The 53,594-nt window shown below is 58.1% G+C and carries 67 protein-coding genes (1 of these 67 running past the window's edge); 39 read left to right on the top strand and 28 right to left on the bottom strand.

From position 1 onward, the window contains the following. The 3 genes from ACR0DU_RS13800 to ACR0DU_RS13790 all read left to right on the top strand — a co-directional run. Positions 1 to 1,664: the 3' end of a chromosome segregation SMC family protein gene (locus ACR0DU_RS13800; protein WP_480875351.1), read on the top strand. It extends 1,792 nt beyond the left edge of the window; the window shows 1,664 of its 3,456 coding nt (coding positions 1,793-3,456); its start codon lies off the left edge, out of view; the stop codon is at positions 1,662 to 1,664. Between the two features lie 54 nt (positions 1,665 to 1,718). Continuing rightward, complete coding sequence (locus tag ACR0DU_RS13795) at positions 1,719 to 2,069, top strand: hypothetical protein (RefSeq protein ID WP_480457311.1); 351 nt, start codon at positions 1,719 to 1,721, stop codon at positions 2,067 to 2,069. Between the two features lie 131 nt (positions 2,070 to 2,200). After that, a complete protein-coding gene (locus ACR0DU_RS13790; protein WP_480457312.1) occupies positions 2,201 to 2,998 on the top strand; it encodes a class II glutamine amidotransferase in 798 nt (265 codons plus the stop codon). A 10-nt stretch (positions 2,999 to 3,008) separates the two neighbouring features. On the opposite strand, the gene ACR0DU_RS13785 is transcribed toward ACR0DU_RS13790, so the two are convergent. The 3 genes from ACR0DU_RS13785 to ACR0DU_RS13775 are packed head-to-tail and all read right to left on the bottom strand — an operon-like array spanning position 3,009 to position 6,067. Then, positions 3,009 to 4,172 (bottom strand): lytic murein transglycosylase, encoded by a 1,164-nt coding sequence (locus tag ACR0DU_RS13785; RefSeq protein WP_480875349.1) that lies wholly within the window; start codon positions 4,170 to 4,172, stop codon positions 3,009 to 3,011. A gap of 12 nt (positions 4,173 to 4,184) precedes the next feature. Continuing rightward, entirely contained in the window at positions 4,185 to 5,105 is a 921-nt protein-coding gene (gene cbiB / locus ACR0DU_RS13780) for an adenosylcobinamide-phosphate synthase CbiB (RefSeq protein WP_480875346.1), read from the bottom strand. After that, a complete protein-coding gene (locus ACR0DU_RS13775) occupies positions 5,102 to 6,067 on the bottom strand; it encodes a threonine-phosphate decarboxylase (protein WP_480875344.1) in 966 nt (321 codons plus the stop codon). Before ACR0DU_RS13775 ends, cbiB begins: the two co-directional genes overlap by 4 nt. A gap of 181 nt (positions 6,068 to 6,248) precedes the next feature. Between ACR0DU_RS13775 and ACR0DU_RS13770 the strand changes: the two genes are divergently transcribed. After that, positions 6,249 to 6,611, top strand: coding sequence for a response regulator transcription factor (locus tag ACR0DU_RS13770; RefSeq protein WP_008756687.1), 363 nt, complete (start codon positions 6,249 to 6,251; stop codon positions 6,609 to 6,611). Here ACR0DU_RS13770 and ACR0DU_RS13765 read toward each other — a convergent pair. Then, the gene (locus tag ACR0DU_RS13765; RefSeq protein ID WP_170781070.1) at positions 6,593 to 7,582 is read right to left on the bottom strand and encodes a glutathione S-transferase family protein; all 990 of its coding nucleotides are present in this window, start codon (positions 7,580 to 7,582) and stop codon (positions 6,593 to 6,595) included. The two genes, ACR0DU_RS13770 and ACR0DU_RS13765, sit on opposite strands and share 19 nt — an antisense overlap. Positions 7,583 to 7,791: 209 nt before the next feature. Between ACR0DU_RS13765 and ACR0DU_RS13760 the strand changes: the two genes are divergently transcribed. Next, a complete protein-coding gene (locus ACR0DU_RS13760; protein WP_010437652.1) occupies positions 7,792 to 8,145 on the top strand; it encodes a hypothetical protein in 354 nt (117 codons plus the stop codon). Between the two features lie 90 nt (positions 8,146 to 8,235). Here the strand turns inward: ACR0DU_RS13760 and ACR0DU_RS13755 are convergent, their stop codons facing one another. Together ACR0DU_RS13755 and ACR0DU_RS13750 are read right to left on the bottom strand one after the other, a co-directional pair. Continuing rightward, a complete protein-coding gene (locus tag ACR0DU_RS13755) occupies positions 8,236 to 8,934 on the bottom strand; it encodes a fumarylacetoacetate hydrolase family protein (RefSeq protein ID WP_170781072.1) in 699 nt (232 codons plus the stop codon). Between the two features lie 29 nt (positions 8,935 to 8,963). Next, positions 8,964 to 10,136 (bottom strand): MalY/PatB family protein, encoded by a 1,173-nt coding sequence (locus tag ACR0DU_RS13750; protein WP_480875340.1) that lies wholly within the window; start codon positions 10,134 to 10,136, stop codon positions 8,964 to 8,966. A gap of 94 nt (positions 10,137 to 10,230) precedes the next feature. On the opposite strand from ACR0DU_RS13750, the gene def (ACR0DU_RS13745) reads away from it, so the two are divergent. The 6 genes from def (ACR0DU_RS13745) (at position 10,231) to speB (ending at position 13,562) form a co-directional block, all read left to right on the top strand. Further along, entirely contained in the window at positions 10,231 to 10,749 is a 519-nt protein-coding gene (gene def / locus ACR0DU_RS13745; RefSeq protein WP_480875338.1) for a peptide deformylase, read from the top strand. Continuing rightward, positions 10,746 to 11,240 (top strand): peptide deformylase, encoded by a 495-nt coding sequence (def, locus tag ACR0DU_RS13740; protein ID WP_480875335.1) that lies wholly within the window; start codon positions 10,746 to 10,748, stop codon positions 11,238 to 11,240. Before def (ACR0DU_RS13745) ends, def (ACR0DU_RS13740) begins: the two co-directional genes overlap by 4 nt. 42 nt (positions 11,241 to 11,282) lie before the next feature. Next, entirely contained in the window at positions 11,283 to 12,197 is a 915-nt protein-coding gene (fmt, locus tag ACR0DU_RS13735; protein ID WP_480875333.1) for a methionyl-tRNA formyltransferase, read from the top strand. Between the two features lie 6 nt (positions 12,198 to 12,203). Further along, positions 12,204 to 12,440: a hypothetical protein gene (locus ACR0DU_RS13730; protein ID WP_480875331.1), complete on the top strand. Its 237-nt coding sequence runs from the start codon at positions 12,204 to 12,206 to the stop codon at positions 12,438 to 12,440. A gap of 1 nt (position 12,441) precedes the next feature. Then, positions 12,442 to 12,678 (top strand): GlsB/YeaQ/YmgE family stress response membrane protein, encoded by a 237-nt coding sequence (locus ACR0DU_RS13725; RefSeq protein ID WP_170609167.1) that lies wholly within the window; start codon positions 12,442 to 12,444, stop codon positions 12,676 to 12,678. A 62-nt stretch (positions 12,679 to 12,740) separates the two neighbouring features. Next, positions 12,741 to 13,562, top strand: a complete 822-nt coding sequence (gene speB, locus ACR0DU_RS13720) for an agmatinase (RefSeq protein WP_480875328.1) — start codon at positions 12,741 to 12,743, stop codon at positions 13,560 to 13,562. Here speB and ACR0DU_RS13715 read toward each other — a convergent pair. The 6 genes from ACR0DU_RS13715 to ACR0DU_RS13690 form a co-directional block, all read right to left on the bottom strand. Then, on the bottom strand, positions 13,559 to 14,158 hold the full coding sequence (locus ACR0DU_RS13715) for a COG3904 family protein (protein WP_480875325.1): 600 nt from the start codon (positions 14,156 to 14,158) through the stop codon (positions 13,559 to 13,561). The two genes, speB and ACR0DU_RS13715, sit on opposite strands and share 4 nt — an antisense overlap. 24 nt (positions 14,159 to 14,182) lie before the next feature. Further along, positions 14,183 to 14,806 (bottom strand): trimeric intracellular cation channel family protein, encoded by a 624-nt coding sequence (locus ACR0DU_RS13710; protein ID WP_319546470.1) that lies wholly within the window; start codon positions 14,804 to 14,806, stop codon positions 14,183 to 14,185. Further along, a complete protein-coding gene (gene rnhA, locus ACR0DU_RS13705) occupies positions 14,803 to 15,270 on the bottom strand; it encodes a ribonuclease HI (RefSeq protein WP_170475822.1) in 468 nt (155 codons plus the stop codon). The genes ACR0DU_RS13710 and rnhA overlap by 4 nt, the downstream gene beginning before the upstream one ends. Beyond that, complete coding sequence (locus tag ACR0DU_RS13700) at positions 15,263 to 15,853, bottom strand: class I SAM-dependent methyltransferase (RefSeq protein WP_319546471.1); 591 nt, start codon at positions 15,851 to 15,853, stop codon at positions 15,263 to 15,265. Before ACR0DU_RS13700 ends, rnhA begins: the two co-directional genes overlap by 8 nt. Next, positions 15,850 to 16,800, bottom strand: coding sequence for a 4-hydroxy-3-methylbut-2-enyl diphosphate reductase (gene ispH / locus ACR0DU_RS13695; RefSeq protein ID WP_480875322.1), 951 nt, complete (start codon positions 16,798 to 16,800; stop codon positions 15,850 to 15,852). The genes ACR0DU_RS13700 and ispH overlap by 4 nt, the downstream gene beginning before the upstream one ends. Positions 16,801 to 17,000: 200 nt before the next feature. Then, complete coding sequence (locus ACR0DU_RS13690; protein ID WP_010437678.1) at positions 17,001 to 17,576, bottom strand: LabA-like NYN domain-containing protein; 576 nt, start codon at positions 17,574 to 17,576, stop codon at positions 17,001 to 17,003. A 125-nt stretch (positions 17,577 to 17,701) separates the two neighbouring features. On the opposite strand from ACR0DU_RS13690, the gene folK reads away from it, so the two are divergent. From folK to ACR0DU_RS13630, 12 genes are all read left to right on the top strand, one after another. Continuing rightward, positions 17,702 to 18,283 (top strand): 2-amino-4-hydroxy-6-hydroxymethyldihydropteridine diphosphokinase, encoded by a 582-nt coding sequence (gene folK / locus ACR0DU_RS13685; RefSeq protein WP_480875564.1) that lies wholly within the window; start codon positions 17,702 to 17,704, stop codon positions 18,281 to 18,283. A gap of 94 nt (positions 18,284 to 18,377) precedes the next feature. Next, on the top strand, positions 18,378 to 18,731 hold the full coding sequence (gene rpoZ / locus ACR0DU_RS13680) for a DNA-directed RNA polymerase subunit omega (protein ID WP_010437681.1): 354 nt from the start codon (positions 18,378 to 18,380) through the stop codon (positions 18,729 to 18,731). 26 nt (positions 18,732 to 18,757) lie between these two features. Next, positions 18,758 to 20,890 (top strand): RelA/SpoT family protein, encoded by a 2,133-nt coding sequence (locus ACR0DU_RS13675; RefSeq protein ID WP_010437682.1) that lies wholly within the window; start codon positions 18,758 to 18,760, stop codon positions 20,888 to 20,890. Between the two features lie 16 nt (positions 20,891 to 20,906). Continuing rightward, on the top strand, positions 20,907 to 21,605 hold the full coding sequence (locus ACR0DU_RS13670) for a DUF2062 domain-containing protein (protein WP_480875318.1): 699 nt from the start codon (positions 20,907 to 20,909) through the stop codon (positions 21,603 to 21,605). Next, positions 21,598 to 22,344 carry a pyridoxine 5'-phosphate synthase gene (locus ACR0DU_RS13665; protein ID WP_170543051.1) on the top strand — a complete coding sequence of 249 codons (747 nt, stop codon included), beginning with the start codon at positions 21,598 to 21,600 and terminating at the stop codon, positions 22,342 to 22,344. Before ACR0DU_RS13670 ends, ACR0DU_RS13665 begins: the two co-directional genes overlap by 8 nt. Next, positions 22,341 to 22,964: a LysE family translocator gene (locus tag ACR0DU_RS13660; protein ID WP_480875315.1), complete on the top strand. Its 624-nt coding sequence runs from the start codon at positions 22,341 to 22,343 to the stop codon at positions 22,962 to 22,964. The genes ACR0DU_RS13665 and ACR0DU_RS13660 overlap by 4 nt, the downstream gene beginning before the upstream one ends. Before the next feature lie 16 nt (positions 22,965 to 22,980). Further along, on the top strand, positions 22,981 to 23,307 hold the full coding sequence (locus tag ACR0DU_RS13655) for a Dabb family protein (protein WP_480457327.1): 327 nt from the start codon (positions 22,981 to 22,983) through the stop codon (positions 23,305 to 23,307). Between the two features lie 16 nt (positions 23,308 to 23,323). Further along, on the top strand, positions 23,324 to 24,301 hold the full coding sequence (locus tag ACR0DU_RS13650) for an NADPH:quinone reductase (RefSeq protein ID WP_480875312.1): 978 nt from the start codon (positions 23,324 to 23,326) through the stop codon (positions 24,299 to 24,301). 1 nt (position 24,302) lies between these two features. Beyond that, positions 24,303 to 24,722, top strand: a complete 420-nt coding sequence (gene acpS, locus ACR0DU_RS13645; protein WP_480875310.1) for a holo-ACP synthase — start codon at positions 24,303 to 24,305, stop codon at positions 24,720 to 24,722. Between the two features lie 59 nt (positions 24,723 to 24,781). Beyond that, the gene (gene lepB, locus ACR0DU_RS13640) at positions 24,782 to 25,618 is read left to right on the top strand and encodes a signal peptidase I (protein WP_480875309.1); all 837 of its coding nucleotides are present in this window, start codon (positions 24,782 to 24,784) and stop codon (positions 25,616 to 25,618) included. Continuing rightward, positions 25,615 to 26,292 carry a ribonuclease III gene (rnc, locus tag ACR0DU_RS13635; protein WP_480875307.1) on the top strand — a complete coding sequence of 226 codons (678 nt, stop codon included), beginning with the start codon at positions 25,615 to 25,617 and terminating at the stop codon, positions 26,290 to 26,292. Before lepB ends, rnc begins: the two co-directional genes overlap by 4 nt. A 22-nt stretch (positions 26,293 to 26,314) precedes the next feature. Then, complete coding sequence (locus ACR0DU_RS13630) at positions 26,315 to 26,827, top strand: N-acetyltransferase family protein (RefSeq protein WP_480875304.1); 513 nt, start codon at positions 26,315 to 26,317, stop codon at positions 26,825 to 26,827. Between the two features lie 2 nt (positions 26,828 to 26,829). On the opposite strand, the gene ACR0DU_RS13625 is transcribed toward ACR0DU_RS13630, so the two are convergent. Further along, positions 26,830 to 28,206 (bottom strand): multicopper oxidase family protein, encoded by a 1,377-nt coding sequence (locus ACR0DU_RS13625; RefSeq protein ID WP_480875563.1) that lies wholly within the window; start codon positions 28,204 to 28,206, stop codon positions 26,830 to 26,832. A 158-nt stretch (positions 28,207 to 28,364) separates the two neighbouring features. Here ACR0DU_RS13625 and era point away from each other — a divergent pair, with 158 nt between their 5' ends. From era to ACR0DU_RS13610, 3 genes are all read left to right on the top strand, one after another. After that, on the top strand, positions 28,365 to 29,273 hold the full coding sequence (era, locus tag ACR0DU_RS13620; RefSeq protein WP_480875303.1) for a GTPase Era: 909 nt from the start codon (positions 28,365 to 28,367) through the stop codon (positions 29,271 to 29,273). Beyond that, on the top strand, positions 29,270 to 29,599 hold the full coding sequence (locus tag ACR0DU_RS13615) for a DUF1491 family protein (protein WP_010437702.1): 330 nt from the start codon (positions 29,270 to 29,272) through the stop codon (positions 29,597 to 29,599). The genes era and ACR0DU_RS13615 overlap by 4 nt, the downstream gene beginning before the upstream one ends. A 111-nt stretch (positions 29,600 to 29,710) precedes the next feature. Further along, entirely contained in the window at positions 29,711 to 30,034 is a 324-nt protein-coding gene (locus ACR0DU_RS13610; protein ID WP_480875300.1) for a SemiSWEET transporter, read from the top strand. Between the two features lie 31 nt (positions 30,035 to 30,065). Here ACR0DU_RS13610 and ACR0DU_RS13605 read toward each other — a convergent pair whose 3' ends face one another. Then, a complete protein-coding gene (locus tag ACR0DU_RS13605; protein WP_010437704.1) occupies positions 30,066 to 30,455 on the bottom strand; it encodes a VOC family protein in 390 nt (129 codons plus the stop codon). 163 nt (positions 30,456 to 30,618) lie between these two features. On the opposite strand from ACR0DU_RS13605, the gene recO reads away from it, so the two are divergent. Beyond that, the gene (gene recO / locus ACR0DU_RS13600; RefSeq protein ID WP_480875298.1) at positions 30,619 to 31,344 is read left to right on the top strand and encodes a DNA repair protein RecO; all 726 of its coding nucleotides are present in this window, start codon (positions 30,619 to 30,621) and stop codon (positions 31,342 to 31,344) included. Here the strand turns inward: recO and ACR0DU_RS13595 are convergent. From ACR0DU_RS13595 to ACR0DU_RS13585, 3 genes are all read right to left on the bottom strand, one after another. Further along, positions 31,328 to 31,717 carry an META domain-containing protein gene (locus tag ACR0DU_RS13595; RefSeq protein WP_480875296.1) on the bottom strand — a complete coding sequence of 130 codons (390 nt, stop codon included), beginning with the start codon at positions 31,715 to 31,717 and terminating at the stop codon, positions 31,328 to 31,330. The two genes, recO and ACR0DU_RS13595, sit on opposite strands and share 17 nt — an antisense overlap. 12 nt (positions 31,718 to 31,729) lie before the next feature. After that, on the bottom strand, positions 31,730 to 32,275 hold the full coding sequence (locus ACR0DU_RS13590; protein ID WP_480875293.1) for a hypothetical protein: 546 nt from the start codon (positions 32,273 to 32,275) through the stop codon (positions 31,730 to 31,732). Between the two features lie 216 nt (positions 32,276 to 32,491). Beyond that, positions 32,492 to 34,183, bottom strand: a complete 1,692-nt coding sequence (locus tag ACR0DU_RS13585; RefSeq protein WP_480875290.1) for an acyl-CoA dehydrogenase family protein — start codon at positions 34,181 to 34,183, stop codon at positions 32,492 to 32,494. 144 nt (positions 34,184 to 34,327) lie between these two features. Here ACR0DU_RS13585 and ACR0DU_RS13580 point away from each other — a divergent pair, with 144 nt between their 5' ends. Next, on the top strand, positions 34,328 to 35,092 hold the full coding sequence (locus ACR0DU_RS13580; protein WP_010437709.1) for a sulfite exporter TauE/SafE family protein: 765 nt from the start codon (positions 34,328 to 34,330) through the stop codon (positions 35,090 to 35,092). Here ACR0DU_RS13580 and ACR0DU_RS13575 read toward each other — a convergent pair. The 4 genes from ACR0DU_RS13575 to ACR0DU_RS13560 form a co-directional block, all read right to left on the bottom strand. Beyond that, on the bottom strand, positions 35,089 to 35,631 hold the full coding sequence (locus ACR0DU_RS13575; RefSeq protein WP_010437710.1) for a hypothetical protein: 543 nt from the start codon (positions 35,629 to 35,631) through the stop codon (positions 35,089 to 35,091). The genes ACR0DU_RS13580 and ACR0DU_RS13575 overlap by 4 nt on opposite strands. Before the next feature lie 32 nt (positions 35,632 to 35,663). Then, positions 35,664 to 35,954, bottom strand: coding sequence for a hypothetical protein (locus ACR0DU_RS13570; protein WP_010437712.1), 291 nt, complete (start codon positions 35,952 to 35,954; stop codon positions 35,664 to 35,666). Positions 35,955 to 35,979: 25 nt separating this feature from the next. Then, positions 35,980 to 36,156, bottom strand: coding sequence for a hypothetical protein (locus tag ACR0DU_RS13565; protein WP_480875287.1), 177 nt, complete (start codon positions 36,154 to 36,156; stop codon positions 35,980 to 35,982). A 122-nt stretch (positions 36,157 to 36,278) separates the two neighbouring features. Next, entirely contained in the window at positions 36,279 to 37,877 is a 1,599-nt protein-coding gene (locus ACR0DU_RS13560) for a phosphoenolpyruvate carboxykinase (protein ID WP_480875284.1), read from the bottom strand. A gap of 344 nt (positions 37,878 to 38,221) precedes the next feature. On the opposite strand from ACR0DU_RS13560, the gene ACR0DU_RS13555 reads away from it, so the two are divergent. The 7 genes from ACR0DU_RS13555 to ACR0DU_RS13525 are packed head-to-tail and all read left to right on the top strand — an operon-like array spanning position 38,222 to position 43,630. Continuing rightward, positions 38,222 to 38,926 carry a response regulator gene (locus tag ACR0DU_RS13555; RefSeq protein ID WP_170475869.1) on the top strand — a complete coding sequence of 235 codons (705 nt, stop codon included), beginning with the start codon at positions 38,222 to 38,224 and terminating at the stop codon, positions 38,924 to 38,926. A 34-nt stretch (positions 38,927 to 38,960) separates the two neighbouring features. Further along, positions 38,961 to 40,670, top strand: a complete 1,710-nt coding sequence (locus ACR0DU_RS13550) for an ATP-binding protein (RefSeq protein ID WP_480875282.1) — start codon at positions 38,961 to 38,963, stop codon at positions 40,668 to 40,670. Between the two features lie 3 nt (positions 40,671 to 40,673). After that, a complete protein-coding gene (locus ACR0DU_RS13545) occupies positions 40,674 to 41,144 on the top strand; it encodes an HPr kinase/phosphorylase (RefSeq protein WP_010437718.1) in 471 nt (156 codons plus the stop codon). Further along, a complete protein-coding gene (gene rapZ, locus ACR0DU_RS13540) occupies positions 41,141 to 42,022 on the top strand; it encodes an RNase adapter RapZ (protein WP_029621613.1) in 882 nt (293 codons plus the stop codon). The genes ACR0DU_RS13545 and rapZ overlap by 4 nt, the downstream gene beginning before the upstream one ends. After that, positions 42,019 to 42,411, top strand: a complete 393-nt coding sequence (locus tag ACR0DU_RS13535; protein ID WP_010437720.1) for a PTS sugar transporter subunit IIA — start codon at positions 42,019 to 42,021, stop codon at positions 42,409 to 42,411. The genes rapZ and ACR0DU_RS13535 overlap by 4 nt, the downstream gene beginning before the upstream one ends. Positions 42,412 to 42,427: 16 nt before the next feature. Further along, positions 42,428 to 42,697 (top strand): HPr family phosphocarrier protein, encoded by a 270-nt coding sequence (locus ACR0DU_RS13530; RefSeq protein WP_010437721.1) that lies wholly within the window; start codon positions 42,428 to 42,430, stop codon positions 42,695 to 42,697. A 42-nt stretch (positions 42,698 to 42,739) separates the two neighbouring features. Continuing rightward, the gene (locus ACR0DU_RS13525) at positions 42,740 to 43,630 is read left to right on the top strand and encodes a lysophospholipid acyltransferase family protein (protein WP_480875278.1); all 891 of its coding nucleotides are present in this window, start codon (positions 42,740 to 42,742) and stop codon (positions 43,628 to 43,630) included. 79 nt (positions 43,631 to 43,709) lie between these two features. Here ACR0DU_RS13525 and ACR0DU_RS13520 read toward each other — a convergent pair whose 3' ends face one another. Beyond that, positions 43,710 to 44,585: a 3-hydroxybutyryl-CoA dehydrogenase gene (locus ACR0DU_RS13520; protein WP_010437724.1), complete on the bottom strand. Its 876-nt coding sequence runs from the start codon at positions 44,583 to 44,585 to the stop codon at positions 43,710 to 43,712. A gap of 91 nt (positions 44,586 to 44,676) precedes the next feature. Here ACR0DU_RS13520 and ACR0DU_RS13515 point away from each other — a divergent pair, with 91 nt between their 5' ends. Then, positions 44,677 to 45,567 (top strand): DUF6473 family protein, encoded by an 891-nt coding sequence (locus ACR0DU_RS13515; protein ID WP_480875275.1) that lies wholly within the window; start codon positions 44,677 to 44,679, stop codon positions 45,565 to 45,567. 59 nt (positions 45,568 to 45,626) lie between these two features. On the opposite strand, the gene ACR0DU_RS13510 is transcribed toward ACR0DU_RS13515, so the two are convergent. The 6 genes from ACR0DU_RS13510 to ACR0DU_RS13485 all read right to left on the bottom strand — a co-directional run bounded on the left by ACR0DU_RS13510 (position 45,627) and on the right by ACR0DU_RS13485 (position 49,871). Beyond that, complete coding sequence (locus ACR0DU_RS13510) at positions 45,627 to 46,556, bottom strand: electron transfer flavoprotein subunit alpha/FixB family protein (protein WP_480875273.1); 930 nt, start codon at positions 46,554 to 46,556, stop codon at positions 45,627 to 45,629. Then, the gene (locus ACR0DU_RS13505; protein WP_010437730.1) at positions 46,556 to 47,314 is read right to left on the bottom strand and encodes an electron transfer flavoprotein subunit beta/FixA family protein; all 759 of its coding nucleotides are present in this window, start codon (positions 47,312 to 47,314) and stop codon (positions 46,556 to 46,558) included. The genes ACR0DU_RS13510 and ACR0DU_RS13505 overlap by 1 nt, the downstream gene beginning before the upstream one ends. A gap of 184 nt (positions 47,315 to 47,498) precedes the next feature. Next, a complete protein-coding gene (locus ACR0DU_RS13500; RefSeq protein WP_480875270.1) occupies positions 47,499 to 48,071 on the bottom strand; it encodes a cob(I)yrinic acid a,c-diamide adenosyltransferase in 573 nt (190 codons plus the stop codon). Between the two features lie 3 nt (positions 48,072 to 48,074). Then, on the bottom strand, positions 48,075 to 48,275 hold the full coding sequence (locus ACR0DU_RS13495; protein ID WP_010437734.1) for a twin transmembrane helix small protein: 201 nt from the start codon (positions 48,273 to 48,275) through the stop codon (positions 48,075 to 48,077). Between the two features lie 80 nt (positions 48,276 to 48,355). Beyond that, the gene (locus ACR0DU_RS13490) at positions 48,356 to 49,183 is read right to left on the bottom strand and encodes an SDR family NAD(P)-dependent oxidoreductase (protein WP_480457356.1); all 828 of its coding nucleotides are present in this window, start codon (positions 49,181 to 49,183) and stop codon (positions 48,356 to 48,358) included. Between the two features lie 70 nt (positions 49,184 to 49,253). Next, positions 49,254 to 49,871 carry an SH3 domain-containing protein gene (locus ACR0DU_RS13485; protein ID WP_480875267.1) on the bottom strand — a complete coding sequence of 206 codons (618 nt, stop codon included), beginning with the start codon at positions 49,869 to 49,871 and terminating at the stop codon, positions 49,254 to 49,256. A gap of 201 nt (positions 49,872 to 50,072) precedes the next feature. Between ACR0DU_RS13485 and parC the strand changes: the two genes are divergently transcribed. From parC to ACR0DU_RS13470, 3 genes are all read left to right on the top strand, one after another. Beyond that, complete coding sequence (gene parC, locus ACR0DU_RS13480; RefSeq protein ID WP_480875265.1) at positions 50,073 to 52,421, top strand: DNA topoisomerase IV subunit A; 2,349 nt, start codon at positions 50,073 to 50,075, stop codon at positions 52,419 to 52,421. 98 nt (positions 52,422 to 52,519) lie between these two features. Beyond that, positions 52,520 to 53,113: a hypothetical protein gene (locus ACR0DU_RS13475; RefSeq protein ID WP_010437743.1), complete on the top strand. Its 594-nt coding sequence runs from the start codon at positions 52,520 to 52,522 to the stop codon at positions 53,111 to 53,113. Between the two features lie 114 nt (positions 53,114 to 53,227). After that, positions 53,228 to 53,594: GTP-binding protein (locus tag ACR0DU_RS13470; RefSeq protein ID WP_480875261.1), on the top strand; the 367-nt coding region annotated here is incomplete at its 3' end.

Here is a 53,594-nt window from a genome sequence, read left to right as displayed (position 1 = left end):
CGCTGAAACCTGGGCAACGGCTGGTCTCGCGCTCGGGCGATTTGTGGCGCTGGGACGGGTTCCGCGCTTGGGCCGAAGACGCGCCAAGCGCCGCCGCTCTGCGGCTGGAACAGCTGAACAAGCTGGAAGCGCTGAAACAGGAACTGACCCGCACCGAGGCGCAAGCCGATGGTGCCCGTGCCGCGCATGAGGCCCTGTCCCAGCAACTGGCGGACGTCACCGAAGCTGATCGTCGTGCCCGCGAAGCCCGCCGTGCCGCGGATCAGCGCATGGCGGAAACGGCGCGCATGCTCAGCCGGGCCGAGGCGGATCGCAATCTGGCACAGGGTAAGCTGGAAACTCTCACCCTTGCGGTTGACCGCCACAAGGAAGACGCCATGTCCGCCCGCGCCCAGCTGCGCGAAGCCGAAGCAGCGCTGACTGGTTTGGGCGACCTCGATAGCGCCCGCGCGCAGGTCGAGGACATCAAACAGACAGTCGAGGCGGCGCGGATCACCATGCTAACCCACCGCTCGTCCCATGACGAGTTGCGTCGTGAAGGTGAGGCTCGGACCCGGCGTTCGCAGGAGGTCACCAAGGACCTCAGCGGTTGGCGGCACCGGTTGGAAACGGCCGAGAAGCGGATTTCCGAACTGGCCGAGCGCAAGGAAAGCTCGGAAGAGGAGCTGTCCGAAGCAATGGCCGCCCCCGGCGAAATCGCTGAGGCGCGGGAAGAACTGAACGAGTTGATCGAAACTGCCGAGGCCCGCCGGGCCGAAGCCGCTGACAAGCTGGCGGAAGCCGAGACAGCGCAGCGCGAGGTGGTTCTTGCTGAGCGCGAAGCCGAACGTCTGGCCTCCGAAGCGCGCGAGACCCGTGCGGCGGCAGAGGCGCGTTGTGATGCGGCCAAGGAGAGCGTGGTCGCAGCGGCGGAGCGGATTGCCGAGGATCAGCAACTGACGCCCAACCAGTTGCTCAACCAACTGGACGTGAACCCCGACCAGATGCCCGCCGCCGACACGCTAGAGGCCGAGGTCAATCGCCACAAACGCCAGCGCGACGCCATGGGCGCGGTGAACCTGCGTGCCGAAGAGGATAGCAAGGAAGTTCAGGAAGAGTTCGACACGCTGAACGGTGAAAAGGCTGATCTGGAAGAGGCCATCAAAGCCCTGCGCAGCGGTATCGCCAGCCTCAACCGCGAAGGACGCGAACGCCTGCTGACCGCGTTTGAACAGGTGAACTCGAACTTCGCGATGCTGTTCAAGCACCTCTTCGGCGGCGGTGAGGCAAATCTGGTCATGGTTGAAAGCGACGACCCGCTGGATGCGGGCCTTGAGATCATGTGCCAACCGCCGGGCAAGAAGCTGTCGACCCTCAGCCTGCTGTCAGGTGGGGAACAGACCCTGACCGCAACCGCGCTGATCTTTGGCGTCTTCCTCGCCAATCCCGCGCCGATCTGTGTGCTCGACGAGGTCGACGCGCCGCTCGATGACGCCAACGTCACCCGCTTTTGCGACCTGCTGGACGAGATGTGCCGCCAGACCGATACGCGCTTCCTGATCATCACCCACCACGCGGTGACCATGGCGCGGATGGACCGGCTGTTCGGCGTGACGATGCAGGAACAGGGCGTCAGTCAGCTGGTCTCGGTCGATCTGAAAAAGGCCGAGCAGATGGTCGCCTGAACGATCACCGCAACGTTATGAGCCATCGCCCGCATATCAGGTTAGGCTGGCATCATGATCCGATACTTCATTCTCGCATTGCTGGCGGCTAATCCCCTCTGGGCTGCCGACTGGCCCACCAAGCCCGGCGACATCCCATTGTCGCCTCAGGAACTTGAGGCGCTGGCAGGTCGTACACTAACTTTCTACGACGACGGCCAGTCCAAATTTTCGGCCGGAGGGGCCTATTCCTACACCTACGCCAGCGGGGATACTGCCTTTGGTACGTATTCCATCGCCCAGGATGGCAGCGTCTGCATCGCCTATCGCAACGGATTCAGCCGGTGCGATCTGTATGTTCGCAGTGGGGAACGGTTGATCCTGATCGACGAGAAAGGTGACCGCTATCCGATCAAGAGAGAGTAATTGATCTGTTTTTGACAGCCAAAGCGACATATTGATAGAAATTATGATCGCATAGGGTGAAGAACGGGATAATTTTTAGCTGTTGGAGTTGTAGAATGCTCCAGATCAATAGATTTTATGGGGTTCACAATATGTGCCGTTTTTTAGCTTGGGTTGGGGAACAGCGATATCTGGATGAGTTGGTTCAAGAGCAGGAGCAATCGCTGGTCATTCAAAGCCGCAACGCATTGATAGGGAAGACACCGATCAATGCCGATGGGTTTGGACTGGCTTGGTATTCTGACCGCGAAACGCCTTGTTTCTACAAGGACACTCATCCCGCGTGGTCTGATGCAAATCTCAAGCAACTGGCACATCACACACGATCACGACTGTTTCTGGCCCATGTGCGAGCGTCGACTGGCACTGCGACTTCGCGTAACAATTGCCACCCGTTCGGTGTTGGCAAATGGAGCTTCATGCATAATGGCCAGGCTGGTGGGCATGACCAAATCCGGCAAGAGCTCGACTCAATGATCCCGGCACATTTGTACGGGCACCGAATGGGTGCCACGGAAAGCGAGGCGATCTTTCTGATTGCTCATGGTGAAGGTCTGGATTCAAACCCGATCGGCTCAATGGCACGGGCCGTGGGGCGGGTGGAAGCGCTGTCCAGACAATGCGGGTCGTTACCCTATATGCGGTTTGCGGCGTGCTGGTCAGATGGCAAGCGTGTATTTGCGGCGCGCTATGCGTCTGATCGTTATGCACCCAGTTTGCATTACCGGGCCTCTGAAGACGGGATAGTGATATCTTCCGAGCCGCTTGATGCAGACAGTGACGGCTGGGTTGAAGTACAACCCAATACCGCCATCGTTACAGAAGGCTCGGTGGTATCGATCCATGCGTTTGATCCGTCAGTGAAACGTGAACCGGCAAAGGTCGCCTAGGCGCTGAGCCTCATAGCTGGTTCAACAGCTGTGTCGTTGGCCAGGCATCGGCCGGTAGACCTAGTCGTACCTGTTCGGCCTGCACCGCTGCGCGTGTTCCGGCCCCAAGGATGCCGTCGATCTTGCCCACGTCGTGCCCCCGTGCCTGCAGTTTTGTCTGCAACTGCTTCATCTGCGCGCCCGTCAGCGCCGGTGCGGGGTTGCCTGCGTCGTAGATCTGCGCGCCTTCCAGTCTTGTGCCGAAGTAGGCGGCCGTCAGGACGTAAACGAAGCTCTGGTTCCATTCGAAATAAACATCGAAATTCGGGTAAGCCAGAAAGGCGGGGCCCTTGTGCCCTTGTGGCAGGATAAGCGAGGCGGGCAGGTCGCTCAAAGACCCACTGCGCGCCTGTACGCCCATCGCCTGCCACTCGGACACCGGGCGGGGCTTGCCGGGGCCTGATAGAGACCAGTCCATCTGCGCGGGCACTGTGACCTCCTGCAGCCATGGCTGACCCGGTTGCCAACCCAGATGCGACAGCATTTTGGCCCCGGACATCAGTGCATCCGGCACCGAGGTTTTTAGCGAAACCTTGCCGTCTCCGTCCCCATCCACGCCGTTTTCCAAAATGTCGCGCGGCAGCATCTGCACCATACCAATCTCGCCCGCCCATGCGCCGGTGGTGCGGGTCGGGTCGAAATTGCCTTGTTGATACAGCTCGATGGCAGCGAAGATTTGCGGCCGGAACAGCTCGGGGCGGCGGCAATCATGGGCAAGCGTCACCAGCGCGTTTCGGGTGTTGAAATCACCCTGAAACGCGCCGTAGTCGGTCTCGAAAGCCCAGAACGCCAGCAGCACACCTCGCGAAATGCCGTATTCACGCTCAATCCGGTCAAATACGGCATCGTACTTCCCTGACATGGCCTTACCCCGGTCGATCCGGTTTTGCGAGATCAGGCGGCGCGAGAAGTCGATGAAGGGTTTTTGGAATACGCCCTGCGCGCGGTCAGCTTTCAGAACGGCTCCGTCCTGCTGCGCGCCGTTGAAGAAGCTGTCAACGGTGGACTTGTCGAAACCCTGCTGAATGGCTTCGGCTTTCAGCCCTTTGACGAAAGTATTGAACCCACCGCCGCACTGGGCAAGGGCGGGTGAGGCGAAGAAGGCGGCGGCAATAAGGCCGGAAAGGAAACGCATGGGTCTGATCCGTCAGAATATGAAGTTGAACCCAACCCACACCGACACGAGCCCAAGCGCAAGCCCCCAAACCTGCCAGAGCATGTTGGATGCGCGAAAAACCTCTGCCGCGTCGATATCTTGCCGGGCATTCCCGTTCACCCAGGCGAGATCCCGCATCTGCCCGTCATAGCTGCGCGGCCCGGCCAGCGCGATATCCAGCGCGCGCGCCATCGCGGCCTCGGGCCAGCCTGCGTTGGGTGAGATATGGCGGCTTGCATCCTCTACCATTTCTCCCCAGCGCGACCATTGGCCGGACAGCGCCACGATCAATACAAACGTCAGGCGTGCCGGGACAAGGTTCAGCAGATCGTCCAGCCGCGCCGCTGCCCAACCGAAGGCGCGGTACTTGTCGTTGCGATAGCCGATCATACTGTCGGCGGTGTTGACGACCTTGTAGACCAGCAGCCCCGGCAGACCCCCGACTAGAAACCAGAAGGCTGGGGCAATCACCCCGTCGCTCAGGTTTTCGGCTGCGCTTTCGATGGCCGAGCGCGCCACCTGCGCCTCGGTCATGTCCCGCGTATCGCGCGAGACGATCATGGCGACCTGAGCGCGCCCTTCGGCAAGCGAGGTCAACAGGCCTTCGCCAACTGCGCGAACATGGGTGATCAGGGATTTCTGTGCCAGAAGGATGGCGCAGACCACGATCTCGACGATCGGACCAAGCAGTGCCAGCAACCGGCCAAGGATGAGTGCCGCCACAACCAGGATGAGTACCGTCGCAACCCCTTTGAGGCGGCGATACGCCTCATGGTTCAGCCAGTTGTCTAGCCAGCCAATCGCGTTGCCCATCAACACGGCAGGGTGGCGAATCCGCGACCACAGCCAATCCGGCTCACCCAGTGCTGCGTCCAGACACATGGCGCAGACCAATAGAAACGCGGTGCTCACAGCGCTGCTTCCAAACGGGCCCAGCCGTCTGCTGGCGGTAATCCAAGGCGCAGGTAGGTTCTGGAATAGGGGAATATACGGCTCCAGATATGCGCCCGTGCCAGCCGGTCCTGCCACGCGCCGGCATCGTCTACGTCATAGAGGCGGAACAGGCTGGTTCCACCGATCAACCGAGCGCCTTTGGCCGTTACAAGCTGATCCAACCGGGTTGCGTCATTTGCCAGACGCATGCGGGTATCTTCCGCCCAAACCGTATCGTGCAGCGCTTGCGTACCGATCCGCAGCGCCGGGCCGGAAACCGCCCAGGGTCCGGTCAGGTCGTTCAACCGTGCGATCAGATCGGGATGGCCGATCGCAAAACCCAGCCGCAACCCGGCCAGCCCCCAAAACTTGCCAAAACTCTTCAACACCACGACGCCGGGCCGCCCCGCCAGATGGATCAGCGAGGCGTCGGGGGTGACGTCGCAAAAGCTTTCATCGATCACCGTCAGCGGTGCATTGGCATCCGCGTCCTGCCAGGTGCGCCCATCGGGATTGTTGGGGTGCACGATGACCCGTGCCTGAGCGGGGCCAGTCTCGTGCACCGTCCAGCCCTGCGCGGTGAACGCGGCGGCATGTTCGTTATAGGTGGGCATTGTGATCTGCACGCGGCCCGCTTTGGCCAGCGCGGGCAAGCGGGCAATCACTGCTGAAGCGCCAGGCGAGGGCAGAATCTCGGCCCCATCCGGCACATTCCAAAACACCCGCGCCGCGTCCGACAGGCGTTCGAACGCGCCATGATCGGGCAGTTCCATCCAGTCCGACTGCTGCAGGCCCGGGACCAGATAAGCGTGCGGGTTGATCCCCGTTGACAGGTCGATCCAGTCCGTGCGAAGGCCTCCGAACCGGGCCATCGCGCCATCCAAACCCCCGCCATGATCGCGCGCTGCCCGAGGGTTCAATCTGTCATCCTGTCCAACCATCAGCCTCAGCCGGAATCGCCTATTTCGTATGCTTCAAGCGGATTTTTGCCGCTCATACAAGCGAATCTGCCAGTTCATGGCCCTGTGCGGGCGCTGTTAACACTTTGTTAAGGAAATCGCGTGATCACGGACAACAGGGGTCGGCACCACTCACCCATATCACGTGCCGAGGTTGTTGCAAATGAAAGTACTGATTGTTGAGAGTAACCCCGATCTAGGTCGGGTCTGGCAACGGCATCTGCAAAGGCAGGAGGCCGAGGTCACTTTGGTTGAGACGCAAGAGGCTGCAATATTGGCGCTCTATGGCACAGCCTTCGATATCATCGTGTTGGATCTGGTTTTGGAAACCGGCAGCGCCTTGGCGGTTGCCGATTTTGCAAGCTATCGCAGGCCCGAGGCGCGGGTGATCTTTGTCACCAACACCACATTCTTCTCGGACGGGTCCATCTTTGCCCATAGTGCGAATGCCTGCGCCTATGTGCAAAGCTCGACCCCGCCCGAGGATCTGGCAGCAATGGTCGAGCACTACGCCGCCGGGCGCTGATCCCGTCCATGGGGTTCTGAATAATCCAGCTCTGGGTTCACCGGAATGATCCGATGCGGATTGATGCTATCGTGGCTGTAGTGATAGTGGCGCACAATGTGGTTCATGTTCACCGTCTCGGCCACGCCGGGCCACTGATACAGCTCGCGGGTAAAGGCCCAGAGGTTCGGGTAATCCACCAGGCGCCGCTTGTTGCATTTAAAATGCAGGTGATAGACCGGATCGAACCGGATCAGCGTGGTGAACACGCGCCAGTCGGCCTCGGTCACGCGGTTGCCCATCAGATAGCGGTTGCGTGCCAGACGATCCTCAAGCCAATCCAGCGTGTCGAACAGAGGGCCTATGGCCGCGTCATACGCCTCTTGCGAGGTGGCGAAGCCGCATTTGTACACCCCGTTATTAACATCGGAATAGATGCGCGCGTTGACCTCTTCGATCTCGTCCCGCATTGCCTCGGGCCAGTAATCATCAGCGTTGCCGGTGATCCCGTTGAAAGCCGAATTGAACATGCGGATTATTTCCGAGCTTTCGTTCGAGACGATGGTCTTTTCCACTTTGTCCCACAGGATCGGCACCGTCACGCGGCCTGAATAGTTGGGGTCGGCACGGGTATAGATCTGATGGGCAAAATCATGTCCGAACAGTTTGTCTCCTGTCGCTCCATGGTCGTCTGTCTCAAAGGTCCAACCTTTATCCAGCATATCCGGATGTACCACCGAGACCGAGATGTGTTCTCGCAACCCCTTCAACTCGCGAAAGATCAGCGTGCGATGCGCCCAGGGGCAGGCGTGAGAGACATACAGATGATATCGCCCGCTCTCCGCCTCGAATCCGCCACGCCCCGAGGGGCCAGGTGCCCCATCGGCCGTGATCCAGTTGCGAAACTGTGCGGCCGAACGTTTGAACGCCCCGCCAGTGGATTTGGTGTCATACCAAGTGTCATGCCAAACGCCGTCGACAAGCAGGCCCATTGTAATTCCTCCGCATTGCGATTGAGACAAAGATAGGCTGTTGCGGCTCAGGTTCCTATTTCACCGCGCGCGCAACTGACCTGCATCCGCGCACAGTGTCATCGGGACACCTGCGCAACAGATCGTAAATCTCGGGCCCAAGTGAGACAGTTCACTGGATTTTTACACAAGCTGGTCCACAATAAAGAAAGTTCTGGGGGAAGTTTATTATGAGTACCTATGTTTCTAAGGAAATTCGCGCTGAATTGGATGCCGCCCGAATCGCTACATTGAAGAAATCCAGCCGTTTGCGGGTGGAGTTTGGCGACAATAGCTTCAAGATTCTCACATTGTGGAAGGATGGTTTCACCGTCGAGGCCGAAACCACGCCACGCCTGCGTGGGCTCGTCGATATCTATGACGGTGCCAATCACATGTATCAGTGCCTGATCATCGCAGATGAAGAAGCGGTGGGTGAGATGCGCTATGAGTTCAAGCGCAGCACTGTGGCAGCCGACAAGGCCCCGCTGGATTTCTACCGCGCGCCGGATGCTCCGATCGCGTTGCTTGAAAACCGCGACTGACACGCTCACCGATTGACCTGTGGCACCGAAGTGCAGTCGACGCTCGGGCGGCAATGGTGCCACAAGATTTTCAGGTACCGGGCCGGACGATTAGTCGTGGGCCGTCAGGGTCAGGTGCACAGGGGACAGGCCATCGATACCGCCTTCGATTCGGTCTCCGGCGACCACGGGCCCGACCCCAGCGGGTGTGCCGGTCAGGATCAGATCGCCGGGGCGTAAATGATAGAAACCGGATAGATGGCAGATCAGTTCATCAATCTTCCAAACCAGCTCGGACAAGGTGGCGTCTTGTTTCACCTGCCCATTGACGCTGAGATAGATGCGCTTGTCATCCGATGGGCTCCAGTCATCGGCGCGGGTCAGCGGGGCGAAGACCGCGCCGCTTTCCACATCCTTGCCCAGATCCCAGGGGCGCTGTTTGTTGCGCTCGCGGATCTGCAGGTCGCGGCGCGTCATGTCCAAAGCGCACCCGTAGCCAAAGATCGCCGCGTGGGCCTGTGCAGCCGTGGCCTGGAAGACCGGTTTGCCGATTGCAACGGCCAGTTCCATTTCGTGATGATAATTCTCGGTTCCCGCAGGATAAGGCTCATGTGCACCTGTCAAAACCGCGTTGGGCGCGGATTTGGTGAAATAGAATGGCGCCTGACGATCCACCTCATGCCCCATTTCAGCGGCGTGGGCGGCATAATTGCGGCCCACGCAGAAAATCCGCCCGATCGGATAGGTCGTCTGCTCCCCTTCTACCGGGATGCTCGGGATGTCCGGAAGCGCAAAGAGTTGGTTGGGCATGATTTGCATCCGATTGTTTTCAGACAGGGTTATTGCAAATCGCCAAAGGCGCGTTTGAGGCGGGCGCAAGCCTCTTCCACCCGCGCGCGTTGGGTGGCCAGATTGAACCGTTCAAAGGTTTCCCCGCCCGACCCGAAACCGGGACCTGAAGATGTGGCGATCCGAGCGTCCTCGCGCAGACGGCGGACAAATTCATCATGGCTCATCCCGGTGCCCGAGAAATCGACCCAGGCCAGGTATGTCGCCTGCAGCGGCATCGACCACAGGCCCGGAATCTCGGCGATGGTGGCATCGAACAGTTTTCTGTTGGCGTCCAGGTGGGCGACTTGCTCATCAACCCATTTCGCGCCTTCCGGAGAGTAGGCGGCGGTGATCATCGCCAAACCCAGCGCGCTGGGGTCGTAATCCAATGTGACAATCCGGTGTTTCATTTCGGCACGCAGCTTGGCATCGGGGATGATCATGTTTCCCGTGCGCTGGCCTGCGATGTTGAAGGTCTTTGATGCAGCGGTCAGGGTAACGGTCCACGGGCGCGCCTCTGGCGCCGCCACATCCATCGGCACGAAGGTATTGCCCGGATAAACCAGATCGTGGTGAATCTCATCCGAGACCAGTATCAGCCCGTTGCGTTCCGCAAATGCCGCCACCGCGCGCAGCTCATCCGGTGTCCAGACCCGGCCCGAGGGGTTCTGAGGTGAACACCACAGCAGCAGCTTTTCCGACCCGTCCAGCCGCGACTGTGCATCGTCGAGATCCAGCGCATAACTGTCGCCATTCCGCACCAGCGGGCATTCCACGACGCGGCGGCCGGATTTGTTCACCTTATGGGCAAACTCATGGTAGACGGGCGAGAAGATGACTACCCCATCTCCGGGCTCGCTCCAGACATCCAGACACAGGGCAATCGCATTGCCCAGACCCTGCGAGGTCAGCACCCAATCGGTGTCGATCTCCCAATTGTGGCGGATCTTCATCCACCACTGAATCGCGTTCAGATACTCCGGGTGCATCCACGAATAACCAAAAGCGCCATGATCGGCGGCTTTGCGCACTGCTTCGATCACGCAAGGGGCGGTGGCATAGTCGGAATCAGCCGTCCACATGGCCAGCCCATCCTCGGGCGAGACACCATAGAGCCGCTCCATCTTGTCCCATTTTGAAGAGTTGGTGCCCCGGCGGTCGATCAGGTCGTTGAAAGTCATGTCATCTCCATCTGTCGAGGCGAAAGCTAACCTCAAATCCGCCATGTGCAAGGGGGCCGTTGCGGTGGCGGGCGCGATGCCCTAAATCAGCCCCATGAAACGCAATATCCTGATCCATCCCGATCCCCGCCTGAAAAAGGTCTGCGCGCCGGTGGCCGACATCACCGACGATCTGCGCAAACTGGCCGATGACATGCTGGAGACGATGTATGATGCGCCTGGCATCGGCCTTGCTGCGCCCCAGATCGGTGTGCTGGACCGGCTGATCGTGGTGGATTGCGTCAAGGAAGAAGGCGAAGCGCCGCGCCCGCTGGTGATGTTCAACCCTGAGGTCATAGCCTCGTCGGACGAAACAAACGTCTATGAAGAAGGCTGCCTGTCGATCCCCGAGCAATATGCCGAGGTCACCCGCCCCAAGGTGGTGGACGTGACATGGCTGGACCGCGACGGTAACCTGCAACAGGAAACCTTCGACGATCTCTGGGCCACCTGCGTTCAGCACGAGATCGACCATCTGAACGGCAAGCTGTTCATCGACTATCTCAAACCGCTCAAGCGTCAGATGATCACCCGCAAGATGCAGAAGCTGAAACGCGAAAAGGCCCGCACATGAGCGTGCGCACCTACCTGCCATGGCCCGACAAACGCCTGCGCACCAAGGCCGAGGATGTCACCGAGATCACCGATGACATCCGCGCCATCTGGGACGACATGATCGACACGATGGAGGCTATGCCGGGCGTTGGCCTTGCCGCGCCCCAGATCGGGGTGATGCTGCGTCTGGCCGTCGTGGATGGCTCGACGCAGCGGGGCAAAGCCGTGCGGCTGGCCAATCCCGAGATCCTGCACAGCTCGGTGGAGCTGCGCGAGCATGACGAGGCCAGCCCGAACCTGCCCGGTGTGTCTGCCAAGGTGAAGCGGCCGCGCGCGGTAACGGTGAAATTCCTCAACGAACAGGGCCAAATCGACCGCCGCGATTTTGTTGGCATCGAGGCCACCAGCGTGCAGCACCAGATCGACCACCTGAACGGGCGGATGTATTTTGACCGCCTCAGCAAGGTCAAACGCGACATGCTGCTGCGCAAGGCGCGCAAATCCACGTAGGCCGGGCTTCAGCCCGGCACCCCAACACCTTCGGAGCCGACGATGCGCATAATCTTCATGGGAACCCCCGATTTCTCGGTCCCGGTACTGGATGCGCTGGTGAACGCGGGGCACGATATTGCCGCCGTCTACTGCCAACCCCCGCGTCCTGCGGGCCGGGGCAAAAAGGACCGTCCTACGCCGGTCCACGCCCGCGCCGAGGCGCTGGGCCTCGAGGTGCGCCACCCGATCTCGCTGAAATCGCTTGAAGAACAGGCCAGCTTTGCCGCGCTGAACGCCGATATCGCGGTCGTCGTCGCCTATGGCCTGATCCTGCCGCAGGTCATTCTGGACGCGCCGACCCATGGCTGCCTGAACATCCACGCCAGCCTGCTGCCGCGCTGGCGCGGGGCCGCCCCGATCCATCGCGCAATCATGGCGGGCGATGCGCAGACCGGCATCTGCATCATGCAGATGGAGGCCGGGCTGGACACCGGCCCCGTTCTGCTGCGCGAGGCCACCGAGATCGGCATCGAGGAAACCACCGCGCAACTCCATGACCGCCTGTCGGACATGGGAGCGGCTCTGATCGTTGAGGCTCTGGCCGAACTGCACAGCCTTACACCGGACCCGCAGCCCGAGGACGGCGTGACCTACGCCGCCAAGATCGACAAAGCCGAGGCGCGGATCGACTGGTCGGCCCCCGCACCCGAAGTAGATCGAAAAATCCGTGGTCTCTCCCCATTTCCCGGCGCATGGACCGAGGTCGGGGGCGACCGGATCAAGCTGCTGGCCTCGCGGCTGGCCGAAGGGCAGGGCACGCCCGGCGAGGTGCTCGATGACCACCTGTGCGTGGCCTGTGGCGAAGGCGCGGTTGAGCTGCTGCGCTTGCAAAGGGCAGGCAAGGGCGCGCAGGATAGGGAAACTTTTCTGCGGGGCTGGCCCATCCCGGTCGGCACCCGCCTGTCATCGGAGTAAGCTTGCATGGTCATGATCCTGATGGGCACAGTCGTGATTGCCGGGATCGTAGGCTATCTGTCTGAACAGACCGGCTTCACCCATAACGGCTATCTGCAATCGATCATCATCTGCGTGGGTGGTGCGTTCCTGTTCTATTTCGTTCGCATCATGTTCGGCATCAGCTTTGGCCCGCCGGGGCTGGACGCGGTGTTGTCATCGATCGGTGCGTTGATCATAGTGCCCACCCATTGGAGGAAATGACATGCCGATCATCGCTCTGATCATCATCGGTGCCGCCGCAGGTTTCCTCGCCACGCGTCTTATGCGGATCGAGGCCGACATTCCAACCACCATGCTGATCGGCATCGTCGGAGCGTTGGTAGGTGGATTGGTACTGCGCACGCTCATCACTGTGATGGGTTGGCTCTCAGGTTTTATCGGGGCCGTGCTGGGTGCGCTTTTGGTGATCTGGATCTGGCAGACATATATACGGCGCTGAGCGCTTGACCCGACCGTGATCTGCGACCAATGTCCGGGCAATTTTTTGTCGAAAGGCCTCTCATGTCGCATGATCTGACCAATGGTGACGTCGCCCTGATGGGGGTGCCGCTGGACCTGCATTCCTCGTTCCTGCAAGGCCCCGCTTTTGCCCCAGGCCGTATTCGCGAGGCGCTGCATTCCGGCGCGGCCAATCTGACCGCCGAAGATGGCACCGATCTGGGCGCAACCGAGCGCTTCAAAGATACCGGCGATCTGGATGTGTTCGAGATGATGGGGCAAGAGCCCATTGATCGTATCGAAGCAGGCGCGGCCGCCCGGATCGAAACCGGCGCGCGGTTGTTGTCACTGGGCGGCGATCATTCGGTTGCGTACCCGCTGATCAAGGCGCATGCGGATCGGTATGAGGAGTTGAATATCCTGCATATCGACAGCCACCCTGACCTCTATGACAGTCAGCAGATTGGTCCGCTGGGCCATGCCTGCCCGTTTGCCCGGGTGATGGAGACCGGCAAGATCAAGCGCCTCGTACAGATCGGCATCCGCACCATGAACGCGCATCAGCAGGAACAGGCCGACAAATTCGGGGTCGAGGTGATCGACATGCGCAACTGGCGCGCAGATCTGGAGATCAGTTTTGACGGGCCGGTTTACTTGTCACTGGACCTCGACGCGCTGGACCCGGCCTTTGCTCCGGGCGTTTCGCATCACGAACCCGGCGGTTTTAGCACGCGTGAGGTGATCGACCTGATCCATCGGTTCAAGGGTCAACTGGTCGGCGCGGATATTGTCGAATTAAACCCACACCGCGACCCCTATGGAATGACCGCCATGGTGGCGGCGAAATTCGTCAAAGAGATCGGCGCACGGCTGCTGACGCGCTAGCGCTCATCGCAGATTGCGGCGGTCCCAAGTCTTGGGGCCGCGCTCGTTGTCATGTCGTATCGGTTCGCCTCGGATGCGGTCATCCAGTGCATTTCATCCTCGGATGCGACATCCAGCGTGAACCAGTAGAAGTCCGGGTCGACGCCGATATCTGCGAAATAATCAAGATACCGGTCATGTTCAGGATGTCCTTCGGGCAGTTCTGCGGCCACGTAACCTCCACCACCCCAACTGTGAACCCCCACGCAGGCGCCGGGTTCCAGCACCCGCCGGTTACCGGCCAGAAACAGGTCAGTTCCGCCAGAGGCGACCAAACCGTTTGATGGTACGACCGTATTGAACCCTTCCTCGCGCACTACGCGGCTGAAGACCACATTTGAGTCATCATCGACCGAGCCTTCGATATTTTGCAGCACCAGTGTCTTGATCCCGGGGTTTTCGTCCATCACCTCTTCAAATGCGCTGAGCGTTGTGTGGTCGATCGTGCCAGACGCCACGATCTGATCCCCTTCGGTCCTGAATGTGACCGGGGTGTAGTGATCCGCACAAGCCGCCAGCAGCAGTGTTGCCGCAAGAAATGAAAGTCGGGGGGTCATAGCGTTCTCGTGTCTGTTTGTATCCTATTGCCGAGGCGGTCGGGCCTTGTAAACCGGCAACTGCCAGCCGAACAGCAGCGATCCGGCCCGCAGCGACCAGCAGACCAAGGCGCATAGCCCCAATGCAGGCAGGCCGGTTAACCCAAGCTGAGCCGCCAATACCGCTGTCAGGGCACCGGCAAAGGCGCAGGAAACATAAAGCTGACCCTGTTTCAGCACCAGCGGCACCTCATTGCAGACCACATCGCGCATCAGCCCGCCGAGGCAACCGGTGGTCACACCCATCAGCACCACAATGACGCCGGTCTGTCCCAGCGACAGGGCCGCACCCGTTCCTGCAGCCACGGCGATGGACAGGGCAAAGCTGTCCAGCCAAATCAGCCAATTATACCTGCTTTCCACCAGATGCGCGGTGAAGAACACCAGCACTGCCGCGCCACAGGCAATCAGGATATAGTCGGGTTGCCCGACCCAAAACACGGGATGTCGATCCAGCAGCAGGTCGCGCACCGTGCCGCCGCCCACCGCTGTCAGGCAGGCGATGAAGGCAAACCCCACCAGATCCAGCTGCGCCCGGCTGGCGACCAAGGCCCCGGTCAGCGCAAAGACCAGAACCGAGGCATAATCCAACAGGGCAAGCCCGCTCACGCCTGCGCCTTTTTGGGCTTAAACGGTGCCATGCCCGCGCGCGCCAGTTCATCCGCGCGCTCATTCTCGGGGTGGCCTGCGTGGCCCTTGACCCATTCCCAAGTCACCTGATGCCGCTCTTGCGCCTCATCCAGCCGCTGCCACAGATCAACATTCTTGACCGGCTTCTTGTTAGAGGTCTTCCAGCCGTTTCGCTTCCAACCGAAAATCCAGCCGGTGACGCCGTTTTTTACATAGGCGCTGTCGGTGACGATTGTGATCACAGATGCTCGCTCTAGCGTTTCCAGCGCGCTGATCGCAGCCAACAGTTCCATTCGGTTGTTGGTGGTCTCGGCCTCTCCGCCATTCAATTCGCGCTCTTTCAGAACGGTATCACCATCCATCGCGCGTAGCAGCACGCCCCAGCCACCGGGACCGGGATTGCCGGAACAGGCGCCATCGGTATAGGCAAACAAATCAGGCATGGGCAAACACCAGAATGAACCCGTCATAAGACCCGGCGAGACCTTTGCCGATCCCCTGTACGGTGCGGTCGATGGTGAACCCGGCCGTGGTCAGAGTCTCTTCTATCTCGGGCTGAGTATAATAGGTATAATAGCGGTTAATATCGTCGCGATGCTCACCCGTTCCAAGCTTCATGCCCAAAAACAACTGACCGCCAGATTTCAGTGCCGTGTGGATTGCGCTTAGATGACGCGGGAAATCGGATCGGGGCGCATGCAGTAGCGAAAAGCTGGCATAAACGCCGTCGTATTCCTCGGCCTCGGTGACGTCATCGAAAGTGCCTAGATAGGCATCGACGCCATTGTCGCGTGCGTGTTCGACAAAGGCCGGCGTGGCATCCAGCGCCCGCACCTTTAGCCCTTGGCGCATCAAAAACGCGCTGTCCGATCCGGGCCCCGAGCCCAGATCCAATACATATCCGCCCGCCTCGACCGCATCCGCAAAGGCCTGCCGGGCCTGAAGCTGTTCGGGGGGCAGGGGGATTTTCAGATAATCGGCGACTCGCGCAGTGTAGGCGTCAATCGTGCGTTTGTCCTGAGTCATGCAGGTTCCCTCAAAACACGCGGCACTTTGAACTCTACGTTTTCTGTCGCGGTTTCGACTAGCTCGACCGTCACGTCATAATGGTCACGGAAGGCTTCGATAACCTCGTTCACCAATACTTCGGGGGCCGAGGCCCCTGCAGTAACCGCAACGCTCGCGATACCCTCCAGCGCCCGCCAATCGATCTCGGTCGCGCGTTGGACAAGCTGTGCATAGTTGCAGCCCGCACGTGAGGCGACCTCGACCAGACGGCGCGAGTTTGACGAATTCGGCGCTCCGACCACCAGCAACGCATCAGATTTCGGCGCAACCGCTTTTACCGCTTCCTGCCGGTTGGTGGTTGCATAGCAGATATCTTCTTTATGCGGCCCAACGATGGCGGGGAACCGGGTCTCTAGCGCTGCAATGATATCCTTTGTGTCATCCACCGACAGAGTGGTTTGGGTGACAAAAGCCAGTTTATCGGGATCCCGCACAGCAACCTGCGACACATCCTCAACCGTTTCGACTAGCAGCACCTCACCTTCAGGCAGTTGTCCCATGGTGCCGATGGTTTCGGGATGGCCTTTGTGACCGATCATGATCATCTGCAGCCCGGCATCGGCGTGGCGCTGCGCCTCGACATGCACCTTAGACACTAGCGGACAGGTGGCGTCGACATAGATCATCTCGCGCTGGGCGGCAGTGGCAGGTACGGATTTTGGTACACCGTGGGCGGAAAATATCACTGGGCGGTCGTTTGGGCATTCGTCCAGTTCTTCGACGAATACCGCACCCTTGGCGCGCAGCCCATCTACAACGAATTTGTTATGCACGATCTCGTGACGCACATAGACCGGCGCCCCCCATTTCTGCAGAGCCATTTCAACGATCTTGATGGCCCGATCCACTCCGGCGCAAAACCCGCGTGGGGCGGCAAGATACAATATCAGTGGTGGCTTGGTCATGGGCGGTCTCCTTGCCTGAGACACCTAGGTCTTTTCATTGCCATGGTCCAGACAGCAGCACGTCATTTACCTGACATGAATCGCTGTTAGCAAAGGGATGTTTTTAGCACCTATCCCTTTGAAAGTAGCGCGGCCAGGGCTTTTAGCCCTGGCCGTACATTTCATCGCCCCACATCGTGAGTGGGTAATCGGGCTTGGTGTTACTGACCGCCCGCAGCGGCGACGCTGCGCGGTTCAAGCGGCATCTCGCGCGGAGGTCTTCCGATCACATCGCGCAGGTCCTCCAGCTCGATGAAGTTGTCGGCCTGACGGCGCAGCTCGTCCGAAATCATCGGTGGCTGGCTGCGAATGGTCGAGACAACCGAAACGCGCACGCCCTGACGCTGCAGGCTGGCAATCAGCGGGCGGAAATCCCCATCGCCCGAGAACAGCACGATATGATCTACACGTGGTGCCAATTCCATGGCATCAACGGTCAACTCGATGTCCATGTTTCCTTTGACTTTCCGACGCCCCATGCTGTCGGTGTATTCTTTGGCCGGCTTGGTGACCATGGTGAAGCCGTTGTAATGCAGCCAGTCCACCAAAGGTCTAATCGGCGAATACTCGTCATTTTCCAGTAGCGCTGTGTAGTAGAAAGCTCTAAGCAGTTTGCCTCTGCGCATGAATTCTTGGCGCAGCAACTTGTAGTCGATGTCAAACCCCAGTGCTTTGGCGGCTGCATAAAGATTCGAGCCGTCGATGAACAGCGCTAGCCGTTCGTCCTTGTAAAACATAAAATGGTCCTTCCGGTATAAGCCACCGCACCGTGAGCTCCGTGAGTGAAAATGAATTGGTCAGTGCAATGGTGCCTCTAAAATAGGCCTTTTTGCCTACATCGCAAGCATTCTCTGTTCCGAATATGGGGTTCGAAGTGGACAAATCTTTGTCAAAAGCGGTCATTGCCCTTGGTGCAAATCTCAGTCTGAGAGGTAATGGGCCCAAGGTGACACTTGAGCAATCATTGGTCGCAATGGCCGAGGCTGGCTTGGTGATTCGCGCAAAAAGTCGGTTTTTTGCCACGCCCTGCTTTCCTGCGGGGGCCGGGCCAGACTACGTTAATGCGGCGGTTTCGATTGAAACGGATCAGAGCCCCCACGAGGTTCTGGCGCTGCTGCACCGTATCGAACATGATTTCGAGCGTGCCCGCGAACAGCGTTGGGGGATGCGCACGCTGGACCTTGATCTGGTCTGTTGGGGTGATTTGGTGCTACCGGATGATGTGGAATATCACCGCTGGCTAACCCTTCCGAATGAAGAACAGGCCATATCCGCTCCGGAACACTTGATCCTGCCGCATCCACGTCTGCAGGACCGCGCATTTGTGTTGGTGCCGATGGCAGATGTTGCCCCCGATTGGCGCCATCCAGTACTGGACAGGACAGTCACACAGATGGTTGCCGCACTGCCACGCGAGAACTTGGCAGAGGTTAAGCCTCTGTGATCCTCGCATTTGCGGCATTTCCTGCTTGTCAAGGCGGGGATTCGCGCTTAGATAAACCCCTTCCTGCCACGGATTCATTTACGGAGAGCGCCCCATGGCCCGCGTTACGGTCGAAGATTGTGTAGACAAGGTCCCGAACCGGTTCGAACTGGTGATGCTTGCAGCCCACCGGGCGCGCGAGATTTCCGCCGGTGGCCCGATCACTGTTGATCGCGACAACGACAAGAACCCTGTTGTCTCGCTGCGCGAAATCGCCGATGAAACCCAAAGCGCCGATGAGCTGCGCGAGCGCCTGATCGAGGCCAACCAGACCCAGATCGAGGTTGATGAGCCCGAAGAAGATCAGATGGCCCTGTTGATGGGCGCAGAGTCCGACAAACCTGCGGATGACGACATGTCCGAGGAAAAACTCCTGCGCGCTCTGATGGAGGCCCAGGGCCAGGGGTAAACCCCAGCGACAAAGGTGCGGACCGCATGATTTCAGCAGAAGACCTGATTGCGCTGGTCCGCAATTACAATCCCAAGACAAATGCCGAGCGCATCGAACGGGCCTATGAATTTGGCCTTCAGATGCATGAAGGGCAGTTCCGCCACTCTGGCGAGCCCTATTTCTCGCACCCTGTTGCCGTTGCCGCCATCCTGACCGAACAGCGTCTGGATGATGCGACCATCATAACGGCCCTGCTGCACGACACGATCGAAGACACCAAGGCCAGCTATGGCAAGGTTTCCGAACTGTTCGGCGATGAGGTCGCCAAGCTGGTCGATGGCGTCACCAAGCTGACCAACCTGCAGCTTTCCAGCCGCGAGACCAAGCAGGCCGAAAACTTCCGCAAACTGTTCATGGCCATGTCCAAGGACCTGAGGGTCATTCTGGTCAAGCTCGCCGACCGTCTGCACAATATGCGCACCATCAAGGCGATGCGCCCCGAAAAGCAGGTACAAAAAGCGCGCGAGACGATGGACATCTACGCACCGCTTGCGGGTCGCATGGGGATGCAATGGATGCGCGAGGAACTGGAAGATCTCGCCTTTCGTGTCCTGAATCCCGAAGGCCGCCAGTCGATCATCCGCCGCTTCATCACCTTGCAGCGTGAAACCGGCGACGTGATCCACCGCATCACCGGCGACATGCGGCACGAGCTGGAAAAAGCCGGGATCGAGGCCGAAGTCTTTGGCCGTGCCAAGAAACCCTATTCGATCTGGCGCAAGATGCAGGAGAAAGACCAAGGCTTCTCGCGCCTGTCCGACATCTATGGGTTCCGTATCATTACCGGGTCCGAGGAAGACTGCTATCGCACCCTCGGCGCGATCCACCAGCGCTGGCGCGCGGTGCCGGGTCGATTCAAGGACTATATCAGCCAGCCGAAATCGAACGGTTACCGCTCGATCCACACGACTGTGTCCGGGCGCGACGGTAAACGGGTCGAGGTTCAGATCCGCACCCGTCAGATGCACGACGTGGCCGAAACCGGCGTGGCGGCACACTGGTCCTATCGCGATGGTGTCCGGTCCGAGAACCCTTTTGCCGTGGACCCGGCCAAATGGATCGCAAACCTGACGGAACAGTTCGACAGCGAGGATGATCACGAAGACTTCCTCGAAGCGGTCAAGCTCGAAATGTATTCGGATCAGGTGTTCTGTTTCACCCCTAAGGGCGACGTGGTGAAACTGCCGCGCGGGGCAACACCGATCGATTTTGCTTATGCGATCCACACCCGTATCGGCCATGCATGTGTTGGGGCCAAGGTGGATGGAATTCGTGTGCCGCTTTGGACCCGGCTCAAGAACGGACAGTCGGTGGATATCATCACCGCCGATGGCCAGAGCCCACAGGTCACGTGGCTTGAGATCGCAGTCACCGGCAAAGCCCGCACCTCGATCCGCCGCGCCTTGCGTGAGGTTGACCGGGAACGTTTCATCAAGCTGGGCAAGGAACTGGCACGTGCGGGGTTCGAAAATGTCGGGCGTAAGGCCACCGACAAGGCATTGGATACCGCTGCAAAACACCTGAGGTTGAAAGACCGACACGAATTGTTGGCCCGTCTGGGCAGCGCCGAACTGACCGCCCATGAGGTGGTCGAGGCTGTATATCCCGAGCTCACCAAGGACGATGGCGACGCGATTTCGCCCCGCCGCGCTGTGATCGGGCTTGAGCCCGGCCAGAAATTCGACCGTGCGCCTTGTTGTCAGCCATTGCCGGGCGAACGCATCGTTGGCATCACATATCGCGGCAGGGGCGTTGAGGTGCACGCCATCGACTGCGACCGTCTGACCGAGTTCGAAGATGAACCCGAGCGCTGGGTCGATCTGCACTGGCATGCGGGCACGCACCCAGCTGTCTATGGAGCGACGCTTGATCTGACTATCGGTAACGATGCCGGGGTCCTGGGGCGTATTTGCACATTGATCGGCGAGAAAAAGGCCAATATCTCGAACCTCGAATTCGTCGACCGCAAACCTGATTTTTACCGCCTGATGATCAACGTCGAACTGCGCGATCTTGAACAACTGCATTCGCTGATGCTTATGCTTGAGGCAGAAAGCGATGTTGCCGCAGTCGAACGGTATCGGGAAAGCAAGAAAACTGCCGTCGCGGCTGGCTGAGAAGGGGTGATCACGAGTGGTTTTCAAGCGCCGAGATCGCCGCTCGCCTGTCCAAGTTGCGTCAGAGTTTGTCTATCCGCGCGGCGGTTGGACCCGTGCCTTTCACTATGTCAAACATCGGGTGCGCCGCCTGCCTGACACCCCTGAACGCATCGCGCGTGGCATCGGGGCAGGGGTGTTTGCCTCGTTTACACCATTTTATGGTTTGCATTTTCTCGTCGCCGCCGTGCTGGCTCGATTGCTCAATGGCAACATATTGGCTGCCCTCAGCGGAACATTCTTCGGCAATCCTCTGACCTATGTGCCGATCGGGGTGGTGAGCTTGCAAACCGGACATTTCCTGTTGGGTACCCGATATCGTGAGCACGACACGCACGGGTTGATGGGGAAATTCGCCGATGCGATGGGTGATCTCAAAGACAATTGCATTGCGATGTTCACCGGTCGCGAAGCTGACTGGCATGGGCTCAGCCGCTTCTATGACGATGTGTTCTTTCCTTACATGGTTGGCGGTGTCATTCCGGGCTTTGTGGCCGGTGTTGTCTGCGGCTATCTCAGCCTGCCGCTGATCCGCACATACCAGCAGCGCCGCCGCTCCCGGATCAAAGCAAAGTTTGAACAAATCAAGCGTTTGGCACAGGCAGAGGCTGACGTTTCAGTGACAAACCCACTAGGCTCGTCTTCAGGGACAATGAAGGATTCGAAAGATGTCTGACAACCGTTTGCGTCTGGGCGTGAATATTGACCACGTAGCCACCGTGCGGAATGCGCGCGGCGGGGCCTATCCCGACCCACTACGCGCCGCCCGGATCGCGGAAGAGGCCGGGGCCGATGGCATCACAGCACATCTGCGAGAAGATCGCCGCCACATCTCGGATGCCGATATCGACGGGTTGATGGACATCTTGTCGGTACCGCTGAACTTCGAGATGGCCGCGACGGACGAGATGCAGAAAATCGCCCTGCGCCATAAGCCACACGCTGTCTGCATCGTTCCCGAAAAGCGCGAGGAACGTACAACCGAAGGCGGGCTCGAAGTCGCGCGCGAAGAAAACAAGCTGGCCCATTTCATTGCGCCCTTGCGCGATGCCGGTTGCCGCGTGTCGATTTTCATCGCCGCAGATCAGCGCCAGATCGACGCCGCCCATCGCATCGGGGCCGAGGTGATCGAGCTGCACACCGGCGCCTATTGCGATTTCCATGCCGAGGGCAAACCGGACGAATCCGCGCGCGAGCTCGAAGCCCTGCGCGAAATGTCCGCCTATGCTCATTCACTAGGCCTTGAGGTCCACGCAGGCCACGGCCTGACCTATGAAACCGTGCAACCTGTCGCCGCCTTCCCCGAAGTGCGCGAGCTGAATATTGGCCACTTCCTGATCGGCGAGTCCATCTTCCGCGGCCTTACACCAGCGGTCCACGAAATGCGCCGCCTGATGGACGAGGCGCGGGCATGATCACCCCTGGTTTTGTGGCGATCTGGTTTGCCTGGCTGATGGCCGGGGGCTCTCCGGGCCCTGCCACGATGGGCATCGCGGGTACTGCGATGAACGAAGGCCGCACCGCCGGGCTCGCGTTCGCGCTGGGCATCTGCGCGGGCTCCGCGGCATGGGGCATAGCTGCCGCTTTGGGTCTGTCGGCGATCATGCTGGCCAATGTTTGGGTGTTTGAGGTGATCCGCTACATCGGCGTCGCTTATCTGGGCTGGCTGGCGTTCAAGGCCCTGCGCCGCGCGCTGTCCTCGGATGAGGTGGCGCTGGGCAACCCGGTCACCGGCACTCTGTCCACGATCTTCGCCAAAGGGGCGGCGATCCACCTGACCAATCCAAAGGCGATCTTGAGCTGGGGATCGATCTACGCCATCGTTGCACCCAATGATGCTGGCCTTGCTATGCTGCTGGGCTATTTCGCTATGCTCTACGCGGGTTCATTGCTGATCTTCATCGGCTACGCTTTCCTGTTCTCCTCTGCACGCATGGTCAACGCCTATCGCCGCGCCCGCCGTTGGTTTGATTTCGCCTTCGCGGGCTTCTTTGGCGTCGCCAGCTACAAGATCCTCACGGTGCGCTTGTCATGACCTCTGGGGTGCAAGGATGATCCGACATTGCGTGATGCTGCGCCTCAGGCCCGATCATGACGCGGTAGAGCTTGCCGCCGTGATGGACGGGCTGAGCGCGGTCGCAGACCGCTTGCCAAACTGCGGTGGCTTCATCCACGGCCCAAATCGCGACTTTGAGGCGAAATCCCCAGGCTATCCCTACGGCTTCACGCTGGATTTCGCGACTGAGGCCGACCTGCAGCGCTATGCCAGCGACGAAACTCATAAGCAGCTGGGCACACAGCTTGTTGCTCTGTGTAAGGACGGGGCCGAGGGCGTCTTGGTGTTCGATCTGGAAATGCCTGACTCGGTTGACCAATAGGAGACGAGGGACTGTCATGAAAGCAATCACCTATCGCGGATTTGGTGCGGCGGCGGATGTCCTTGAGTTGGTCGAGCTGCCCACGCCTGAGCCCGGCGCAGGCGACGTTTTAGTCCGTGTCCACGCCAGCGGCATCAACCCCTCAGATGTCAAGCTGCGCAGCGGCGCGCGTCCGGGTGCGGTGATGCAATACCCAATGATTGTCCCCCATTCGGACGGGGCCGGCGTGATTGAGGCCGTAGGCGAAGGGGTCGACCCCGCACGCGTCGGCGAACGTGTCTGGATCTGGAACGGCCAATGGCAACGCGCCTTTGGCACCGGGGCCGAATACATCGCGCTGCCTTCCGATCAGGCTGTGTTTCTGCCCGACACCACCAGCTTTGCCGAAGGCGCCTGTTTCGGCATCCCTGCCATGACTGCGTGGTACGCGCTCTATTGCGACGGCTCCATCACAGACAAAACCGTGCTTGTCACCGGCGGAGCTGGCACAGTCGGGCGCTACGCCTGCCAGATGGCAGCGCTGGGCGGCGCGCGCGTTATCACCACCGTCAGTTCAGATGAAAAAGCGGCCCACTCCGGCGCGGCAGAGTGGGTCAACTACCGCACGCAGGATGTGGTTGAGGCGGTGATGGACATGACCAGCGGCGCAGGCGTCGACCGCATTGTCGAGGTTGATTTCGCCGCCAACCAGCCCGCTTCCCATTCGATGATCCGCCCCGGCGGCACCATCGCCAGCTATGCTTCTGCCTCGCAAATGAAGCCGGAACTGGATTTCTACGGCTTCATGTTTAAGAACATCCGCCTGCATATGCTGATCGTCTACCAGCTCGACGCCGCGGCCCGCCGTCGCGGCGAGGCGCAGTTGGGTGAGTGGCTGGAACAGGGCGCATTGTCTCACGCCGTTGTTCCCGGTGGAAACCTCAACGATGCGGCCACCGCCCACCAGATGGTCGAGGCCGGACAAAAGCTGGGCACCGTGGTGTTGGAGGTCTGACATGATCCTTGGAATCGGAACCGACCTCGCCAACATCGACCGTATCCAAGGCACACTCGACCGGTTCGGCGACCGGTTCCGCAACCGCGTTTTCACCGAAACCGAGCAGCGCAAGGCCGAACGCCGCGCTGACACCGCTGGAACCTATGCCAAGCGCTGGGCCGCGAAAGAGGCGTGCTCGAAAGCCTTGGGCACCGGTCTACGCATGGGCATCGCGTGGAAGGACATGGCGGTGACCAACCTGCGCACGGGCCAACCCGTTATGCATGTCACCGGCTGGGCCGCCGAGCGTCTGAAAGAAATGACTCCCGAAGGCCACGAGGCGATCATCCACGTCACCCTGACCGATGATCACCCCTGGGCGCAGGCCTTTGTGGTGATCGAGGCCCGCCCGCTTCAAGAAGCGACTACGCAGCCTTGACTTGCCCCCACCTGACACGCATGTAGCACCCCAACCACGCATAGACTGGAGAGAGCAGTATGGCCGAGGAAGCCAAATCCGGAAACGCCGTTTGGGAGACGATCAAAACCATCGTCTACGCCCTGCTGATCGCGGGCGTTTTCCGCACGCTGTTCTTTCAGCCGTTCTGGATTCCCTCCGGTTCGATGAAGCAGACGCTGCTGATCGGAGATTTCCTTTTCGTCAACAAGATGGCCTATGGCTATTCCTACGCGTCCTGTCCCAGCCTGATCATCCCCAGCGTCGGTCTGAACATCGATGCCGAGGATGTGTGCGGCTGGATGAAAGGCGACAATACGCGCCTTATGGGCGGCGAGCCTGAACGCGGCGATGTCATCGTCTTCCGCCACCCGGTCACGGGTCGCGACTATATCAAGCGCCTGATCGGCATGCCCGGGGATCGCATTCAGCTTCGCGAAGGCCAGATCATCCTGAACGGCACGCCCGTACCGCAGCAGCCCGATGGCGTCTTTACCGAAATTGCCGAACCACAAGGCCCGCAAGGCCTGCGCCCACGCTGTTCAAACGGCCCGGTCGGGATTGGCGGTGTTTGCGAAAAGACCCGCCTGATCGAGACCCTGCCAAATGGTGTGTCCTACGACGTGCTGAATATCGGCAATCAGGGCTCGGACAATACCGGTATCTACACTGTGCCCGAAGGTCACTATTTCTTTATGGGTGATAACCGCGACAACTCGGCTGACAGCCGTTTGCCCCAGTCTGCCGGTGGGGTAGGTTTTGTACCTTACGAAAACCTGATTGGTCGCGCCGACCGGATCATGTTCTCTTCGGCTGGTCGCTCGATGCTGTTCTTCTGGACATGGCGCGGTGATCGCTTCTTCAAGGCGGTCAATTGAAGCTATCAGCCGAGATAAAGGCGTTCCAGCAGCGCTTGGGGTATGCGTTTTCCGACCCCGAACTGCTGGTGCGCGCGCTGACCCACGGATCAGTGTCCTCTGCCACGCGCCCCGACAACCAAAGGCTGGAATTTCTGGGCGACCGTGTGTTGGGCCTCGTGATGGCCACCGCTCTGCTTGAGGCCGACAAAAAAGCCTCTGAAGGTCAGTTGGCCCCGCGTTTCAATGCACTGGTGCGCAAAGAGGCTTGCGCCGACGTCGCCCGCCAGATCGATCTGGGCGCGGTGCTGAAACTGGGCCGGTCCGAGATGCTGTCCGGGGGCCGCCGCAAGCAGGCCCTTCTGGGTGACGCGATGGAGGCGGTGATAGCCGCCATCTACCGCGACGCCGGGTTCGAGGCCGCCCGCGACGTGATCCTCGCCCTCTGGGGCGACCGTATCCACAAGGTCGAGGCCGACGCGCGCGACGCCAAAACCTCGTTGCAGGAATGGGCGCAGGCCCGCGGTCAGAAGCCGCCAGCTTACGTCGAAGTCAAACGCACTGGCCCCGACCACGCCCCGATCTTCACCATCGCCGCGCGACTGCAGGACGGCACCGAAGCGCAAGCCACCGCAGGCTCCAAGCGGCAGGCCGAACAGGCGGCGGCGAAGGCTCTGCTCGAGCGATTGGGATGAGGCGGTTAACCGCCCTCAAAGCATGAAGATCAGACCTGCACAGAAATCGGACGCCGCCAGCCTCGCTGCGCTCTCGATCGAAGTCTGGGTCGGCACCTATCTGCGGCGTGGCGTGAATTCCTTCTTTGCCGAATTCGCACTGTCCGAGTTCACGACCGCGCGGTTCGAAGCCTTGTTGCAGGACGGCCAAGACCTTTTGATGGTCTCTGAAAACGAAGAGGGGATCGACGGATACATTCAGTTGGCGGAAAATCGCATTGCACCTGTGGACGGGCTTTCCGATCTTGAGATCGTGACGTTTTATGTGCAGCCCCGCCATCATGGTAAAGGCATCGGCTCATCGCTGCTGGACATCGCGATCGACTACAGCCATGAAAAAGGGCGTCAGTCAATTTGGCTGACGACCAATTTTGAGAACACGACCGCAATCGATTTCTATCTAGCCAAAGGGTTTGAACAAGTCGGTGTCACAGATTTCCGGATCGGGGACCAAGCTTACCCGAACCATGTACTGGTATTGAACACTTCGCCTTAAGATCAAACTACCCGAATAAATCCTGTCAGCCCGGTTTTCTGATGTTCGATCACATGGCAATGAAACGCCCAATCGCCCGGATTATCCGCGACCAACGCAATCTCGACCACCTCATCTTTCAGCAGCAACATCGTGTCGGTCATCAGTGGAGGCAGTTGGCGCAGGTTCGACTTGATTGGCACAAAGACCAGCCCATGCAGATGGATCGGATGCAGGTTGGGGGATTCATTACGCAGCCGCAGAACATAGCTTTTGCCCATCTCCAAAATTGCCAAAGGCGCCACATCCTGCGCCGCATCTCCCGGCCATGGCTTGCGGTTGATTGACCAGAAATTATAGCCCAGCGAGCCACAAAAGCCGTTATTGGGCTCTCCGCCTTCCGGCGTCCATCCGAAAACAAACTCGTGCAGCTCGGCCTTGTTCAGATCGGGCCGTGCAACGGGGTTTTTGGCCAGCGGTTTCAGCTCACGCATATCCCGGGCCACAGACGCGCCAACTGCCTGCAACCCGACCATGGACCGCAGCGGCTGACCGGGCAGCTTCGCCATCAGGTTCACGGTCTGCCCTTCATCTTCGGGCATCTTCACCGCGAAATCGACACGCTGGCCTGGGCCAAGCAGTAACGGCTCCGCAACGCTGGGCAGAGGCACGTCAATGTCCACCGGATGCCCGTCCCATGCGATAATCCGGGCCTCGGCATGGTCGAGGTTCAGTTTGTAAATCCGGGTCGTATCGGTGTTGACCACGCGCAACCGAACCAGACCTCCGGCGGGGTGATCATAAACCGGCGCCTGCAACCAATTTGCAGTATGCACATTGCCAAATGTCCCCGCCCGAGCCGCTCCGCGCGGCGTATAAGCGGGCAGAAACGCGCCCGCCTCATCCAGCCGGAAATCGCGCAGGTTGATCACCTGCTCGCCGTCAAACCCCGGGTCCTCGGCCTCGGCGATCACCATGACCCCGGTCAACCCGTGCGCCATCTGCTCCATCGTCATACAATGAGGGTGGTACCAATAGGTGCCCGCGTCCGGGGGTGCGAATTTATAGCCGAAATGATCACCTTCGCCCATTGGCATCTGCGTCAGATAAGGCACCCCGTCCATCCCGTTGGGAATACGCAAGCCATGCCAATGCATCGCCGTATAGTCGGACAGCGTGTTGCGCACCGGCAGCCGCATTACCTCGCCCTGACGGCCATACAGAACGGGCGGAGGCGCGTCGGGCGACAGGCTGACCATTCCGTGCGTCGCCTGATCACATAGCGCAAAACTTGCGGGTTGGATCACCAACTCTTGCGGGTTTGACGCCAACGCGAACTGACTCAGTCCCAATGCACCTGCAGCAGCCCCGCTGCCCAATAGAAACTCCCGACGTTTCACATCTCGCCTCTCTGAAAGGATGATCGCCTGGCTGGGATTGGCGTGGCGCATTGCTTTGGTGCCACCCCTGACGCATGACCGCAATGCGACAAATCCCTCTGGCCCAGAGATGCGTTCTGCTATAGGGGTGCGCACTTGCAAACAGGATCGCAACACACATGACCACACGCGCCGGATTTATCGCCCTGATCGGAGAGCCCAACGCAGGCAAATCCACCCTTCTGAACCGCATGGTCGGGGCCAAGGTCTCGATAGTGACGCATAAGGTGCAGACCACCCGCGCACGCATTCGCGGCGTGGCGATGGAGGGTGATGCGCAACTGGTCTTTGTGGACACACCGGGCCTTTTCAAACCCCGCCGCCGGCTCGACCGCGCCATGGTCGCCGCAGCCTGGGGCGGGGCGGCAGATGCCGACGTGGTCGTCCTGATGGTCGAGGCGCATCGCGGCATCACCGAAGGGGTCGAACGCATCCTCGAAGGTCTGGAAGAGATCGGGCAGGGCCGCACCATCGCTCTCGCGATCAACAAGATCGACAAAGTACCCTCCGAGAAATTGCTGGCGCTCACCAGTGATTTGAACGCCCGCTATCCCTTTGCCGAGACTTTCATGATCTCGGCTGAGAAAGGCCACGGTGTTGACGATCTGCGCAAGTGGCTGGCTTCGAAACTGCCCGAAGGCCAGTGGCTCTACCCCGAAGACCAGATCGCTGATTTGCCCCTGCGCATGATCGCCGCTGAGATGACGCGCGAGAAGCTGACCCTGCGCCTGCATCAGGAACTGCCCTATCAGCTGACTGTCGAGACCGAGAACTGGGAAGAGCGTAAGGACGGCTCGGCCAAGATTGATCAGGTCATCTATGTCATGCGCGACGGTCACAAAGGCATTGTGCTGGGCAAACGCGGTGAGACGATCAAGGCTGTCAGTCAGGCCGCACGGGCGGAACTAGAAGAATTCCTCGACCGAAAGATCCACCTGTTCCTACAGGTGAAGGTCCGGCCCAACTGGCTGGAAGAATCCGAGCGTTATTCGGAAATGGGTCTGGATTTCAAAGACGGTAACGGATGACCCGACTGACGGCGGAATTCTGGGTGCATGCCTATCTGGCGCGGCTGCGGTTTCAGGAAATACCAGCTTTTGTCGTGGCCCATGGTGACGACACCGCCGGCGCGGTGCTGATCAAGCTGAATACGCTTGACGGGCAGGCCACCGCGTTTCAGCGCAGTTTTGATCTGATGAGCGGTGAGCGTAAATGGGTGGAACTCTCTTCCGGCCCCGAGGGCGAGGTGGACAACGCCATCACCCGCCAACGCAGTTTTGACCCTGATCTCTGGGTAATCGAGGTTGAAGACCGGCAAGGCCGGCACTTACTGGGTGAAGAAGGTTTGGACTAGCGCGCCCAGCAATTGATCTTGGATGCCCGGCACAAAGCGACTATTTTGCTCTGAAACAGGCTGAACGAACGACCGGCCTATCGGGTGCCGCAGGAACAGGAGGGGAATTGAGTGCCTGAAACACTTGCCCAGAAACTGGAAAAGTCAAATCTCGGCCATTGGATGCAGCGGTTCGAGGGCTTTATGGTCTTCATCGGAGTGGTCGGCCCCTTCGCCACGTTGCCGCAACTGATCAAGCTTTATTTTACCCATTCCGAACACGCCACCGGCCAGTCGCTGCTCTCGTGGTCGCTTTATGCGGGGCTGTCGTTTTTGTGGTTCGCTTACGGGCTGGTGGTCGGCAAGCTGCCCATCTATGTGGGCAACGGCCTTTCCATGATCTTGAACCTGATGATGGTCATCGGCATCCTAATCCATGCCGGGGTCACATTCTAGCAACCCCGCCATGCAGTTGGCGACAACTCGATTAGTCTGCCTCACTAAAATAGACGAAGCTCATTTTGTTCCCATCCGGGTCGCGGGCATAGGCGCCGTAGAAGTTCGGTCCATATTGCGGGCGTTCACCCGGATCGCCCTCGTTAGTACCGCCATTGGCAATAGCGGCGGCGTGCACCTCACGTACTTCCGCTTCGCTTTGACATAGCAGGCCAACCATGTTGCCGTTTCCGACAGTTGCAACCTCTTTGTCGAAGGGCGTTGCGACCCACATGCTGCCGCCACCGCGCAGCTCATAGCAAACTGCATGTGGCATGTATTCGGCGATTACTTTCCCACCTAACTGAGGGACAACCGCGTCGTAGTAGCTGCGTGCTTTGGCAACATCATTTGAGCCAATCATGACATAGTTCAGAGACATTTCTCAAATCCCAGTAATTAGAACATATAGCGAACATTAGTCGCTGAACCCACCTCACGCAACCGGTTTTTCCTACTGTTCCGACCAGACTTATTTGTACCTTGAACCTGCAACGGCCATAAGATTTCCTGCAGGCATATCTGGTGACCTAACGAGGCCGAAATTGGATTGGCGTGATCACGGCATACTTCTGACCTCTCGCCGCCATGGTGAGACGGCGGCCATTATCGAGGTTTTTACCGAAACTCATGGCCGCCATGCAGGTATTGTGCGCGGAGGCACTAGCCGCAAGATCGCGCCGAACTTGCAACCGGGCGCGCAGTTGGACGTACTTTGGCGTGCGCGGCTTGAAGAGCATCTGGGCACTTTTCAGGTCGAACCCATGCGTTCCCGTGCTGCCGCTGCATTTTCAGGTCGGTTGGCACTGGCCGGGCTGAACGCGGTGGTGGCGTTATTGTCCTTCTGCCTTCCCGAGCGCGAGCCACACCCCTCGATTTATAAGCAAACCGAACAGTTGATGGATTTGTTGGGACAGGATGAAGTTTGGCCACTTGCTTATCTGCGCTGGGAACTGGCGCTTCTAGAAGAGCTGGGCTTTGGCCTCGATCTGTCGGCCTGTGCTGTGACCGGCGTGCGTGAGGGGCTGATTTATGTCTCGCCCAAAACCGGTCGCGCGGTCAGTGCAGCTGGGGCAGCGGAGTGGGCCGACAAGCTGTTGCCACTGCCCCCCTGTCTGCGTGGCGAAGGGGCTGCGCCGGATGCGGAGATCGCGCAGGCTCTGCGCACTACCGGGCATTTTCTGGAAAACCACTTGGCCCCGGCTTTGGGCCATACGCCGCTGCCTGATGCCCGTGCACGCTTTGTGGGGCAGTTTACTCGGCGGCTTTGAATACCATCTCGTGCCCGTCCTCGTTGCGCAGGATCAGCACATCGCCGGATACTTCGGATTGTGTCATCGCCATCAGTGCAGCGAAGTAAAACCCTTCGGCCTCAAGCCCGGCACAGTCTGCGCGGGTGGCAGCCAGATCGGCGATCTCGAACCAAGGGTAGGGGGCATTCAGTTTGCCCGAATAAGTGTTGCAGGGGGCATTGCCTTCGATACGCCCCTCTTCGGGAAAGCGCAGCAATGCGCTGGCTTCGAACGGCTCTCCGTCAATTTCCTGCAGTGCCCATGTCTGATCCGCCGCGCCATAGGCGGCAACGGTTTCATCCTCATCGCATTGAAACAAGGCCAGAGGCAGAAGCAGGGCCAGACGTAACATCGCAATATCCTATCAGTAGGGGTTCACGCCGCTGATCAATTCTTCGCGCACTTCAAGACGGGGCCGCCAGTTGTACTTGGTATCCTCACGCACGGGTGCCCAGAACAACACGCCGCTGTTGCGCCACGGGTCCAGGATGATGCCCTCGTCCATGGGAGCACCCTTGGCGCTGATCAGGGCCGAATGATGAATGATCCGAAACGCCGTCGGTGGGGAGGTAACCCAGTGCAAATCCAGCGTACGGAAACTTTCTTGTTTTAGTCGCGTGGTCATGGCTTGCGCCCAGTCATTACATAGGCCCTTCTCACGAAACCCATTTATGACCTTTGCGTTGTGGATGATCGCCGGATCGGTGACGTTCCAGTCCTGCTTCAATTGGCCGGAATAGGCATAGGATATCTCGGCGGCGCGGCGGGCTTCGCGTGGATCAACCTCGGGACCAAGCTGCTGAATGGCCTGCGCCAGTTTGTCGACGTCATTCGAGCCCGTCGTCGTCGGGGCCGAGGCGCACCCGGCAAGGGCCAGGCAGGTGGCCAAAATTGCAATGATGATCTTCACGCTCGAGTCTCCTCTGGCCGACATAGGTGCCGGTTCCGTTCACCGCCCTTTATCTGATTCCGGCCCCCGATCCGAGGGGGAAGTTTTGCCCAGACGATCACAAAGCCAGGTAGTGCAACTCGGAACATTTACGCCTTGGCGCCTGTACAACACGGAAGATAAAGAAAACCCGGCACAAGGCCGGGTTCAGTTGGGGAAACCGCAACGGTTTGGGATTTATCCCAGCAACCGCCGCGCGATGACTTGCGCCTGAATCTCAGCCGCACCTTCAAAGATGTTCAGAATACGTGCATCACACAGCACGCGACTGATCTTGTATTCCAAAGCGAATCCGTTGCCGCCATGAATCTGCAATCCATTATCTGCTGCGGCCCAAGCAACCCGAGCCCCCAGCAGCTTGGCCATTCCGGCCTCTAGATCGCAGCGCTGGCCGTGGTCTTTTTCCCATGCAGAGAAATAAGTGAGCTGCCGTGCGATCATGATCTCAACCGCCATCATCGCCAGCTTGCCCGAGACCCGGGGGAAGTTGATCAGCGCCTTGCCGAACTGCTTTCGATCTTGTGCGTATTGCATGGCGATGTCCAAAGCGCTCTGCGCGACTCCGATGGCGCGGGCGGCGGTCTGGATGCGGGCGCTCTCGAAGGTCTCCATCAACTGTTTGAAACCTTTGCCTTCTTCGCCACCTAACAGGTTTTCCCCCTTCACTTCAAAGCCGTCAAAGCCCAGCTCGTATTCTTTCATGCCACGATAGCCCAGCACTTCGATCTCGCCGCCTGTCATACCGGGTGTGGGGAAGGGGTTCTCATCGGTTCCGGGGGTCTTTTCAGCCAGAAACATGGACAGACCACGGTGATCGGAGCTATCAGGGTTGGTACGCGCCAGTAGAGTCATCACATGCGTGCGGGCGGCGTGGGTGATCCATGTTTTATTGCCTGTTATCTTATAGTTGCCATCTTCACCTTTAACGGCGCGCGTGCGCAGGCTGCCCAAATCCGATCCTGTGTTGGGCTCAGTGAAAACGGCGGTCGGCAGGATCTCAGCACTGGCAAGTTTCGGCAGCCAGTTAGTTTTTTGCTCATCTGTGCCGCCCGCGATGATCAGTTCAGCCGCTATCTCGGACCGCGTGCCCAATGAGCCCACGCCGATATAACCGCGCGAAAGCTCTTCCGAGACCACGCACATCGACGCTTTGGACAGACCGAAGCCGCCGTATTCCTCGGGGATGGTCAGGCCGAACACGCCCATTTCGGCCAGTTCTTCGATGATCTCAATTGGGATCAATTCGTCTTTCAGGTGCCATTCATGGGCGTTGGGCTCGACCTTTTCCTGCGCATAACGGCGGAACTGATCACGGATCATCTCCAACTCTTCGTCCAGACCCGAAGCGCCAAACATGGTTGCACCGGATTGATCCTGCATAAGCTCAACCAGACGGGTGCGCGCGGCCTGAGAATTGGCCTGCGCCATCAGGGTTTGCACTTCACGGCACTGGAACCCGGACAAGGCGTCCCAGCCAAGACCAAGGTCCTGCAAACGCACTACCTCACCCTGATTCATCGGAATGCCACCCGCGATCTGATGCAGGTATTCGCCAAAGGCGATCTGGTGCAGCAACTGCTCCATCTCACTGAACTTACCTTCAGCTTGAAGTGCCTCGGCCCAACGTTGCATCTGCTGCAAAGATTGCCGGTAAGTTGCCAGCCATGCCAAACCATGAGCGGCTGTCTGGTTTGCTTCGATCAACGCGCCCGAGATGCGGTCATCGCTAGTGACCATGGCACGCACCGATGCACGGGCCTTGTCGAACACAGTTTCAACCGCCGGTAAGGCCGCTGCAGTCAATGTCAGAAGATCAGGTAATACCGCTTGCTGCATCATGTTCGTCAAGTCCTGTCCATCATGGGCCATGAATCACGTCCTTTACTGGGTCGTCTGGTCATATCATGCTGCACGTGCAGCGCAACAAAAATACACAAATAGCACATAAAAAGTTCAATTATTACCATATCACTTTTGCAATGCAGAAAAATCTCGGCCTGATATGAAGGGCAGATGGATCTGTTTTCGCTCATTTCACCGCAGGAAATGTACCTGGCGTTGATCGTCGCTTTTGTGGCGGGGTGGGTCAAAGGCATGGTGGGATTTGCTATGCCAATGGTGCTGATATCCGGGCTGAGTATGATGCTGCCCCCCGAATTTGCGTTGGCAGGCCTGATCCTGCCGACCCTTGTTACTAATGGTGTACAGGCCTTGCGGGATGGCGTGGTCGCCGCAGCGGTATCGGTTCGTAAATTCCGTGTATTTCTGGCAGTTGGGTTAATCTGCCTGCTGGCGAGTGCTCAATTGATTAATATTTTGACACCTCAGGATTACCTACTGGTGCTCGGCGTGCCGATAACCTTCTTTGCGCTGATTCAGATACTTGGGCTCAGACTTACATTGAAGGCACCCTCCGTCGGGGTCGAGGCGGTGGTCGGCGCTGTAGCAGGGGCGGTCGGAGGCATCTCTGGCGTATGGGGGCCACCAACTGTGGCCTATCTGACGGCGTTGAATACACCAAAGAAAGATCAGATGCGTGTTCAGGGTGTAATTTATGGCCTAGGGGCAGTGGCCCTGGTGGTCGCGCATTTGGGCTCAGGTGTTCTGAGGGGAGAAACGGCATTGTTCTCTGCAATGCTGGTTCTTCCGGCCCTTGTAGGCATGCGAGGAGGTCTGTTCCTTCAGGACCGGATTGATCAGACCCAGTTTCGCAAACTTACACTGTTGGTTCTGTTGATCGCCGGATTGAATTTGCTCAGGCGCGGACTGTTGGGTTAACCACGCCTTTCAGCAAAACGGAACGCGAAATAGAGACCCAACATCAAAAAGAACAAGCCTGAGATGTCGCCAATCAGAAACGCGACATATTCGGCAGCTGTACTGCCAAAGGCCGTGTTGGTCAGGATTGAAACCAAAACCGAAGTGACAATCCCAACTCCCATCACGCAGGGCCAGCAGGGATTGCGATCAGAGCGTGGAAAAAGATCCCATCCTACCGCTTTGCACGCGTAAAACACGGCGGGCACGATTGTTACAGCTATGGCAATTGCCAGCAATCTGCTGGGCAGGAAAACGTCCCATCCGCCCACCATTGCAAAGACAACAAAGACGCCGGGCAAAAGTGCAAAAATTGCCCGCCACCCCAGTAACCATGCGGCCAGAACCCGCACGCCATGCGGCAGGAACAACAGGCTGGCGTGGCTGGGGTATGCGGGAAAAAATTCGTTCTGAAGCGGCATCAGAATCTCGAATGTAACGAGTGATGCGGCAACATAGGCCAAAGAGGCAAAGAAGGTGTCAGAGGCCCATCTGTTCACGGGATTAGCCGTTTTCAGATTTCAGGCAGCAATCACCTGGGTGCATGAACCAAATACCGTCCACGATTGGCGCTTCCGCTTTGCGAAAGATAGCCCTTTTGAACCAAAGACTTGAGGGCGCGGAAAAAGGTCGGACGAGAAACGCTTTTGACCAGCGTATGCTCGATCAAGCCGAAGGTGCGCACTTCGGTATTGCTTTTCGACAACTCTTCCGCGGCGTAATAGATGTCCCGCTCGACCGGGGACAATTCTTCTAGCCCCAAGGTGCGTTCCATGCTTTGCATCAGTTTGCGCAGTTCGGTGAGTTTTGAAATTTCAGTCATAACTTGCCTATTATCTACTACCGTGTCAGACCGAGGCACGTCGAAAGGCCAGGACCTTTGAAACACATCTATCCAACACCATCCCCATGTGGAAGTAATCGCCACTTTCAAGTGCGGCCCGAAGCGTGTTGAGAGTGGAATCGCCCGGGTCGCCCAACTGTCCAATTTCAATGGTCGCCGCCGCAGAAAACATCGGTACCATCTCTTCATCGGTATTTTGCGATAGCGCAAATGACGCGTTCTCGCAATGAACTTGTTTGTTAGATTGGGCTGCCGCTGCGTAATCCAAAGTGAAATGGGGGCGGCTAGGGCCCCCATTTCTAATCAGCCGATTGCAACGGCTTTGATATCTTCATCAATGAAGGGCAGATATTGTTCGAAATTTTCCGCAAACATCTGCACCAGCTTTTCCGCTTGCTTGTCGAACGCTTTCTGATCGTCCCAGGTGCGACGCGGGTCTAGTAGTACTTCGGGCACTCCCGGTACCGAGACAGGCACGTCAAATCCGAAATTGGCGTCTTTGCGGAACTCGGCGTCAGTCAGTGATCCTTCAAGTGCTGCCGTCAGCAGGGCGCGGGTGGCCTTGATCGGCATCCGACTGCCAACGCCATAGGCGCCGCCGGTCCAGCCGGTGTTGACCAACCAGCAGGTTGCACCGTGCTGGGCAATCTTGTCGCGCAGCAGGTTGCCATAGGCTTCGGGGCGGCGCGGCATGAAGGGCGCACCAAAGCAGGTAGAGAAGGTCGGCTGAGGCTCGGTGACGCCACGCTCTGTCCCGGCCACCTTGGAGGTAAAGCCAGAAAGGAAGTGGTACATTGCCTGTGCAGGGGTCAGCCGAGCGATCGGCGGCAGAACACCAAACGCATCGCAGGTCAGCATGATGATGTTTTTGGGATGTCCACCTAGGGCGTTGCTGGAGGCGTTTGAAATGTATTCCAACGGATAAGCGCAACGCATGTTTGCGGTCAAAGAATCGTCGTTGAAATCGAGCTCTTTGGTCTCAGCATCGAAGACCATATTCTCGATCACGGTGCCGAATTTTGAGGTGGTCGCGTAGATTTCCGGCTCGGCCTCGGCGTTCAGGTTGATCGTCTTGGCATAGCAACCGCCTTCGAAGTTGAAGGTGCCTCGATCCGACCAGCCGTGTTCGTCATCGCCGATCAATGTGCGCGACGGGTCGGCGGAGAGGGTGGTCTTGCCGGTGCCGGACAGGCCGAAGAACACGGCGGTGTCGACCGGGTTGCCGACCGCATGGTTGGCCGAGCAGTGCATCGGCATCACGCCTTTTTCGGGCAGTATGTAGTTCAATAGGGTGAAGACCGACTTCTTGTTCTCGCCAGCATATTCGGTGCCGCCGATCAGGATCAGCTTGCGATCGAAGTTCATCGCAATCACCGTCTCGCTGCGGCAGTTGTGCTTGGCCGGGTCGGCCTGAAAGCTGGGGCAGTTGATGACGGTGAAATCCGCAGTGAACTCATCCAGATCCTCACGATCCGGGCGGCGCAGCAGGTGGCGGATGAACAGATTGTGCCAAGCCAGCTCAGTGACCATACGCACATTGATTGAATAGCTGGGATCAGCTCCGCCCACGAGGTCCTGCACAAAGTAATCACGGCCTTTCATATGGGCCAGCATATCATCGTACAGCGCATCAAAGCCTTCGGGGCTCATCGCGGCATTGTTTTCCCACCAGATGCTGTCGGCGACGCTGTCGGTCTTGACGACGTGCTTGTCCTTTGGCGAGCGGCCAGTGAACTTGCCGGTGGTGACCAGAAATGCGCCGCCATTGCCAAGGGTGCCTTCGCCGCGCTTGAGCGCTTCTTCGATCAGCGCCGGTTCCATGAAGTTGTAATAGACATTGCCCAGACCCTCGATGCCCTGATCTTCGAGGCGGAATTGCGGGTTAACCCGTCCAGATGTCATGTGTGTCTTCTCCTGTGGCGGCGCGAGGGCCTGGGGCCGGGTGCGCCATTGGGGCGGAAACCGGAAAAAGCCGGCGGTCAAGCGCCTCTTATCACGGTATTTTAGGACATGAACAGAAGGGTTGGGAGGAGTTAGCGCAACCAAGTTGAGGTTTAGCGCCATCACGATTTGTCTGCTGTAAATCAAGGCAGCTATTTGGGCGCAGCAAGGCAAATTTGCCGCATACCTGCCGCAAGAATGGCATGATTCGAGGTTACGAGTTGATTCGGTTGCTCAAAACCGCCAACAATGTCTTACAAAAAAGCGTATTATTGCGCGAGTGAGCAGGAATAGGGGTGAACCCGATGTCAAAGATTGCACTTGTGGATGACGACAGAAATATCCTGACGTCAGTATCCATGACCCTCGAAGCCGAAGGTTTTGAGGTCGAAACATATAATGATGGGCAGGCCGCGCTGGATGCGTTCAATAAGAAACTTCCGGATATGGCCGTTCTGGATATCAAGATGCCGCGGATGGACGGCATGGATCTGCTGCAGAGGCTCAGGCAGAAAACGCAGATGCCGGTTATCTTCCTGACCTCAAAAGATGATGAAATCGACGAGGTTCTGGGCCTTCGGATGGGCGCAGATGACTATGTCAAGAAACCGTTCTCGCAACGCCTTCTGGTCGAGCGCATCCGAGCACTGCTGCGTCGTCAGGAAGCCGTAGAAGGGGATGCAACCAGCGCTGCGACCGGGGACACCAAGGTAATGGAACGCGGTGAGCTGCGGATGGACCCGCTGCGTCATGCGGTAAGCTGGAAAGGCAATGATGTCTCTCTGACTGTAACCGAATTCCTGTTGCTGCAGGCACTGGCACAGCGTCCGGGATTTGTAAAAAGCCGTGATCAGTTGATGGATGTCGCTTATGATGATCAGGTCTATGTGGATGACAGGACCATCGACAGCCATATCAAACGCCTGCGCAAGAAGATGCGGGCCGCTGATCCGGATTTTTCGGCGATCGAAACGCTGTATGGTATCGGATATCGTTACAACGAAGAATAGGCGCGGCCGTTTGTGAAGAAGGCGAAGGGGTCTCGTGCGCGATACTGAACAAGCCAACCAAGAACGCGACGCGGATGTCGTATTGGGGGATGACTGGGTCATTCCCCAAGATTCCGAGTCTGCGGAACTGCAAGCCAAGCGATCGCGGCGAAACCTGCTTACGTTGCGCTATTCGCCTCTGGCACGCAGGATCATTACGTTCAACCTGATCGCCCTGGTCATTCTGGTGGCGGGTTTGCTGTATCTGGACGACACGCGCAAAGAGCGTGTTCAGCAGACAGCGGTCGATTTGGTTGGGGATGCACAGCTCGTCAGCAACGTATTTGAAACCCAACTGCGACAACCTTCGGGAAATGGTGCCGCAACGCTGGACGTGCGAGATACCCTGTCCGGGCTTAGCCTTCCCGAGGGTGGCGAAGTTTTTGTATATGATAATACAGGAACTCTGATCGGTTGGACACGCGGGGTGTCGCCAGGTTCAGAACTACCAAGCCTGCTGCAACAGGAAGCTGACACAGTCTCGGGCAGCACTTTGATCAGCGATGCGCTTAATGCGGTTTGGAATGGTTTGTCCGCCATTTTTAGCAGCAGGACAGATGTTGAAGCGCCGACACTGGCGCAACGTGTGCAACAATTGATCCCGCAGGCGTTGGATGGTCGCCTGCAAGTACAGGCCGTTCAGGACGACATGGGCAAGACGGTTATTGTGGCCGTGGCGCCAATTCTTGTCGAAGACGTACCGGTTGGTGCTGTCGCCATGGCAGGCCCTGCAGGTGAGATCGATGCGCTGGCCCGAAAAGAGCAAGAGCGCATCCTTCAGATGTTTGTCGTTGCATTGCTGGTCTCAATCGGTCTGAGCCTTGTTCTGGCCTCGACCATTGCGAACCCGCTGGCAGATCTGGCCGCCGCTGCCGAGATGGGCAAGGATCGAGGCGCGGGGGTAAATCCGGGCCGTATCCGTATCCCCGATCTCAGCGCCCGACCGGATGAGATCGGTCGCCTAAGCAAAGCCTTGCGCGGGATGGTCACCGCGCTTTACAACCGCATCGACGCAAATGAGCAGTTTGCGGCGGATGTTGCGCATGAAATCAAAAACCCTCTCGCCAGTTTGCAATCTGCAGTCGGAACCATGCGCATGGTTAAACGTGATGACCAGCGCGAAAAATTGCTGGGTGTTATCGAACATGACGTGCGGCGACTGGACCGTCTTGTCAGTGACATCTCAAACGCGTCCCGGCTGGATGCGGAGCTTGTAAAAGAAGAAGAGCAGCCCTTTGATCTGCTTAATCTACTTGGCAATATCAGCCAATTTCTGGGTGAAGACGCACGTTCGAAAGGGATCGACTACATCACTGATTTTCCGGCAGGGCCCATCGTGGTCAACGGGCTCGAGGCGCGATTGGCACAGGTTTTTGTCAATCTGATCACCAACGCGATTTCCTTCTGTGAAGACAATGACGCCATTCGCGTCTGGGTCCGCCGTCGCGACAATCGTGTGCTGATTGTCGTTGAAGATACTGGCCCGGGCATCCCTGATCAGGCACTGACCAAGATATTCAAACGCTTTTATTCTCAACGCCCCGAAGAGCATTTCGGCAACAACTCGGGCCTCGGCTTGGCAATTTCGAAGCAGATCGTCGAGGCGCATGGTGGAGTAATCTGGGCCGAAAACATTCGCCCGACCGAAGCCGATATCACTTCGGACCCGCTGGGCGCACGGTTTGTGGTCGGGCTTCCTGTCTAGACCATGAACGCGATCCCGCTCCAGGATATCGCAGATCAAAGGACGGCTTGCATTCACGCCACTTGCGTGGCGGTGCAAGGTTCTGGGGTGTTGATCATCGGTGCTTCGGGTGCAGGAAAATCTGGGCTGGCATTGCAGATGATGGCGCTGGGTGCTCAGCTGGTAGGAGATGACCGGGTCGATATGTTTGTGCAGAACGATCAGGTTGTGGCAAATGCAGTCGCGCCAATCGAAGGTTTGATTGAGGCGCGTGGCATTGGGTTGCTACGGGCTGCTAGCGTGGGCCCTGTCCCGTTGGCTTATATCGTGGATCTGGATCAAACAGCTTCGGCGCGTTTGCCCGAGCCTTCTGACGTTTGCGTGCTGAAGCGAACTGTTCCCTTGCTTCGAGGCGCTGGGGTACCCAATTTGGCCGCAGGACTAATTCAACTTGTGAGAATGGGGCGCGTGGCCCCGGAATGGCCAAATTCATGATAGCACAAACGCGCGTCGTATTGGTTACGGGCCCCTCTGGCGCCGGGCGTTCGACCGCGATCCACGTACTGGAAGATCTTGGATTTGAGGCGATTGATAATCTTCCAATGGGTTTACTGGTTCGTCTTGTGGACAGCTCAGAGCCGACGCGCCCAATGGCCTTGGGTATCGATACGCGCAATCGTGATTTTTCGACCATCGGTTTCATCGAACTTGCCGCCAAACTGGGCAGGATGGAAGATGTCGACCTCACGATTCTCTATTTGGATTGCAGCGACGAAGTGCTGCTGCGCCGGTTCTCGGAAACACGCCGCCGCCACCCGGTCGCTGCGGATGCCAGTCCGGAAACGGGCATCCGGCAGGAAAAAGAACTGCTGGCCCCCATTCGCGAGGTTGCCGATACGCTGATCGATACCCGAACGCTGAATGTTCACCAGTTGCGCGAGGAAGTCGAACGCTGGTTCGCCCCTAGAGGAGGGCGTCATCTGGCGGTTTCGATCGAATCCTTTTCGTACAAACGGGGTTTGCCGCGTGGTTTGGATATGGTGTTTGATTGCAGGTTTTTGGCCAATCCCTATTGGCGGCCTGAACTGCGTGATGCCGATGGGCGAAATTCGGATGTGGCAGCCTATGTTCGGTCAGATCCGAACTTTGAGGCATTCTTTGATCGGGTTGTCGATCTGTTGATCGAATTGCTTCCAGCGTTCCGTGAAGAAGGTAAGGCGCACCTCTCAATCGCGTTCGGGTGCACCGGAGGGCAACATCGCTCAGTCGCTGTGGCCGAAGCGGTTGCAAAGGCCCTTGCGGAAGGGGGCCAGCAGGTGGCAATTAGGCACCGCGAAATGGAACGACGCGCATTGAATGTGAGGCCGAAGTGATCGGGATCGTAATTGTTGCACATGGCGGTTTGGCGCGCGAATATCTTGCGGCCACACAACATGTAGTTGGAAAACAGCCCGGGTTGGTGGCTATCCCGATCGAAGCTGATCATGATCGCGAGGCAAAACAAGCTGAGATATGTCGTGCTGCTGACAAGGTCGATATGGGCGATGGCGTTGTCGTTGTGACCGACCTGTATGGCGGCAGCCCCTCGAATCTCAGCTTGCGCGCGTGTGCACCGCAGGATCGGCGAATCCTTTACGGAGCCAACCTGCCGATGCTCATTAAACTGGCCAAAAGTCGCCATCTGCCGCTGGCCGAAGCCGTGCGTTTAGCACTGGAAGCTGGTCGAAAATACATCAATGCGCAAAATGTGACGCTGGATTGATACCGGATACAATCATATGACGACCAAGAGTTTGAAAATAATAAATGAAAAAGGCCTACATGCCCGCGCCTCAGCCAAGCTGGTTGAGGTGGTCGAAGGCTTTGACGCACGTGCCGAGGTGTCGCGCGACGGGCTTTCTGCCTCGGGTGACAGTATCATGGGCCTTTTGATGTTGGCAGCGTCGCGCGGAACTACTATTGACGTCGAGACGTCCGGCCCGGATGCTGAGGCGTTGGCAGAAGCGTTGGAAACCCTGGTGAACGACAAGTTCGGCGAAGGGTTCTGATAGCGTAACTGCGACGATATCAAGGACGGAAAGACCAGGCAATTGGCGGAAACCACGCACGAAACAAAGACCGGCCCAGTCGCAGATCAAGACACCGACCAGGGTGAAATCTACGACCGCAGAACGCTGACCTACGCCAACTCGTTTGACGATGCCTGGACGTCCACCGCCATTCGCGCGATCGAATGGTGTACCGGCAAGCTGACCATTCTGCGTATGGTCAACAAGTTCGAAAAGCAGAACGAACATTACCGGGGCCAGAAATTCTGGGGCGGTGCGCTTAAGATTATGGGCATCAACCTCACCACCCCCGCCGAACAGATCGCCTGTATCCCAAAAGAGGGCCCGGTTGTGGTTGTCGCCAACCACCCGCACGGCATGGTTGATGGCATGATCCTTGCCGAACTCATAGGTCAGGTTCGTAGTGATTATCGTATCCTGACCCGTTCGGTTCTGACCGGTTTGGATGAGGCAGCAACCTCGTTCATGATCCCGGTGCCGTTTCCGCACGACCCCGAAGCGCAGGCCAAGATGCTTGAAATGCGCAGCAAGACAATGAATCACCTGGCCGATGGCGGCGTAGTCGCTCTGTTCCCTTCAGGTGTTGTGATGTCATCGGATGATTGGTTCGGCCCTGCGATCGAGCGGGAGTGGAACGTCTTTACTGCCAAGATGATCCGCCGCTCGGGCGCTAAAGTGGTGCCGATCTTCTTCCCCGGCAGCAACTCGCGTTGGTACCAGATCGCCAATCGGCTTTCGCCTATACTTCGCCAAGGTCTTTTGCTGCACGAAATTGTCCGCTCCTGCAACAAGCCGCAGTCTCCGGTTATAGGCGACCCGGTTTCAGATGAAGATATGGCGCTTTTGGAACGCGACCCACGTGGTTTCATGGCTTGGCTCCGCGATCACACGCTTGCCCTGGGCAAACACTGATCCGTCTCTTCATCTGGCCATAAATATCTCGGGAGTGAATTGAGCTGCAGGCTCAAGAGAGGGCTGGCTCTCTTATGCACTATCGCGTCGGAACCGGAACTTCACCGCGGTAATCGTAGAACCCTCGTTCGGTCTTGCGCCCCAGCCAACCAGCCTCGACATATTTCGTCAGCAGCGGGCATGGACGATACTTGGTATCAGCCAGACCATCGTGCAGTACATTCATGATCGCCAGACAGGTATCTAGGCCAATGAAATCCGCCAGCTCCAGCGGCCCCATAGGATGATTGGCGCCCAGCTTCATGGATTGGTCAATGGACTGCACGCTGCCGACGCCTTCATAAAGCGTGTAGACCGCCTCATTGATCATCGGCATCAGGATCCGATTGACGATAAAGGCCGGAAAATCTTCGGCGCTGGCTGAGGTCTTTCCCAATCGGTCCACAACAGCCTTGCAGGCGTTGAACGTTGCCTCATCCGTGGCAATACCCCGGATCAATTCGACCAATTGCATCACTGGCACCGGGTTCATGAAATGAAACCCCATGAAGCGTTCAGGCCGATCCGTACGGCTGGCCAACCGGGTGATGGAAATCGACGATGTATTCGAGGTCAGTATTGTGTGAGGCTGCAAATGAGGTAGCAGATCCTCAAAGATCGCCTGCTTCACCGTTTCCCGCTCGGTTGCAGCTTCGATCACAAGGTCGGTCTGCCCCAGATCCGGTAGGTTTAGGGTCGTGGTGATCCGCCCCAAGGCGGCTTTTACCGCCTCGTCTGATATCTTGCCGCGCGACGCTTGCCGCACCAGATTAGTTTCGATTGTCGAGATTGCACCATCTAGGGCATCCTGGCTGATATCGTTCAGAAGAACATCATACTCTGCCAGCGCCATCACATGAGCGATCCCGTTACCCATTTGTCCAGCGCCGATCACTCCGACTGATTTTACGTCCATATTCTGATGTCCTTGTTCGCAGGATACGGGCGACATTATCGGCACTTCGGCGCGGGCGGCAAGGGGATCGGCCCGATCAAATTCGCTTCAAATGCGCGCATTAGGATTTTCGCAAGACTTGCGGCGGCAAAATGGCAGTTGGGTGAAAATTTGGGTGAGTGTGATGAGCTATCAATCAATCAACGCGGATGGTTCCGTTGAAACAACGTGCTCCTATGGGGCCTCGAAATTGCTCTACCGAGGTCCGCAAAGAGCTTTGGAGAGGCCTTACGTGGCGTGCTTCGGGGGCGAGGAGACATTTGGTCGTTTTGTTGAGGCACCGTATCCCTCAATACTCGAGCACCGCCTACAGCGCCGGTGTCTCAACTTTGGTAGTCTGTTTTGTGGCCTCGATTCGTTGACACGAGATGCCGGGCTGCTCGAACTCGCGAACCGGTCAGAGCTTTGTGTTTTGCAGTTGCCTGGTTTGCTGGGCCAGACTAACCGGTTCTATCGAGTTCATCCCCGTCGTAATGACCGTTTCGTTGCACCAACATCGGAATTGGTGGGGTTGTATCCCGAAATGGACTTCACCAATGTCCACTTTGTTCGTCATCTGTTGAGCCGTTTGAAGGCGCATACAGATGCGCGCTTTGAGATGGTTGAGCAAGAGCTGCGTAAAGGTTGGGTTGAAAGGCTCGGTACTTTTCTGCGCAAAGTTAAGCCTCCGGTTATGTTGCTCGAATTGAGAGCAGATCATTACGCGCTGGGCTCGGTATCGGATGATCCGGTTACGTTGGATACATCGAGTGTCGAAGTGTTGGTGCCTCAAAGCGCAGGCCTCATTACTCTGCATGTGCAGGTATCAGGCGCATCTGATGAGCTTGAGGATATGTTATTTGGCACTCTGCAGCAGCCAACTGCTGAACATATGATCGGCCCTGCCACACATCGCAGAATCGCAGACGCTTTGACCCGTGCGATCAGAGATTTGGGCATTTAGAGAAAAGGCCCGCCAATGGCGGGCCTCATAGAAATTTTGAAGAAAAACCTCGCCTGGTATCAGCCGAGTTTCTCGGTTAGCTCCGGTACGGCTTGGAACAGGTCGGCAACCAGTCCGAAATCGGCGACCTGGAAGATTGGCGCCTCTTCGTCTTTGTTGATCGCAACAATGACCTTGGAGTCCTTCATGCCAGCCAGGTGCTGAATCGCACCAGAAATACCGACGGCGACGTAAAGATCGGGGGCAACAACCTTACCGGTTTGACCCACCTGCCAGTCGTTCGGCGCATAGCCCGAGTCGACCGCTGCGCGCGACGCACCAACAGCAGCGCCCAGCTTGTCCGCCAGCGCCTCGATCAGTTTGAAATCTTCTTCCGAGCCAACACCACGGCCGCCCGAAACTACGACGCCTGCCGAGGTCAGTTCCGGACGGTCGCTTTCAGCGACCTTATCCTCAACCCATTCGGAAAGACCTGGGTTATCGCCAACCGAGATGGTCTCGACAGAAGCCGCGCCGCCTTCGTTCGCAGCATCGAAGCTGGCGGTCCGGATGGTGACAACTTTCTTGGCGTCGTTCGATTTCACGGTCTGGATAGCGTTGCCCGCGTAGATCGGGCGCTCGAACGTCGAACCGTCAACCACACCAGACGCATCCGAGATCACCATCACGTCCAGCAGGGCGGCAACGCGCGGCATGACGTTTTTGGCGTCGGTGGTGGCAGGTGCAACGATGTGCTCATAGCCATCAGCCAGCGACACGATCAGCGCTGCGGTCGATTCCGCGAGGCGGTGGCCCAGCGAGGCATCTTCGGCAACCAGAACCTTAGAGACACCATCGATCTTGGCAGCAGCTTCACCAGCGGCAGCGGCCGAGCCACCTGCGGCCAGAACGGTGATGTCGCCCAGCGACTTGGTGGCTGCGACGGTTTTGGCGGTCGCGTCAAAGCTCAGTTCGCCGTTGTTGACTTCGGCAAGCAGAAGTACAGCCATTATACAGCCCCCGCTTCTTTGAGTTTCTCAACCAGCTCGTCGACCGAGCCCACGACGATACCAGCGGCGCGCGCCGGCGGCTCGTCGGTCTTGACGATTTCCAGTCGCGGCGTGACGTCGACGCCGTAGTCGGCGGCGGTTTTCTCATCCAGCGGCTTTTTCTTCGCCTTCATGATGTTCGGCAGCGACGCATAGCGCGGCTCGTTCAGACGCAGGTCAACGGTGACGATGGTTGGCATCTTGACGCTGATAGTCTGCAGACCACCATCCACTTCGCGGGTGATCTTGGCGCTGTCGCCTTCGATATCCAGCTCGGATGCGAAAGTGCCTTGCGACCAGCCCAGCAGGGCCGACAGCATTTGGCCGGTGGCGTTCATGTCGTTGTCGATCGCCTGCTTGCCCGCCAGAACGATGCCCGGCTGCTCTTCCTCGACCACTTTGGCGAGTATTTTCGCCACGGCCAGAGGCTCGATGTCGGTGTGTACGTCATCAGCTGCAACAACCAGGATCGCACGGTCTGCACCCATGGCCAGGGCGGTCCGCAGAGTTTCCTGCGACTGTTTCACACCGATTGAAACGGCAACAACTTCGTCAGCCTTGCCCGCTTCTTTCAGGCGAATTGCCTCTTCCACTGCGATTTCGTCGAAGGGGTTCATCGACATTTTTACATTGGCGAGATCAACTCCGCTCCCGTCCGCCTTAACACGAACTTTCACGTTGTAGTCGATCACGCGCTTGACAGGCACAAGTACCTTCATTTTTGCGTATGCTCCTTACAAAAACGGCAAGCCGCGCAGCGACTCCACCAATGCTCTCGCGGTTTAGATAGCGGGTCGTGATGCGCTGCAACAGAGCAAAATCGTCACGTCATGCTTTCGAGACGTCGCGTTTTGTCATTTTTTCGACAAGAAACGAATTTTTATTTCTCCATGACGCTCGCGATCAGCGGTTCGCACCCGGAACCCAGAGCACATCATTGCGTCCGCCATTATTGGCGCAGCGCGCGGCGACAAAGAACCAGTCGCTAAGACGGTTGAGATATTTCACCGCCGTTTCATTGACCGGTTCCATATTTGTCAGCTCAACCGCCAGACGTTCTGCCCGGCGCGAGACCGTCCGACAGACATGCAGATGCGCCGCCAGACGTGAACCGCCCGGCAGGATGAAGCTGCGCAGCGGCTGGAGCGTTTCGTTCATCGCGTCGATCTCTGCCTCAAGCCGATCAATCTGGGCAGGGACGATGCGAAGAGGCGGGTAGTCGGCTTCGGCATCCTTGTCCATATCGGGGCGGCAGAAATCAGCCCCTAGATCAAACAGGTCGTTCTGGATGCGGGACAGGGCGGATTCGACCTCTCCTTCAGCCTCGGTTCGGGCGACGCCGACAAAGGAATTCAATTCGTCCACTGTGCCATAGGCTGCAACGCGCCCTGAGTATTTCGCGACGCGCTCACCATTGCCCAGGGCGGTTTTGCCGTCATCGCCTGTGCGCGTGTAAATCTTGTTGAGAACAACCATGCCTTAAACTCCCTGTCCGCGCAGGTAGACGTAGAGCACGATTAGCACCACTGCAATGAACTGAAACAGGATGCGCAGGCGCATCATCTTGTTGCTTTTCATGGCTGCGTCTTTGCCGGGTTTTCCAAAGTTGGCAATGCCCATCACCAGCACGGCAACCACTGCCGCCATAGCCAGAAGCAATACGACCATTAATAGGTCCATAAGATCACCATCCTTATTTGTTCTCGCGATGAACCCTCATCTAGCGTTGATAGAGGCAAAAGCGAACGGGTAATTTCGCCTCAGATGTCCGAGAGAATGCGGTCGATGGTTCGGGTCGGCAGGATGCGGCGCAGATATCCAGCGATGTAGGTTGGCGTTGTCACATAGTAGCGTGCGCGCGGGCGTTTGGATTCGACTGCATGAGCCAGTTTGGCCGTCACGGCAGAAGCAGGCAGTTCGAACCTGTCGTTTCCGGATGATTCGTAGAGGCGTTTCAGCAACGAATCCTCGTATTTCTGGCGCAGGGCAGAGTTTTTCCAATCTATGAAGCGTTCGAACACCGGGATTGAGTTCACTCGGATTTTCGAGGTCACCGGACCCGGTTCGATCAGGATGACCTTGATATCAGTATCCCGAAGCTCCAACCGCAATGTGTCGGTCAGGCCTTCTATGGCATATTTGGTGGCAACATATGCGCCACGCCATGGAAATGCGACCAACCCCAGTACCGATGAATTCTGTACGATCCGTCCATGGCCTTGTGCCCGCATCACCGGAATTACCTGTCGGGTCAACTCGTGCCAGCCAAAAACGTTGGTCTCGAAAATCAGGCGCATACCTTCGATCGGGACGTCTTCGACTGCTCCGGGAAGGCCGTGCGCGCCATTATTGAACAGTGCATCCAGCGTGCCTCCGGTTGTTTCAAGCACCTGGTTCAGACCGGATGTTATGCTGTCGGTGTCGGTATAGTCGATCAGCGGGCTGTCGAAGCCTTGCGCCCGCAACCGATCACAGTCGCGCTGCTGCCGACAGGACGCAAATACACGCCAGCCACGCGCGCGCATGCCGTGCGCCGCATCCAGTCCGATGCCCGAAGAGCACCCAGTAATAAGAATGGACTTTTGCATGTCACTTCCGAAACTGAACCTCGCCCCCTTGGTATTGCGAGCTTCAGGTCAGGACAATGACACAGTTGCGTCAGTTTGTTGGCTTCCGAACCAGTGATGCAGAAATCCAACCCACACTTTGCCCGGGAAGTAGCCTCAGGCGCAGCCATCCCGTGCCTGAATCGCTTAGGACTTCAACCCGTTGGCCAATATTGGCCTTTGCTATGATGGGGTAGATCGTACCTGGCCCGTCGCGCATGTTTACGCGTGTGCCTGATATCTCCCGAATGTCCTTTTCGGGTTCGATAATCTGAGAGGTAGGCGTGATATCGTCCTGAACCTCGGTTTCAACCTGCACCAGCCCGGCGGCACCGTCCTCAAGCGAAGCGAGCGTGAAGCTGGCACCATCTCCGTCAAATGCGGAAAACTGAGGCAATGTATTGGCCGCGACTTGTGAAAGAACAACAGCTGTATCCTCCTCGGCCAAGGGTTCAGGTTCGGCTCGCACGGCAACAGGGCGGGTTGCGACATTGGTCACAAGTTCTTCCGCACGCGGCGTTGGCGCAGAAGTGGGTTTGGGCTCAGGGGCCGAGGCAATTGGCACAGGTTGTTCGGCCCGTGTCCCGCGCGGCTCGAAATCAGGGCCTCCACTCATGACGTAGAAGCTCCAACCGAGCATGGCGAAAGTGACAACAATAACGCGCGTCATAGCGCACCCCCTGGCAATCGTAACATCAATATAAAGGCAGCAAGCTTAATATTCGAAAGCATACCATAGAACCGGGATTGAGTCGAAAGATGGGGGAAATCCGGGACTTGTCTCCCCCTGTTGCAAAAAGCGCGACTTGTCCCCAGCAAAATATGCGCCGATTGCTTTACCCGCGCGCGCTTGCGTCGTATCACATCATGTATGAACGATACGATTGACGACCCCAATATGGAGGCCCCTGACAACGGGGGCGAGATAGCCGAACCGCTGCGCCGCGCCATTGGTGAACGCTATCTGACCTACGCGCTTTCAACGATCATGCACCGGGCACTGCCGGATGCACGGGATGGATTGAAGCCGGTTCATCGGCGAATCCTCTATGCAATGCGCGAGTTGCGACTCAGTGCGACGGGGGGATTCCGGAAGTCCGCTAAGATTTCCGGCGACGTGATGGGTAACTATCACCCGCATGGTGACGCCGCGATTTACGACGCGATGGCGCGTCTGGCGCAGGACTTCAACGTGCGCTACCCGCTGGTCGACGGGCAGGGGAACTTCGGCAATATCGACGGCGATAACCCTGCGGCCTCGCGATACACCGAGGCGCGGATGACCATCGTGGCCGAGGCGCTGCTTGAGGGGCTGAACGAAGACGCCGTCGATTTTCGCGACAACTACGATGGCACGCTGACCGAACCGGTGGTGCTGCCTGCACAGTTCCCGAACCTGCTGGCCAACGGCGCCAGCGGTATCGCGGTGGGCATGGCGACGAATATTCCGCCGCATAATATTTCCGAGTTGTGTGACGCCTGTCTGCATCTAATCAAAACGCCGGATGCACGCGACGACACGCTGTTGAACTACGTACCCGGACCGGACTTTCCGACCGGCGGCGTCATTGTCGAACCGCCCGAAAACATCGCGCAGGCCTATCGCACCGGGCGCGGATCCTTCCGTCTTCGCTGCAAGTTCGAAGTCGAAGATCTGGGTCGTGGTCAGTGGCAGATCGTTGTCACCGAGATTCCCTATCAGGTTCAGAAATCCAAGCTGATTGAAAAGATCGCCGAACTGATCCAGACCAAGAAAATCCCGATCCTTGCCGATGTGCGCGACGAATCTGCTGACGATATCCGCCTGATTCTTGAGCCGCGTTCCAAGAACGTGGACCCGGAGGTGCTGATGGGCATGCTCTTCCGCAACTCGGACCTTGAGGTGCGGTTCAGCCTGAATATGAACGTGCTGATCGACGGCGTGACGCCCAAGGTCTGTTCGATGAAGGAAGTGCTGCGGGCGTTCCTCGATCACCGGCAAGAGGTGCTGTTGCGTCGTTCGCGCCATCGCATGGCTAAGATCGACCATCGCTTGGAGGTATTGGAGGGCTTTATTGTCGCCTTCCTGAACCTCGACCGGGTGATCGACATTATCCGCTACGACGACGACCCCAAGGCCGCGCTGATGCGCGAAGATTGGGGCATTGATCATGTTCGCGCGACTGATGAGTATGATTATGTCCCGCCCAAACCGGGCGAGGGCGAGTTGTCCGAAGTTCAGATTGACGCCATCCTCAACATGCGTCTGCGCAGCTTGCGCCGTCTGGAAGAGATGGAACTGGTCCGCGAACGCGATGAGCTGATGCTGGAACGCGCCAACCTCGAAGACTTGCTTGCCGATCCCGCCTTGCAATGGGCCAAGATCGCCGAGCAGCTCAAAGAGACCAAGAAGACCTTCGGCAAAGACTATGAAGGCGGTGCGCGTCGCACGCAATTTGCCGAGGCCGGTCAGGTCGAGGAAGTGCCGCTTGAGGCGATGATCGACAAGGAGCCGATCACGGTCGTCTGTTCGCAGATGGGCTGGATACGCGCCATGACCGGCCACATCGATCTGAAGCGCGAATTGAAATTCAAGGACGGTGACGGCCCGCAGTTCATCTTCCACGCGGAAACAACGGACCGGTTGCTGGTCTTTGCCTCTAACGGCCGTTTCTACACTGTCAGCGCTGCTAACCTGCCTGGTGGGCGGGGCATGGGCGAGCCGCTCCGTCTGATGGTCGACCTGCCGAACGAGGTGCAAATCATCGACATCCTGATCCACAAGCCGGGGCGCAAACTGCTGGTGGCCTCGGATGCGGGTAACGGCTTTATGGTGCCCGAAGATGATGTGCTGGCGCAGACACGTAACGGCAAACAGGTGCTGAACGTCAAAGGCGACGAAACCGCCATGATCTGTAAGCCGGTCGCTGGCGATCACGTCGCCGTGGTGTCTCAGAACGGCAAGTTCCTGGTGTTCCCGACGGAAGAACTGCCCGAGATGACCCGGGGCAAAGGTGTGCGCCTGCAAAAGTACAATATGGCCCGTGGGCGACAGGGGACCTTGGAACTGGATGGCGGCTTGTCCGACGTGACGACTTTCAACTGGGACGACGGCTTGAAATGGTCCATGGGTGGCGACAAGACCCGGCACGAGGCGGATATGTCCCAATGGCTGGCTAAGCGTGCAGGCGTTGGGAAAAAAGCGCCCTACGGCTTCCCACGCGACTATAAATTCTCGTGACCAGACCAACAGTTTGGTGAATTTCTGCCGATACCGCTTGGCACAAGCGGTATCGGTGCGCTACATCCAATAAAAACAGGCCTATCGAGACGAGAGACATGTTGCGCATCCTGACACTGATCACCGGGTTGGCCCTGATGGGCGCCTGCACCCAGACACAAGTTTACGAAGAGCCCGAGTCGCTGGGTGAATTCAAAATGCGCGTTAACTATGCCTTTGCTGACAAAGCTGTGCAGGGGCCGGTTTCGCGGGATGCAACACCCGATGAATGGACTGCTGCAATTCAGAATGCAGTAGATATTCGATTGGGCCGCTACGAAGGCGCTCAGGAATACGATATTGGCATCAGCCTTGAAGGCTACATGCTTGCCCCGCCCGGTATCCCGGTGATCTACAATCCAAAGAGCACGGCTATCGTTCTGGTGAATGTGTATGACGTAAAAAACAAAGAGTTTCTGGCCAAAGGCAAGCAGTTTCAGGTTTTGGAAGACACGACCGGAGGTAGCGCCCTCAAAGGGTCCGGTCACGAACGCACAAAAGAAGAGCAAATGAGCGGGCTTTCCCTGAAGGTTGCCGACCGGGTCGAAGAGTGGTTGGCCGAAGAACATAAAGACAATGGCTGGTTTGATCGCCGCCCCGACCTTATTCAGCCGCTGGAGAACGAGGTTGTGGCGCAAAATCCGGCGTCCTGAGCGGCTTTTCCATCAGGATGTGCTTGATTTTCCCCCCTGAACCAAATATCTCGCGCGCGCAGATGTAACCGCGGGACCACGGGTCCCCCAAAATTGCAAAAGGGCGCCTGAGGAATGGCAAAGGAAAAGTTTGAGCGTAATAAGCCGCACGTCAACATCGGCACGATTGGCCACGTTGACCACGGCAAGACCACGCTGACCGCAGCAATCACCAAGTATTTCGGTGACTTCAAAGCGTATGACCAGATTGACGGCGCGCCGGAAGAAAAAGCACGTGGCATCACCATCTCGACCGCCCACGTGGAATACGAGACCGACAACCGCCACTACGCGCACGTCGACTGCCCCGGCCACGCCGACTACGTCAAGAACATGATCACCGGTGCTGCCCAGATGGACGGCGCGATCCTGGTTGTGAACGCAGCTGACGGCCCGATGCCGCAGACCCGCGAGCACATCCTGCTGGGCCGCCAGGTTGGCA

It is taken from the genome of Ruegeria sp. G2 (assembly GCF_056533505.1).
Note: the sequence above shows the minus strand (reverse complement) of the source record. Positions and strands in the feature narration are given on the sequence as shown.

What these genes read in the sequence shown, in the direction of transcription:
- ACR0DU_RS13570 (WP_010437712.1), bottom strand. Translation starts at nt 35,954, where the DNA reads ATGACTGAAATTTCAAAACTCACCGAACTGCGCAAACTGATGCAAAGC.
- ACR0DU_RS13785 (WP_480875349.1), bottom strand. Translation starts at nt 4,172, where the DNA reads ATGCGTTTCCTTTCCGGCCTTATTGCCGCCGCCTTCTTCGCCTCACCC.
- ACR0DU_RS13565 (WP_480875287.1), bottom strand. Translation starts at nt 36,156, where the DNA reads ATGGTACCGATGTTTTCTGCGGCGGCGACCATTGAAATTGGACAGTTG.
- ACR0DU_RS13730 (WP_480875331.1), top strand. Translation starts at nt 12,204, where the DNA reads ATGGTCATGATCCTGATGGGCACAGTCGTGATTGCCGGGATCGTAGGC.
- ACR0DU_RS13750 (WP_480875340.1), bottom strand. Translation starts at nt 10,136, where the DNA reads ATGACTTTCAACGACCTGATCGACCGCCGGGGCACCAACTCTTCAAAA.
- acpS (WP_480875310.1), top strand. Translation starts at nt 24,303, where the DNA reads ATGATCCTTGGAATCGGAACCGACCTCGCCAACATCGACCGTATCCAA.
- rpoZ (WP_010437681.1), top strand. Translation starts at nt 18,378, where the DNA reads ATGGCCCGCGTTACGGTCGAAGATTGTGTAGACAAGGTCCCGAACCGG.
- ACR0DU_RS13560 (WP_480875284.1), bottom strand. Translation starts at nt 37,877, where the DNA reads ATGACATCTGGACGGGTTAACCCGCAATTCCGCCTCGAAGATCAGGGC.
- rnhA (WP_170475822.1), bottom strand. Translation starts at nt 15,270, where the DNA reads ATGCCTGATTTGTTTGCCTATACCGATGGCGCCTGTTCCGGCAATCCC.
- ACR0DU_RS13665 (WP_170543051.1), top strand. Translation starts at nt 21,598, where the DNA reads ATGTCTGACAACCGTTTGCGTCTGGGCGTGAATATTGACCACGTAGCC.
- ACR0DU_RS13675 (WP_010437682.1), top strand. Translation starts at nt 18,758, where the DNA reads ATGATTTCAGCAGAAGACCTGATTGCGCTGGTCCGCAATTACAATCCC.
- ACR0DU_RS13585 (WP_480875290.1), bottom strand. Translation starts at nt 34,183, where the DNA reads ATGGCCCATGATGGACAGGACTTGACGAACATGATGCAGCAAGCGGTA.
- era (WP_480875303.1), top strand. Translation starts at nt 28,365, where the DNA reads ATGACCACACGCGCCGGATTTATCGCCCTGATCGGAGAGCCCAACGCA.
- ACR0DU_RS13555 (WP_170475869.1), top strand. Translation starts at nt 38,222, where the DNA reads ATGTCAAAGATTGCACTTGTGGATGACGACAGAAATATCCTGACGTCA.
- ACR0DU_RS13595 (WP_480875296.1), bottom strand. Translation starts at nt 31,717, where the DNA reads ATGTTACGTCTGGCCCTGCTTCTGCCTCTGGCCTTGTTTCAATGCGAT.
- ACR0DU_RS13530 (WP_010437721.1), top strand. Translation starts at nt 42,428, where the DNA reads ATGACGACCAAGAGTTTGAAAATAATAAATGAAAAAGGCCTACATGCC.
- ACR0DU_RS13605 (WP_010437704.1), bottom strand. Translation starts at nt 30,455, where the DNA reads ATGTCTCTGAACTATGTCATGATTGGCTCAAATGATGTTGCCAAAGCA.
- ACR0DU_RS13510 (WP_480875273.1), bottom strand. Translation starts at nt 46,556, where the DNA reads ATGGCTGTACTTCTGCTTGCCGAAGTCAACAACGGCGAACTGAGCTTT.
- ACR0DU_RS13660 (WP_480875315.1), top strand. Translation starts at nt 22,341, where the DNA reads ATGATCACCCCTGGTTTTGTGGCGATCTGGTTTGCCTGGCTGATGGCC.
- ACR0DU_RS13790 (WP_480457312.1), top strand. Translation starts at nt 2,201, where the DNA reads ATGTGCCGTTTTTTAGCTTGGGTTGGGGAACAGCGATATCTGGATGAG.
- folK (WP_480875564.1), top strand. Translation starts at nt 17,702, where the DNA reads ATGGGGTTCGAAGTGGACAAATCTTTGTCAAAAGCGGTCATTGCCCTT.
- ACR0DU_RS13580 (WP_010437709.1), top strand. Translation starts at nt 34,328, where the DNA reads ATGGATCTGTTTTCGCTCATTTCACCGCAGGAAATGTACCTGGCGTTG.
- ACR0DU_RS13495 (WP_010437734.1), bottom strand. Translation starts at nt 48,275, where the DNA reads ATGGACCTATTAATGGTCGTATTGCTTCTGGCTATGGCGGCAGTGGTT.
- ACR0DU_RS13765 (WP_170781070.1), bottom strand. Translation starts at nt 7,582, where the DNA reads ATGGGCCTGCTTGTCGACGGCGTTTGGCATGACACTTGGTATGACACC.
- ACR0DU_RS13505 (WP_010437730.1), bottom strand. Translation starts at nt 47,314, where the DNA reads ATGAAGGTACTTGTGCCTGTCAAGCGCGTGATCGACTACAACGTGAAA.
- ACR0DU_RS13725 (WP_170609167.1), top strand. Translation starts at nt 12,442, where the DNA reads ATGCCGATCATCGCTCTGATCATCATCGGTGCCGCCGCAGGTTTCCTC.
- ACR0DU_RS13775 (WP_480875344.1), bottom strand. Translation starts at nt 6,067, where the DNA reads ATGGTTGGACAGGATGACAGATTGAACCCTCGGGCAGCGCGCGATCAT.
- def (WP_480875338.1), top strand. Translation starts at nt 10,231, where the DNA reads ATGAAACGCAATATCCTGATCCATCCCGATCCCCGCCTGAAAAAGGTC.
- def (WP_480875335.1), top strand. Translation starts at nt 10,746, where the DNA reads ATGAGCGTGCGCACCTACCTGCCATGGCCCGACAAACGCCTGCGCACC.
- fmt (WP_480875333.1), top strand. Translation starts at nt 11,283, where the DNA reads ATGCGCATAATCTTCATGGGAACCCCCGATTTCTCGGTCCCGGTACTG.
- lepB (WP_480875309.1), top strand. Translation starts at nt 24,782, where the DNA reads ATGGCCGAGGAAGCCAAATCCGGAAACGCCGTTTGGGAGACGATCAAA.
- ACR0DU_RS13490 (WP_480457356.1), bottom strand. Translation starts at nt 49,183, where the DNA reads ATGCAAAAGTCCATTCTTATTACTGGGTGCTCTTCGGGCATCGGACTG.
- ACR0DU_RS13690 (WP_010437678.1), bottom strand. Translation starts at nt 17,576, where the DNA reads ATGTTTTACAAGGACGAACGGCTAGCGCTGTTCATCGACGGCTCGAAT.
- parC (WP_480875265.1), top strand. Translation starts at nt 50,073, where the DNA reads ATGAACGATACGATTGACGACCCCAATATGGAGGCCCCTGACAACGGG.
- ACR0DU_RS13515 (WP_480875275.1), top strand. Translation starts at nt 44,677, where the DNA reads ATGCGCGCATTAGGATTTTCGCAAGACTTGCGGCGGCAAAATGGCAGT.
- ACR0DU_RS13795 (WP_480457311.1), top strand. Translation starts at nt 1,719, where the DNA reads ATGATCCGATACTTCATTCTCGCATTGCTGGCGGCTAATCCCCTCTGG.
- ACR0DU_RS13755 (WP_170781072.1), bottom strand. Translation starts at nt 8,934, where the DNA reads ATGCCCAACCAACTCTTTGCGCTTCCGGACATCCCGAGCATCCCGGTA.
- ACR0DU_RS13485 (WP_480875267.1), bottom strand. Translation starts at nt 49,871, where the DNA reads ATGACGCGCGTTATTGTTGTCACTTTCGCCATGCTCGGTTGGAGCTTC.
- ACR0DU_RS13700 (WP_319546471.1), bottom strand. Translation starts at nt 15,853, where the DNA reads ATGACTCAGGACAAACGCACGATTGACGCCTACACTGCGCGAGTCGCC.
- ACR0DU_RS13715 (WP_480875325.1), bottom strand. Translation starts at nt 14,158, where the DNA reads ATGACCCCCCGACTTTCATTTCTTGCGGCAACACTGCTGCTGGCGGCT.
- ACR0DU_RS13630 (WP_480875304.1), top strand. Translation starts at nt 26,315, where the DNA reads ATGAAGATCAGACCTGCACAGAAATCGGACGCCGCCAGCCTCGCTGCG.
- ACR0DU_RS13650 (WP_480875312.1), top strand. Translation starts at nt 23,324, where the DNA reads ATGAAAGCAATCACCTATCGCGGATTTGGTGCGGCGGCGGATGTCCTT.
- ispH (WP_480875322.1), bottom strand. Translation starts at nt 16,800, where the DNA reads ATGACCAAGCCACCACTGATATTGTATCTTGCCGCCCCACGCGGGTTT.
- ACR0DU_RS13770 (WP_008756687.1), top strand. Translation starts at nt 6,249, where the DNA reads ATGAAAGTACTGATTGTTGAGAGTAACCCCGATCTAGGTCGGGTCTGG.
- speB (WP_480875328.1), top strand. Translation starts at nt 12,741, where the DNA reads ATGTCGCATGATCTGACCAATGGTGACGTCGCCCTGATGGGGGTGCCG.
- ACR0DU_RS13615 (WP_010437702.1), top strand. Translation starts at nt 29,270, where the DNA reads ATGACCCGACTGACGGCGGAATTCTGGGTGCATGCCTATCTGGCGCGG.
- ACR0DU_RS13520 (WP_010437724.1), bottom strand. Translation starts at nt 44,585, where the DNA reads ATGGACGTAAAATCAGTCGGAGTGATCGGCGCTGGACAAATGGGTAAC.
- ACR0DU_RS13545 (WP_010437718.1), top strand. Translation starts at nt 40,674, where the DNA reads ATGAACGCGATCCCGCTCCAGGATATCGCAGATCAAAGGACGGCTTGC.
- rapZ (WP_029621613.1), top strand. Translation starts at nt 41,141, where the DNA reads ATGATAGCACAAACGCGCGTCGTATTGGTTACGGGCCCCTCTGGCGCC.
- ACR0DU_RS13655 (WP_480457327.1), top strand. Translation starts at nt 22,981, where the DNA reads ATGATCCGACATTGCGTGATGCTGCGCCTCAGGCCCGATCATGACGCG.
- ACR0DU_RS13500 (WP_480875270.1), bottom strand. Translation starts at nt 48,071, where the DNA reads ATGGTTGTTCTCAACAAGATTTACACGCGCACAGGCGATGACGGCAAA.
- ACR0DU_RS13760 (WP_010437652.1), top strand. Translation starts at nt 7,792, where the DNA reads ATGAGTACCTATGTTTCTAAGGAAATTCGCGCTGAATTGGATGCCGCC.
- ACR0DU_RS13475 (WP_010437743.1), top strand. Translation starts at nt 52,520, where the DNA reads ATGTTGCGCATCCTGACACTGATCACCGGGTTGGCCCTGATGGGCGCC.